General features: G+C 73.5%; 49 protein-coding genes and 1 riboswitch (1 of these 50 only partly in view). Of the genes, 31 read left to right on the top strand and 18 right to left on the bottom strand.

From position 1 onward, the window contains the following. Both ACGF4F_RS21725 and ACGF4F_RS21720 read left to right on the top strand, forming a co-directional pair. A protein-coding gene (locus tag ACGF4F_RS21725) for a DNA translocase FtsK 4TM domain-containing protein (protein ID WP_393079631.1) crosses the window boundary here: on the top strand, positions 1 to 515 show its end. 1,942 nt of this gene lie to the left of the window's left edge; only the last 515 of its 2,457 coding nucleotides appear in the window; the start codon falls outside the window, past its left edge; the stop codon is at positions 513 to 515. After that, positions 508 to 885, top strand: a complete 378-nt coding sequence (locus ACGF4F_RS21720; RefSeq protein WP_357433509.1) for a VOC family protein — start codon at positions 508 to 510, stop codon at positions 883 to 885. Before ACGF4F_RS21725 ends, ACGF4F_RS21720 begins: the two co-directional genes overlap by 8 nt. A 429-nt stretch (positions 886 to 1,314) precedes the next feature. On the opposite strand, the gene ACGF4F_RS21715 is transcribed toward ACGF4F_RS21720, so the two are convergent. Together ACGF4F_RS21715 and ACGF4F_RS21710 are read right to left on the bottom strand one after the other, a co-directional pair. Then, on the bottom strand, positions 1,315 to 1,560 hold the full coding sequence (locus ACGF4F_RS21715) for a hypothetical protein (RefSeq protein WP_073832723.1): 246 nt from the start codon (positions 1,558 to 1,560) through the stop codon (positions 1,315 to 1,317). A gap of 98 nt (positions 1,561 to 1,658) precedes the next feature. Then, on the bottom strand, positions 1,659 to 1,973 hold the full coding sequence (locus ACGF4F_RS21710) for a DMT family transporter (protein WP_393079627.1): 315 nt from the start codon (positions 1,971 to 1,973) through the stop codon (positions 1,659 to 1,661). 53 nt (positions 1,974 to 2,026) lie between these two features. Continuing rightward, positions 2,027 to 2,089: riboswitch (guanidine-III (ykkC-III) riboswitch) on the bottom strand. A gap of 95 nt (positions 2,090 to 2,184) precedes the next feature. Between ACGF4F_RS21710 and ACGF4F_RS21705 the strand changes: the two genes are divergently transcribed. The 7 genes from ACGF4F_RS21705 to ACGF4F_RS21675 all read left to right on the top strand — a co-directional run bounded on the left by ACGF4F_RS21705 (position 2,185) and on the right by ACGF4F_RS21675 (position 8,554). Continuing rightward, positions 2,185 to 3,108, top strand: coding sequence for an ornithine cyclodeaminase family protein (locus ACGF4F_RS21705; RefSeq protein WP_393079624.1), 924 nt, complete (start codon positions 2,185 to 2,187; stop codon positions 3,106 to 3,108). Positions 3,109 to 3,187: 79 nt separating this feature from the next. After that, positions 3,188 to 4,681: a 30S ribosomal protein S12 methylthiotransferase RimO gene (gene rimO, locus ACGF4F_RS21700; RefSeq protein WP_393079621.1), complete on the top strand. Its 1,494-nt coding sequence runs from the start codon at positions 3,188 to 3,190 to the stop codon at positions 4,679 to 4,681. A gap of 77 nt (positions 4,682 to 4,758) precedes the next feature. Next, entirely contained in the window at positions 4,759 to 5,340 is a 582-nt protein-coding gene (gene pgsA / locus ACGF4F_RS21695; RefSeq protein ID WP_357434288.1) for a CDP-diacylglycerol--glycerol-3-phosphate 3-phosphatidyltransferase, read from the top strand. Between the two features lie 142 nt (positions 5,341 to 5,482). Further along, positions 5,483 to 6,061, top strand: a complete 579-nt coding sequence (locus ACGF4F_RS21690) for a CinA family protein (RefSeq protein ID WP_357433499.1) — start codon at positions 5,483 to 5,485, stop codon at positions 6,059 to 6,061. Positions 6,062 to 6,269: 208 nt separating this feature from the next. Next, positions 6,270 to 6,719 (top strand): helix-turn-helix transcriptional regulator, encoded by a 450-nt coding sequence (locus ACGF4F_RS21685; RefSeq protein ID WP_357433497.1) that lies wholly within the window; start codon positions 6,270 to 6,272, stop codon positions 6,717 to 6,719. 172 nt (positions 6,720 to 6,891) lie between these two features. Further along, entirely contained in the window at positions 6,892 to 7,758 is an 867-nt protein-coding gene (locus tag ACGF4F_RS21680; protein WP_357433495.1) for a PspA/IM30 family protein, read from the top strand. Between the two features lie 16 nt (positions 7,759 to 7,774). Further along, complete coding sequence (locus tag ACGF4F_RS21675) at positions 7,775 to 8,554, top strand: hypothetical protein (protein ID WP_393079616.1); 780 nt, start codon at positions 7,775 to 7,777, stop codon at positions 8,552 to 8,554. A gap of 80 nt (positions 8,555 to 8,634) precedes the next feature. On the opposite strand, the gene ACGF4F_RS21670 is transcribed toward ACGF4F_RS21675, so the two are convergent. From ACGF4F_RS21670 to ACGF4F_RS21660, 3 genes are all read right to left on the bottom strand, one after another. Beyond that, positions 8,635 to 12,276 (bottom strand): multicopper oxidase domain-containing protein, encoded by a 3,642-nt coding sequence (locus ACGF4F_RS21670; RefSeq protein WP_393079613.1) that lies wholly within the window; start codon positions 12,274 to 12,276, stop codon positions 8,635 to 8,637. Between the two features lie 251 nt (positions 12,277 to 12,527). After that, complete coding sequence (locus ACGF4F_RS21665) at positions 12,528 to 13,334, bottom strand: DNA-formamidopyrimidine glycosylase family protein (RefSeq protein ID WP_393079610.1); 807 nt, start codon at positions 13,332 to 13,334, stop codon at positions 12,528 to 12,530. 51 nt (positions 13,335 to 13,385) lie between these two features. Further along, positions 13,386 to 14,288 carry an S-adenosyl-l-methionine hydroxide adenosyltransferase family protein gene (locus tag ACGF4F_RS21660; protein WP_393079607.1) on the bottom strand — a complete coding sequence of 301 codons (903 nt, stop codon included), beginning with the start codon at positions 14,286 to 14,288 and terminating at the stop codon, positions 13,386 to 13,388. A gap of 262 nt (positions 14,289 to 14,550) precedes the next feature. On the opposite strand from ACGF4F_RS21660, the gene ACGF4F_RS21655 reads away from it, so the two are divergent. After that, positions 14,551 to 15,648: a TIGR03118 family protein gene (locus tag ACGF4F_RS21655; protein WP_393079604.1), complete on the top strand. Its 1,098-nt coding sequence runs from the start codon at positions 14,551 to 14,553 to the stop codon at positions 15,646 to 15,648. 142 nt (positions 15,649 to 15,790) lie between these two features. Here ACGF4F_RS21655 and ACGF4F_RS21650 read toward each other — a convergent pair whose 3' ends face one another. Further along, on the bottom strand, positions 15,791 to 20,464 hold the full coding sequence (locus ACGF4F_RS21650; protein WP_393079601.1) for a DEAD/DEAH box helicase: 4,674 nt from the start codon (positions 20,462 to 20,464) through the stop codon (positions 15,791 to 15,793). Between the two features lie 178 nt (positions 20,465 to 20,642). Here ACGF4F_RS21650 and ACGF4F_RS21645 point away from each other — a divergent pair, with 178 nt between their 5' ends. From ACGF4F_RS21645 to ACGF4F_RS21600, 10 genes are all read left to right on the top strand, one after another. Next, positions 20,643 to 21,029 carry a hypothetical protein gene (locus ACGF4F_RS21645; protein WP_393079598.1) on the top strand — a complete coding sequence of 129 codons (387 nt, stop codon included), beginning with the start codon at positions 20,643 to 20,645 and terminating at the stop codon, positions 21,027 to 21,029. Positions 21,030 to 21,311: 282 nt separating this feature from the next. Further along, positions 21,312 to 24,149, top strand: coding sequence for a Na+/H+ antiporter subunit A (locus ACGF4F_RS21640; RefSeq protein ID WP_393079590.1), 2,838 nt, complete (start codon positions 21,312 to 21,314; stop codon positions 24,147 to 24,149). Then, entirely contained in the window at positions 24,146 to 24,628 is a 483-nt protein-coding gene (locus ACGF4F_RS21635; protein WP_393079587.1) for a Na(+)/H(+) antiporter subunit C, read from the top strand. Before ACGF4F_RS21640 ends, ACGF4F_RS21635 begins: the two co-directional genes overlap by 4 nt. Further along, the gene (locus tag ACGF4F_RS21630; RefSeq protein ID WP_393079584.1) at positions 24,625 to 26,133 is read left to right on the top strand and encodes a Na+/H+ antiporter subunit D; all 1,509 of its coding nucleotides are present in this window, start codon (positions 24,625 to 24,627) and stop codon (positions 26,131 to 26,133) included. The genes ACGF4F_RS21635 and ACGF4F_RS21630 overlap by 4 nt, the downstream gene beginning before the upstream one ends. Beyond that, positions 26,130 to 26,780: a Na+/H+ antiporter subunit E gene (locus tag ACGF4F_RS21625; protein ID WP_393079581.1), complete on the top strand. Its 651-nt coding sequence runs from the start codon at positions 26,130 to 26,132 to the stop codon at positions 26,778 to 26,780. Before ACGF4F_RS21630 ends, ACGF4F_RS21625 begins: the two co-directional genes overlap by 4 nt. Beyond that, a complete protein-coding gene (locus tag ACGF4F_RS21620) occupies positions 26,777 to 27,040 on the top strand; it encodes a monovalent cation/H+ antiporter complex subunit F (RefSeq protein ID WP_393079578.1) in 264 nt (87 codons plus the stop codon). Before ACGF4F_RS21625 ends, ACGF4F_RS21620 begins: the two co-directional genes overlap by 4 nt. Continuing rightward, complete coding sequence (mnhG, locus tag ACGF4F_RS21615) at positions 27,040 to 27,369, top strand: monovalent cation/H(+) antiporter subunit G (protein WP_073832630.1); 330 nt, start codon at positions 27,040 to 27,042, stop codon at positions 27,367 to 27,369. Before ACGF4F_RS21620 ends, mnhG begins: the two co-directional genes overlap by 1 nt. 191 nt (positions 27,370 to 27,560) lie before the next feature. Continuing rightward, positions 27,561 to 28,916, top strand: coding sequence for a hemolysin family protein (locus ACGF4F_RS21610; protein WP_393079575.1), 1,356 nt, complete (start codon positions 27,561 to 27,563; stop codon positions 28,914 to 28,916). Continuing rightward, complete coding sequence (locus tag ACGF4F_RS21605; RefSeq protein ID WP_357433469.1) at positions 28,913 to 29,977, top strand: hemolysin family protein; 1,065 nt, start codon at positions 28,913 to 28,915, stop codon at positions 29,975 to 29,977. Before ACGF4F_RS21610 ends, ACGF4F_RS21605 begins: the two co-directional genes overlap by 4 nt. Positions 29,978 to 30,230: 253 nt before the next feature. Then, on the top strand, positions 30,231 to 31,160 hold the full coding sequence (locus ACGF4F_RS21600) for a sporulation protein (RefSeq protein WP_393079572.1): 930 nt from the start codon (positions 30,231 to 30,233) through the stop codon (positions 31,158 to 31,160). 89 nt (positions 31,161 to 31,249) lie between these two features. Here the strand turns inward: ACGF4F_RS21600 and leuE are convergent, their stop codons facing one another. Next, positions 31,250 to 31,918 (bottom strand): leucine efflux protein LeuE, encoded by a 669-nt coding sequence (leuE, locus tag ACGF4F_RS21595; protein ID WP_073832634.1) that lies wholly within the window; start codon positions 31,916 to 31,918, stop codon positions 31,250 to 31,252. After that, positions 31,915 to 33,159, bottom strand: a complete 1,245-nt coding sequence (locus ACGF4F_RS21590) for a bifunctional pyridoxamine 5'-phosphate oxidase family protein/GNAT family N-acetyltransferase (protein ID WP_393079569.1) — start codon at positions 33,157 to 33,159, stop codon at positions 31,915 to 31,917. The genes leuE and ACGF4F_RS21590 overlap by 4 nt, the downstream gene beginning before the upstream one ends. Positions 33,160 to 33,198: 39 nt before the next feature. Between ACGF4F_RS21590 and ACGF4F_RS21585 the strand changes: the two genes are divergently transcribed. Together ACGF4F_RS21585 and ACGF4F_RS21580 are read left to right on the top strand one after the other, a co-directional pair. Next, positions 33,199 to 34,539: an aminotransferase class I/II-fold pyridoxal phosphate-dependent enzyme gene (locus tag ACGF4F_RS21585; protein WP_393079566.1), complete on the top strand. Its 1,341-nt coding sequence runs from the start codon at positions 33,199 to 33,201 to the stop codon at positions 34,537 to 34,539. 324 nt (positions 34,540 to 34,863) lie between these two features. After that, positions 34,864 to 35,565, top strand: coding sequence for a UdgX family uracil-DNA binding protein (locus ACGF4F_RS21580; RefSeq protein WP_387281290.1), 702 nt, complete (start codon positions 34,864 to 34,866; stop codon positions 35,563 to 35,565). A gap of 8 nt (positions 35,566 to 35,573) precedes the next feature. Here ACGF4F_RS21580 and ACGF4F_RS21575 read toward each other — a convergent pair whose 3' ends face one another. From ACGF4F_RS21575 to ACGF4F_RS21555, 5 genes are read right to left on the bottom strand one after another with little or no spacing between them, the layout of a single operon-like run. Beyond that, positions 35,574 to 36,227, bottom strand: coding sequence for a 4a-hydroxytetrahydrobiopterin dehydratase (locus ACGF4F_RS21575; protein WP_393079563.1), 654 nt, complete (start codon positions 36,225 to 36,227; stop codon positions 35,574 to 35,576). Between the two features lie 49 nt (positions 36,228 to 36,276). Continuing rightward, positions 36,277 to 37,089 carry an ABC transporter permease gene (locus tag ACGF4F_RS21570; RefSeq protein ID WP_357433456.1) on the bottom strand — a complete coding sequence of 271 codons (813 nt, stop codon included), beginning with the start codon at positions 37,087 to 37,089 and terminating at the stop codon, positions 36,277 to 36,279. After that, entirely contained in the window at positions 37,086 to 38,006 is a 921-nt protein-coding gene (locus ACGF4F_RS21565; protein ID WP_393079559.1) for an ABC transporter permease, read from the bottom strand. The genes ACGF4F_RS21570 and ACGF4F_RS21565 overlap by 4 nt, the downstream gene beginning before the upstream one ends. Position 38,007: 1 nt before the next feature. Beyond that, positions 38,008 to 39,207, bottom strand: coding sequence for an ABC transporter substrate-binding protein (locus ACGF4F_RS21560; RefSeq protein WP_393079556.1), 1,200 nt, complete (start codon positions 39,205 to 39,207; stop codon positions 38,008 to 38,010). Continuing rightward, the gene (locus tag ACGF4F_RS21555; RefSeq protein WP_393079553.1) at positions 39,194 to 40,330 is read right to left on the bottom strand and encodes an ABC transporter ATP-binding protein; all 1,137 of its coding nucleotides are present in this window, start codon (positions 40,328 to 40,330) and stop codon (positions 39,194 to 39,196) included. Before ACGF4F_RS21555 ends, ACGF4F_RS21560 begins: the two co-directional genes overlap by 14 nt. A 166-nt stretch (positions 40,331 to 40,496) precedes the next feature. On the opposite strand from ACGF4F_RS21555, the gene ACGF4F_RS21550 reads away from it, so the two are divergent. The 6 genes from ACGF4F_RS21550 (at position 40,497) to rny (ending at position 47,748) form a co-directional block, all read left to right on the top strand. Further along, a complete protein-coding gene (locus ACGF4F_RS21550) occupies positions 40,497 to 41,639 on the top strand; it encodes an acyl-CoA dehydrogenase family protein (protein ID WP_393079550.1) in 1,143 nt (380 codons plus the stop codon). A 70-nt stretch (positions 41,640 to 41,709) separates the two neighbouring features. Continuing rightward, positions 41,710 to 43,074: an MFS transporter gene (locus ACGF4F_RS21545; protein WP_393079547.1), complete on the top strand. Its 1,365-nt coding sequence runs from the start codon at positions 41,710 to 41,712 to the stop codon at positions 43,072 to 43,074. Positions 43,075 to 43,077: 3 nt separating this feature from the next. Continuing rightward, positions 43,078 to 43,278 (top strand): DUF3046 domain-containing protein, encoded by a 201-nt coding sequence (locus tag ACGF4F_RS21540; RefSeq protein WP_073832642.1) that lies wholly within the window; start codon positions 43,078 to 43,080, stop codon positions 43,276 to 43,278. Between the two features lie 185 nt (positions 43,279 to 43,463). Beyond that, positions 43,464 to 44,510 carry a recombinase RecA gene (recA, locus tag ACGF4F_RS21535; RefSeq protein ID WP_073832643.1) on the top strand — a complete coding sequence of 349 codons (1,047 nt, stop codon included), beginning with the start codon at positions 43,464 to 43,466 and terminating at the stop codon, positions 44,508 to 44,510. 8 nt (positions 44,511 to 44,518) lie between these two features. Further along, the gene (locus tag ACGF4F_RS21530) at positions 44,519 to 45,214 is read left to right on the top strand and encodes a regulatory protein RecX (protein ID WP_393079543.1); all 696 of its coding nucleotides are present in this window, start codon (positions 44,519 to 44,521) and stop codon (positions 45,212 to 45,214) included. Positions 45,215 to 45,981: 767 nt separating this feature from the next. Next, the gene (gene rny / locus ACGF4F_RS21525; RefSeq protein WP_393079540.1) at positions 45,982 to 47,748 is read left to right on the top strand and encodes a ribonuclease Y; all 1,767 of its coding nucleotides are present in this window, start codon (positions 45,982 to 45,984) and stop codon (positions 47,746 to 47,748) included. Positions 47,749 to 47,809: 61 nt separating this feature from the next. Here rny and ACGF4F_RS21520 read toward each other — a convergent pair whose 3' ends face one another. Genes ACGF4F_RS21520 through ACGF4F_RS21505 form a run of 4 tightly spaced genes read right to left on the bottom strand, consistent with a single transcriptional unit; the run spans position 47,810 to position 51,230 of the window. Next, entirely contained in the window at positions 47,810 to 48,793 is a 984-nt protein-coding gene (locus ACGF4F_RS21520) for an amino acid ABC transporter permease (RefSeq protein ID WP_393079537.1), read from the bottom strand. Further along, the gene (locus tag ACGF4F_RS21515; protein WP_357433437.1) at positions 48,790 to 49,497 is read right to left on the bottom strand and encodes an amino acid ABC transporter permease; all 708 of its coding nucleotides are present in this window, start codon (positions 49,495 to 49,497) and stop codon (positions 48,790 to 48,792) included. Before ACGF4F_RS21515 ends, ACGF4F_RS21520 begins: the two co-directional genes overlap by 4 nt. 41 nt (positions 49,498 to 49,538) lie before the next feature. Next, positions 49,539 to 50,417, bottom strand: coding sequence for a glutamate ABC transporter substrate-binding protein (locus tag ACGF4F_RS21510; RefSeq protein ID WP_357433435.1), 879 nt, complete (start codon positions 50,415 to 50,417; stop codon positions 49,539 to 49,541). A 57-nt stretch (positions 50,418 to 50,474) separates the two neighbouring features. Next, complete coding sequence (locus ACGF4F_RS21505) at positions 50,475 to 51,230, bottom strand: amino acid ABC transporter ATP-binding protein (protein ID WP_357433433.1); 756 nt, start codon at positions 51,228 to 51,230, stop codon at positions 50,475 to 50,477. Between the two features lie 195 nt (positions 51,231 to 51,425). On the opposite strand from ACGF4F_RS21505, the gene selD reads away from it, so the two are divergent. From selD to miaB, 3 genes are all read left to right on the top strand, one after another. After that, entirely contained in the window at positions 51,426 to 52,415 is a 990-nt protein-coding gene (gene selD / locus ACGF4F_RS21500) for a selenide, water dikinase SelD (protein WP_357433431.1), read from the top strand. 202 nt (positions 52,416 to 52,617) lie between these two features. Next, positions 52,618 to 53,097 carry a hypothetical protein gene (locus ACGF4F_RS21495; protein WP_357433429.1) on the top strand — a complete coding sequence of 160 codons (480 nt, stop codon included), beginning with the start codon at positions 52,618 to 52,620 and terminating at the stop codon, positions 53,095 to 53,097. 87 nt (positions 53,098 to 53,184) lie between these two features. After that, positions 53,185 to 54,684 (top strand): tRNA (N6-isopentenyl adenosine(37)-C2)-methylthiotransferase MiaB, encoded by a 1,500-nt coding sequence (miaB, locus tag ACGF4F_RS21490; RefSeq protein WP_393079532.1) that lies wholly within the window; start codon positions 53,185 to 53,187, stop codon positions 54,682 to 54,684. Between the two features lie 58 nt (positions 54,685 to 54,742). Here the strand turns inward: miaB and ACGF4F_RS21485 are convergent, their stop codons facing one another. Further along, a complete protein-coding gene (locus tag ACGF4F_RS21485; RefSeq protein WP_393079529.1) occupies positions 54,743 to 56,341 on the bottom strand; it encodes a cellulase family glycosylhydrolase in 1,599 nt (532 codons plus the stop codon). Positions 56,342 to 56,619: the final 278 nt, after the last annotated feature.

Here is a 56,619-nt window from a genome sequence, read left to right as displayed (position 1 = left end):
CGAACGTGCCGTCCCGGCTGGCCTTCGCCACCTCGTCGCTCGCCGACTCGCGGGTCATCCTCGACCAGCCGGGCGCGGAGAAGCTGCTCGGCCGGGGCGACGGCCTCTTCCTGCCGATGGGCGCGTCGAAGCCGGTCCGGATCCAGGGCGCCTGGGTGACCGAGCGCGAGATCCACGACGTGGTGAAGTTCTGCAAGAACCAGCGCGAGCCGGAGTTCCGCGCGGACGTGCTGACCGCCGCGCAGGACAGCAAGAAGAAGATCGACGAGGACATCGGCGACGACCTGGACCTGCTGGTGCAGGCGGTGGAGCTGGTGGTCACCTCGCAGTTCGGGTCCACCTCGATGCTCCAGCGCAAGCTGCGGGTCGGTTTCGCCAAGGCGGGCCGGCTGATGGACCTGATGGAGACCCGGGGCGTGGTCGGGCCGTCCGAGGGCTCCAAGGCCCGCGACGTGCTGGTCAAGCCGGACGAACTGGAGGAGGTCCTGGTCGGCCTGCGCGGTGGCGATGACTGAGCCGCCGGGTGCGCGGGAACTCTTCCCGATCCTCGTCACCGCCGATCTGCCGGCCGCCCTGCGCTTCTACCGGGACCTGCTCGGCGGCGTGGAGACATACCGCTATCCGGCGTCCGGCGAGGTGGAGTTCGTCGCGCTCCAGGTCGGCGCGAGTTCCCTCGGCCTCGGCGTGCCAGACGGGTCGGAGGAACTGACCAACAACCGGGTCCGGCTGTGGGCGTACGTACCGGACTGCGACGCCGCCCACGACCGACTGCGCGACGCCGGGGTGACGGTTCTCGCCGCGCCGGTGGACCAGCCGTGGGGGGAGCGCATGGCGGTCGTCCTCGATCCGGACGGCAACCAGGTCATGCTCGCCGACCGCCGCTGACCTGCCGTGCCGAGCTTGGCATGCGGCCTTCGCTGAGCGTCTGTGGTGGACCAACCGTCGTCACTCCCGGTGCCCGAGCCGGCCGGTCCGAACGTACCCTTCTGCTGCTTTGCCATGCAGCCATCGACGCAACGGTAACGGTTCGTAGCCGCCCCGGCGTGAGCGTGGCGTGGGCTGCTGGCGGAAAAACCAGCTCAAGCGGGTGCTGCGGATATGGCTGCAGAGCAAAGGCGGCGCTTCGGCAGTGCCGGGCTCCCGAACGACCGTCACCATGGGTGACGAAAGGTGATGTTGCACATGGTGAGGAACGGGCGGGTCGCCGCCTGACTGTCCGCCATGGCGCCGGCGCCGCTGCCTTGTCTGCGCGCGGCAGCCGGCACGCGCGAGAGCCCGCCGGTCAACTGGCGGGCCCTCAGCTTCTACGAAGGCTCAGGAGTTAAGGATCGCGTAGCCGATGATCATGCCGAGCACCGCGCCGACCACACTGGCAGCGGCGGCGTACCAGCCGAGCGGCTTGTCGCCCAGGACCGCGCCGACGATGCCGAGGATCAGCCCGACCAGGCCGAACAGCGGCGGCAGGAAGAAGATCGCGATGACCGCGAAGACGAACGCGAGAATGGTGCAGACGCGCGCCGCACTGCTGCGCGGGCGGGCGGTGGCGGGCATGTCAGCCATGGTGTCCTCCGTCAGATCGGTCCCTCGGGTGAGGTGACGGATGACTACCCCCTACCGGCCGGCCACCAAACCGGACGCCGGCACCGTTTCCGGGCCGCTCAGTGGAAGAGCTTGAGGCCCACCACGCCGGCGACCACCAGCAGCAGGCAGCCGATCCGGGGCAGGGTGGCCGGCTCGTGCAGCGCCAGCATGCCGACCAGTGCGGTGCCGGCCGCCCCGATCCCCACCCAGACCGCGTAGCCGGTGCCGACCGGGATGTCGCGCAGGGCGTACGCCAGGCCGGCCATGCTCGCCACCAGCGAGACGCCGAAGACGAACGACGGGAGGGGGCGGCTGAAGCCGGCACTGCGGTCGAGGGCGATCGCCCACACGGTCTCCAGGATTCCGGAGAGCACCAGCACGATCCAAGCCATGAGATCACCTCTGACGAGCGAGCCCGGCCACCGGGACCGGGACGGGGGCGGTCACGGGGCGTCTTGGCCTCACCGGGTACGCCACCACTCGTCCGGGGCGGCGCGGGGCCGCCGCAGCCGACCGTAGCACCGGCGCCGGCCACCGGCCGATGTGGTGACAAAGCCCACCGTCGGTGGATCTCAAGTTAACTTCAGGTTGCACTATGTTCGCATGGCCCTGCTCTTCTCCGACGAGGACGTCGCCGCCGCGGTGGACGCGCCGCTCACCGTCGCCGCCATGCGGGACGCCCTGCTGGCCGCCTACGAGGGCCGGCTGATCGCCCCGCCCCGGGCGTCCGCCCCGCTGGGCGGCGGCCGGATGGTGCTCACCGCAGGTCACCTCACCGGCGAGTGGTACGGCTTCCGCTCGTACGACACCTTCGGGCACGCGGAGAGCGGGCAGTTGGTCGTGCTGCACGACGCGCGAACCGGAGCGGTGCGGGCGATCGCCGTCGGCGACGAGCTGGGCTCCCGGCGCACGGGTGGGCTGGGCGCGGTGGCCGTGGCCGCCCTGGCCCGCCCCGACGCGGCCACGGTCGGGGTGATCGGCTCCGGCCGCCAGGCGTGGACCCAGGTCTGGGCCACCGCCGCGGTTCGTCCGCTGCGCGAGGTGACCGTGCACAGCCGCTCGGCGGCCCGGCGCGAGGCGTTCGCCGCCCGGGTCCGGGCCGAGCTGGGCGTGCCGGCCCACGCGGTCGCCTCCGCCGCCGAAGCGGTCCGCGACCGGGACGTGGTGGTGCTCGCCACCACCAGCACCACGCCGGTGCTCGACGCCCGCGACCTCGCCCCGGGCACCCACGTCAACACGGTCGGCTTCAAGCAGGTCAACCGACACGAGTTCGGCACCGACCTGCTGGACGCCGCCGACCTGCTGGTCACCGACTCGCCGGCGCAGGCCGCCGCGTACGTCCCGCCGATGCTCACCGCCGTCGAGCCGTACGCCGGCCGGCTGCGCGACCTGGGCGCGGTGCTGGCGGGGGCGGTCCCGGGCCGCACCGGCGCGGACCAGATCTCGGTCTTCTGCTCCACCGGCCTGGCCGGCACGGAGGTCTTCCTGCTCGACCGCCTGGCCCGGGTCGGCGCGGCGGCCCGCTGACGCCCGGGCGGCCGGGGGAGGGGCGCTGATCCCGACGGCCCGCCGTCGCGGGACCCCCGACCCGGCCCGGTACCCTCGGATGGTGTCTGCCACCTCCCCTGCCAACAGCCGTCGCGTCGCCCTGCTGACCCTGGGCTGCGCCCGTAACGAGGTCGACTCGGAGGAGTTGGCCGCGCGGCTGCACGCCGACGGCTGGCAGGTGACCACCGACGGCGAGGGCGCCGACGTGGTGGTCGTCAACACCTGCGGCTTCGTGGAGAAGGCCAAGCAGGACTCGATCCAGACGCTGCTCGCCGCCGCCGACACCGGCGCCAAGGTGGTGGCCGCCGGGTGCATGGCCGAGCGGTACGGCCGCGAGCTGGCCGACAGCCTGCCCGAGGCGCAGGCGGTGCTCAGCTTCGACGACTACCCCGAGATCTCCGCCCGGTTGAACGCGGTCGTGGCCGGCGAGGCGCTGGACGCGCACACCCCTCGCGACCGGCGGGAGCTGCTGCCGCTCACCCCGGTCAAGCGGCGCGACGCGGCGGTGTCGCTGCCCGGTCACGGCACCCCCACCCGGGCTCTCACGGCGACCGACGAGCACACTCCGGCCCACCTCCGGCAGGTGCTGCGGCACCGGCTCGACACCGGGCCGGTCGCCTCGCTCAAGCTGGCCAGCGGCTGCGACCGCCGCTGCGCGTTCTGCGCCATCCCGGCGTTCCGCGGCGCGTTTGTCTCGCGTACCCCGGACGAGCTGCTCGCCGAGGCGGAGTGGCTGGCCAAGACCGGCGTCCGCGAGCTGGTGCTGGTCAGCGAGAACTCCACCTCGTACGGCAAGGACCTGGGCGACCCCCGGGCGTTGGAGAAGCTGCTGCCGCAGCTCGCCGCGATCGACGGGATCGTCCGGGTGCGGGCCAGCTACCTCCAGCCCGCCGAGACCCGGCCCGGCCTGGTCGAGGTGATCGCCACCACGCCCGGCGTGGCACCGTACTTCGACCTGTCGTTCCAGCACTCCAGCGAGCCGGTGCTGCGCCGGATGCGCCGTTTCGGGTCCACCGACCGCTTCCTGGAACTGCTGGCCTCGGCCCGCGCGCTCGCCCCAGAGGCGGGCGCCCGGAGCAACTTCATCGTCGGTTTCCCGGGCGAGACCCGGCAGGACGTGGCCGAGCTGGTCCGGTTCCTGACCGACGCGCGACTCGACGCGATCGGCGTGTTCGACTACAGCGACGAGGACGGCACCGAGGCCGCCGGCCTGCCCGGCAAGGTCTCCGCCGCCACCGTCAAGCGGCGGTACGACAAGCTCAGCGCGCTCGCCGACGAGCTCTGCTCGCAGCGGGCCGAGGAGCGGCTCGGCTCGACGGTCGAGGTGCTGGTCGACTCGGTCGCCGACGGTGTGGTCGAGGGGCGGGCGGCGCACCAGGCGCCCGAGGTGGACGGCTCGACCACCCTGGTCGCGCCGGTGGGCGGCGGGGTGGACCTGGCCGCGCTGCGCCCCGGCGACCTGGTCCGGGCCACGGTCACCGCGACCGAGGGCGTCGACCTGGTCGCCGTACCGGATGAGATGATCTCGGCGGCGCCCGGCGCGGCGCGGTGACGACGGGCCCGGACGGAGCGGGGGAGCCACGTGGTGCGGTGCCGGGTACGCCACGGCGGCCGGAGCGGGGCACGGCGATGACCGGGGCGGACCCGACCGTGGGTCAGGTGCCCCTGCTCAACGCGGCGAACGTGCTGACCGCGGTGCGGCTGGTGCTGGTGCCGGTCTTCGCCGCCTCGGTGGTCGCCTCCGACTTCACGGACGCGGGCTGGCGGATGGCGGCCTGCCTGATCTTCGTGGTCGCCTCGGCGACGGACCTCGTGGACGGCTGGATCGCCCGTCGGTTCGCGCTGGTGACCTCGCTCGGCAAGGTCGCCGACCCGATCGCCGACAAGGCGCTCACCGGCGCCGCGCTGGTGCTGCTCTCCTGGTACGACCGGCTGCCCTGGTGGGTCACCGTGGTGATCCTGGTCCGGGAGTTGGGCATCACCGCGCTGCGCTTCTGGGTGATCCGGCGCGGGGTGATCGCGGCCAGTCGGGGCGGCAAGATCAAGACGGCGCTCCAGATCCTCGCCATCACCTGGTACCTCTGGCCGATGCCGGAGCCGCTGGCCGTCGTCGGCCCGTGGATCATGGGTGCCGCGGTCGTCGTCACCGTGCTGACCGGCTTCGACTACATCGCCCAGGCCCTCCGCCTCCGCCGCCGCCCGATCCCCTGACCGCACCCGCCCCGCCCCTCGCCCGGGTCGGCGATCATGAGTTCGTTGCCCCCGGGACCGGCGTGTCATGGCGATGACTCCGTGCTCGACGGATCGGTGGGGAGGATGAGTAGGCCGAGGTGGGTCGGGAAGGGACTGGGGCATGGATGATCGGGATGCGCGGGGGGAACGCCCCGTCGGCAGTCCGGCGGCCGGGGTGGTGCACAGCCTGTCGGAGCGGCACGAGACGTTGGCCACCGTCGAGTCCCTCACCGGCGGCCTGCTCTCCGCCTCGATCGTGGAGATCGCCGGGGTGAGCGGGACGTACCGGGGCGGGCTGGTGGTCTACGCCACCGAGCTGAAGGCGCAGCTGGCGGGCGTACCCGAGGATCTGCTGGCGGAGCGGGGACCGGTCGACCCGGACGTGGCCGTGGCGCTCGCCGAGGGCGGGCGGCGCCGCTGCGGCGCCGACTGGGGGCTGGCCACCACCGGGGTGGCCGGGCCAGAACCGCAGGACGGCAAGCCGGTCGGCCTGGTGTACGTCGCGGTCGCCGGGCCCGGCGGCGCCCAGGTACGCCAGCTCGACCTCGACGGGGGCCGCGCGCACATCCGGTCGGCCGCGGTGATCGAGGCGCTGCGACTGCTCGCCGACCGGCTGCACGCCGCCAACGAGCGGGAGGCCGAGGCCGCCGATGCCGGTCCGACGGAGGCCGCCGACCGGGCCGGGGTGGGGCGTCGGTGAGCCGGATGCCCACCGCCCGGCCGAGGGTCGCCCGACCGGCCCGCGCGGCGGGGTCGGCGATTGAAGGGGCGGGGCGGGATGTCGCCGGGGCGGCTAACGGGTACGGTTGCGGGAAGGCTCCGACGGACGACGTCGGCGCCGGGGCGGTCCACCGCGTCCGGCGCGGCACGACCGGCCGGAGATGGTGGTCCCGTCAGGGGGAGGTGCGATGGTCCTGCTACGCCGGGTGATCGGTGACGCACTGCGGGCGCGCCGGCAGGGGCAGCACCGCACCCTCCGCGAGGTCTCCTCCGCCGCCAACGTGAGCCTCGGTTACCTCTCCGAGATCGAACGCGGCCAGAAGGAAGCCTCCAGCGAGCTGCTGGCCGCGATCTGCGACGCGCTCGGCGCCCGCCTGTCCGAGCTGCTCCGCGAGGTCAGCGACACGGTCGCCCTGGCCGAGCAGCTGCCGGGCGTGCTGGTGCCGGTGGCCGACCAGCCGGTCGAGTCGACCCCGGTCGCCCCGCCCGCCGTCCGCAAGGCGACCAACCGGAGCGTCCGCCAGGTCGCCTCCGACGGGTCGGTCGCCGTCCAGGTCCGCCAGGACTCGCCGCTCAAGGCGACGCTGCGCAGCACCCGGGTCCGCCCCGCGGACCGGGACGTGGTCTGCGCCGCCTGATCCGCTCAGTCGCGCCATGGCCGCCGGTGGCGGACGCCGCGTACTGTTGATCAGGGTCGTACGGGTGCCGCGCTGGCGTCGGGCTGGGACGATGGAGGCTCACCGCGCGGCCCGCCGGTCGACCCGCCCGGCCGGGGCAGCGGCGCGACGCTACTGAGGGGACAACGCGGAGATGGCGAACCCGTTCGTCAAGGGTTGGAAATACCTGATGGCGCTCTTCGGCTCGAAGATCGACGAGCACGCCGACCCGAAGGTGCAGATTCAGCAGGCCATCGAGGAGGCCCAGCGGCAGCACCAGGCGCTGGTCCAGCAGGCGGCCGCGGTGATCGGCAACCAGCGCCAGCTTGAGATGAAGCTGTCCCGGCAGATGTCCGAGGTCGAGCAGTTCCAGGCCAACGCCCGGCAGGCCCTGGTCCTGGCCGACCAGGCCCGGGCCCGGGGCGACGAGGCCGAGGCAGGGCGGTACGAGCAGTCCGCGCAGCTGCTCGCCACCCAGCTGGTCTCCGCCGAGCAGGCCGCCGAGGACCTCAAGACGCTGCACGACCAGGCGCTCGGTGCGGCCGCGCAGGCCCGCAAGGCGGTCGAGAACAACTCGATGATCCTCCAGCAGAAGCTGGCCGAGCGGACCAAGCTGCTCAGCCAGCTCGAGCAGGCCAAGATGCAGGAGAGCGTGGCCCGCTCGCTGGAGTCCATGTCCGCGCTCACCGCGCCCGGCACCACCCCCTCCCTGGACGAGGTCCGGGACCGGATCGAGCGCCGGTACGCCACCGCGATGGGCCGGGCCGAGCTGGCCGGCAACTCCGTCGAGGGCCGGATGCTGGAGATCCAGAAGGCCACGCTCGACTCCGCCGGGACGGCGAGACTGGAGCAGATCCGGTCGAGCATGGCCGGCGAGCGGCTCACCGGCCGGCAGGAGTCCCCGGCGGTCGGGCAGCCGGCGGCCGCGCCCGCCGCCGACCCGGCCGCCGCCGCCCGGCTGGACCAGATCCGGGCCAGCATGAGCCGCGAGCACGGCGCCGGGGAGAGCACCACCGGCTGAGAGGCGGGGGAGACCGATGGCCGACGAGCGGAACCGACACTTCCGCCGGCTGCGCCGGTTGCGGCGCTCCGCCCGGCGGTGGAGCGTCCTGGCCGGCGGGCTCGGCGGCGCGGCGGCGGTGCTGACCCCGTACGCCGGGATCGGCCTGCCGGACGCCGTCTGGGCCGGTGCCGCGGGCAGCGCCATCGCCGTCGCCGCCTGGCGCTGGGCCGACCTCCGCGCGCTGGCCGCCGCGCCGGCACCGCCGGCCCTCGACCCGGCCGAGGCCGCCGCCCGCTCCCGCGCCCGGCTGGTCGCCGCCGTCGAGCGGCTGCCCGTCGGCCCGGGCGTCCTGTCCGAGGTACGCCGGGTCCGCTCCCGCCTGGCGCTGCGCGGCACCTCCGCAGCCACGGCTTGGGCCCGGCTGGACCGGGCGGCACTGACCCTGGCCGGGATGACCGGGCGGCTGACCGGGCTGGCCGAGCCGGCGGTCCAGGAGGCCGCCGAGGCCGACCGCTCCCTGCGCGACCTGGCCAACCGGGTGGCCAGCGTGGAACGGGCCCTCAAGCTCGCCCCGGCCGAGGCCCACGGGTCGCTCGCCGAGGCGTACGGCACCCTGGCCGCCCAGCTCGAGAGCGGGGTCGCCGCGTACGAGCGGCTGGTGGTGGCCGCCGCCGGCTACGTCGCCGAGGACGTCCGGCCCAGCACCGAGCACCCGGCCGCCGCCCGCCTCACCGAGGCGACCGACCTGCTGCACGGCGTGGCCTCGGCCCTGGCCGAACTCCGCACCGCCCACCCCCCACTCCGCACCCCCTGACCGACCTGTGTTGATCAAGAAGTTTGCGTCCGGACCGCGAGAATTCCTGACGTAAACCTCTTGATCAACGCAGCGGGTGGTCAGTCGGGGGTGGTGATGGGGATGGGGCCGGTCCAGGCGGACGTGCCGACGACGTTGAACGACCTGATCCGGTAGTGGTAGGTGACGCCGCGGGCCAGCCCGGTGTTGGTGAACCCGCGGCCGGTGACGCTGAAGGCGGACAGTTCGCGGGTGAATCCGGGGTCGATCGCGCGCTGCACCACGAAGCCGGACCCGGGCCCGGTGGGCGTGCTGGCGGACCAGCTCAGGATCACCGTGGCGGTGTCCGGGGCGGGTGCGGTCGCGGTGGCGCACACCCCGGTCGGCACTCCGGGCCGGGGCGGGGTGCTCACCGTCGCCACCGTGGACCAGGGTGAGGCGGCACCCAGGTAGGTGGTGCGTACCCGGTAGTAGTACGTGGTGTCCGGGGCGACCGCCGCGTCGAGGTGGGCGTCGCCGACCGCGATGGCGGTGGTGCCCGGCCCGCTGGTGAACGTCGGGTTGGTGGCCCGCTGCACGTCCACCCCGGTGGCGAAGGAGCGGTTGGCCCAGCGCAGCGCGACCCGCAGCGGTGCGGCCGGCGGCACCGCCGCGGTCAGCTTCGCCGGCGAGGTGAGCTGCACCGACGCCGGGACGCTGTTCGACCAGGCCGAGCAACTGACCGCGTTCTCCGCCCGGATCCGGTAGTGGTAGGTGACCCCGGGCGTCACTGTCGCGTCGGTGTACCGGGTGGCGGTGGCCGCCACGGTGATCTCGGTGAGCCCGGCGGTGAACGTGGTGTCGGTGGCCCGCTGCAGCAGGTGACTGGTGGCCGGCGGGCGGCTACCGTTGCCCGTCCAGGCGAGCGCGATGGCTGGCAGCACGGTGGCCGACCCGGGCGCCGGGGTGGCGGTCAGCCCGGTCGGCGCCTTGGGGGCGACCCGCACCACCAGGGGCCGGCTCATGCCCTGGTCGCGCAGCCCCGCCGACCGGGTCTGCCAGCGATACTCCCAGCCCAGGTTGACCAGCTGGTTGACCACGGTGGCGGGCCGCCCGTCGATCGGACTGACCGGGCTGCCGTCGAGCCGGACGCCGGCCGGCCGGGTGGGGTCGAGCAGCCGTACGCTGTCGCCGATCTTGAACGGCAGGCCGGGCAGGACCGGGCGCAACGCCACGATCACGTCCTCCCGGGGGTTGACCCGGACGGTCTCCTTCCAGCCCAGCTCGTTGGGGTCGGGCGGGCGCAGCGTGCCGTCCCAGCCGACCCGGTTGACCAGTTGCAGATCGCAGCCGTCGACGTGCACCGGCTGGGTACCCGGGGCGTCCCCGACGATCCGCCACAACTGGGTGCCGTCGACCGGGGCGCCCACCGGCACGGTGGGGTCGGTCGCGTACAGCACCTCGGTGGCCGGGTCGACCGGCCCGAGCGGCAGGGTGGCCGGGGCCAGCGGGCCGGCGTGCGGGTGACCCACGCCGAGCCGCCCCACCGCCCGGCCGTGCCGGGGTTCGAACACCTGCCCGACCGACTTCACCGCCAACGGCAGGGTCACCGGGGTGACCGCGCCCACCGGGGTGAAGGTCACCGAGGTGGTGCGCGCCGGCACGAGCGTTTCCCGAGGCGTCAGCGTGCCGAAGGCGGCGTCGTACGCCGGCTGCGGCACGATCGGCGGCTGCTGGCTCTCCGCGTACGCGCCGGGCAGGCGGGCGGCCAGCCGGGCCAGGTCGTACGGTGGCGCCGGGGTGCCCGCCACCCGGAACTGGAGCAGGGTCCGGGTGTTCGGCCCGTAGCCGGGCTGGGCGGCGGGGAGGCCGCCGATCGGGGTGCGGTCCGGGGCGTCGGTGTGGTGGTCGTAGCGGGGATCGAACCGGGGCAGCGGGGCCGGGCAGTCGTTGTAGAGGATCAGGGTGCTGCCCGGGGGGACGGCGGAGAAGTCCACCACCACGTCGGCCCGCTCGCCGGGGGCGAGCAGCAGGGTGTGCCCGTCCACGTTGAGCACGGTCGGGTCCTGGCGGTCGTAGCGGTAGCCGATCGGCCGGTTCACCAGCACCACCGGGGCGGGCAGCAGGCCGCACTCGTTGCCGACCTGGATCAGGTCCGGGCCGGCGGCGCGCGGGTCCGGCACCCCGCCGTCGCGCCCGTCGGTCGGCCAATACGCCGGCCGCCCGGCCGCGTGGACCGCCTCGACCATCGGCACCTCCCCGGCCTCCGGCTCGGCCAGGTCGCCGTCGTCGGTCCACATCGGCTCGTCCGAGCACGCCCGGTAGAGCTGGAGGTGGAGGCTGCGGTCCGCGCAGGCGTTGAGGATCCGGAACCGGTACGCCCGCGGCGCCACCACCAGGTACGGGTAGGCCACCCCGTTCACCAGCGGGGTGTCCCCGTACGCCTCGGGGACGGCCGACGGGTGCGGCACGCCCGGTGCCAGCGGCGGTTCCTCCGGTTCGGCGACCGGGTCGTGGTGCGGGTTCGGCACCGGGGCGACCCACGGGCTGCCGCCGCCGTCCGGGTCGTGTGTCCACGGCCCGTAGTCCCAGCGGCCCGTGGGGTTGCTGCCGGTGCGGCGATAGGGGTTCTGCCGTGGCTGGTAGACGTGCGGGTGCCAGAGGCTGCCCTTGGCGCCCCAACGGTCCCGGTCCCAGGTCGGGTCCTGGTCGGCGAGCTGCGCGTCGTCCGGTACGAACGTCTTGTCCTGGATCACCAGCGGCAGCTGCTCGGCGGGGAGCACCCCCTCGTCGACCAGCCGCTCCTCGGCCGGATCGGTGAGCAGGTAGGGGGCGAGCTGCCCGGAGTAGACGGTGAGCCGGGACAGGCCGAGCGTGTTGTCGTGCAGCCACATCAGCCGCCCGCTCTGCTCGTTCGGGAAGTAGAGCGTGGTGGCCCCGGCGCCCGGCGGCGGCATGTCCGGCACCGGGACGACCCCGACCCCGGTCGGGTACGGGGTGATCTCGCCGGCCGGGGTGACCCACTGCCACGGGTTGCCCGCGCTGATCCAGGCGGTCTGCGCGCCGGCCAGGTGCGGCACCGCCCGGTTCTGCGGGTACGGCGCCGGCCCGTCCCGCGGCCCGGTCCCGGCCCCGTCGACGGTCTCGTCGACCGGCAGGAAGAGCTCGCCGGCCCGCCCGGTCGGTAGCTGGTTGATGAACTTGATCCGCACCGGCCGGCCGCGGCGGGCCAGGATCAGCGGCCCGAGGTGCCAGGGCCGGTCCGGCGGGCTGACCGTGTTGTGCCCGGACGGGTCGGTGCCCAGGTTGAGCTGGCGATAGCCGCGCAGCCGGGTGGCGGGCAGGTCGCGGTGCAGGTGTTGCGCGTACTCCTGGAGCCCGATCTCGTAGTAGTCGCAGCCGGGCCAGCTGATGGTGTCCGGCACCGCCACCGGCAGCCGGGCGTCCAGCCCGGCGGCGGCCGGCGACGGCTCCAGATCGCTGCGCGGGTTGTCGAACGCGGGCACCGGCAGCGCGTCGACGAACTTGCGGATGCCCGTTCCGGGTACCGGCCGGCCGGCCTGGTCGAGGGTCGGCAGCGGGCTGCCGGCGAAGTTCGGCACCGGGCCGAAGCAGCGGGGCACGGCGGCCGGGTCGAGGCTGGCCGGCGCCGGCCCGGTCTCCTCCTCGGCGAGCCGGGCGGCGGGCACGGTCGGCGTATTGTCCTCGACGGCCCGGACGGCACGGTCCGCCCAGCCCGGCCGGAATCTGCGGAACAGGGCCATGGCTCTCCCCGGGATCGGGGCGCGCCCGCCGCCACCGCGGCGTGGCGGGGCGTACGCGCTGCTGACGATGGGTGAGCAGTCAACCGCAGCATGCGACGCCGAAGCCGGTGAGGGAAGTACCCAATCGTCCCAATCTCGGGCGATCTTGCCGGTTCGTGGAAGTTCCACGGGCCGGCCGCCGGTGTCACCTGGCGAAGCAGATCTCCACCCGCCGGTTCCGAGCCCGGCCCTCCGGGCCGGTGGCGCGGAGGTCAGGGGCGGTCCGGCTGGCAGGCCGGGCACCAGTAGGTGACCCGCTCGCCCTGCTCCGCCTTGCGGATGGCGGTGCCGCAGCGCCGGCAGGGCTGGGCCCGCCGGCCGTACACGTAGCTGGTCTGCCCCCGGTGCAGCGAGCCGGTGGTGCTCTGCGTCCAGCGACCCCGGTTGGCGGCGAGCAACCGCTGCGCGAGGGCGACCGTGCCGGCCAGGTCGGGCACCGCCCCGACCGGGGTCCACGGTGAGACCCCGCGCAGGAAGAGCACCTCACACTTGTAGAGGTTGCCCACCCCGGCCAGGTTGCGCTGGTCCAGCAGCGCCTCGCCGATGCTCTCGTCCGGGTGGGCGGCCAGCCGGCGGACCGCCTCGTCCGGGTCCCAGTCCGGGCCGAGCAGGTCCGGCCCCAGGTGGCCGACCAGCGACTCCTCCGCCGCGGTCGGGGTGAGCGCCAGCTCGTGCAGGTGGTAGCCGACGGCGACCGCGCCGGGGGAGCGGAGCACCGCCCGGATCAGGTGTGCCGGCCGGGCCGCCCACCGCTCGCCCGGGGCGTACGCCCGCCAGGCGCCGTCCATTCGCAGGTGCGAGTGCAAGGTCAAGTCCCGCCCGCCGTCGGTGCGCCCGTCGGGAGCGGTGAGCCGGAGCAGCAGGTGCTTGCCCCGGCTGGCCGACTCCCGGACGGTCCAGCCGGTCAGGTCGGTTGCGGCGAGCTGCGGCACCCGGAAGTCGGAGCCGGTGAGCCGGGTGCCGGCCAGGGCGCGCTGGAGGACGCGGGCGGTGTTCCAGACGCTGTCACCTTCGGGCACCTCCCCATCCTCCCTCGCCCGCCCGGGCCCCGCACCGGCCCGGACTGGGGCTCAGCCGTGGGTCACCGTCACCACGTCCCCGGGACGTACGCCGAGCCGGTCCACCGCCCGGCCCGTGTTGACCGCGACGGCGAGCAGGCCGGCGGAGTCCGGGTACACCACCAGCTCCCCGACCGGGGCGTCGGCGAAGGTGCGCCCGCGCACCGCGAGGGCTCCCGTGACGGCCTCGGCGACGGCCTCAGGTCGCGGCGCGGCGTCAGACGCGCCGAGCTGAGGCTGTCGTAGCGGCGCGGCGTCAGGCGCGCCGAGCTGGTGTGGTCGGTCGGCCCGGCCGGTCACCCGGACCCGGTCCGGCAGCCCGTCGAGGAGGTCGGCCGGGGCGGCGAGTTGGACGTTGCCGAAGTGGTCCACGGTGAGCACCTCGGCGGCGAACCCGTCGGCGGTGCGGTGGAGCACCGGTGCGGGCAGCCGGACCAGCGTCGCCGGGTCCAGCGCCGGGCCGGCCTCGGCGAGCGGTGCGCCGAGCGCGAGACGGGCGGCGACCGGTGCGAAGACGTCCCGGCCGTGGAAGGTGCGGGAGACCGTGGGAGCCGGCCACGCCGGGTTGGTCAGCTCGACCGCGGCGGCGATTCCGCCGAGTGCCGCGGCGGCGTCGAGCAGCAGGCCGTTGTCCGGCCCGACGAGCAGCCCGTTCGGGGTGGCCAGGCCGATCGCCCGGCGTGCGGTGCCGACACCCGGGTCGACCACCGCCACGTGCACCCCCTCGGGCAGGTACGGCACGGTCTGCGCGAGCACCACCGCGCCCCGGCGGACGTCCGCCGGTGGCACCAGGTGGGTCACGTCAATCACCCGGGCTGCCGGCGCGAGCCGGGCGAGGACCCCGTGGCACGCCGCCACGAACCCGTCGGCGAGACCGTAGTCGGTGGTCAGCGAGATGCAGGTGGGCCGGAACATGCGGGGAAGGCTATCCGGCGGGCCGGTGGGAGCGGAACGGCTGACGCCGCCCCTATCGGGTGGAATGTGACAATGTTTCGCCAAACTGGCGATCGGCTCCCGATCGGGGTGGAAGGGTCGCTATGGGCGTCCGAGACTCGGTACCGCCGAGGGCTCCACGAATTTCCCATGCGCCGAGCATTGACGCCCACGCCTGCGCCCGCGCCGTCACCCGCCCTTTCTCGCGGACGCTGGTCCCTGTCACTCGATCGAGAGGAGCAGCATGGCGACGAGGATGGCGCGGCTGGTGACCGCCGGGGCGGTGGCCGCGGCCACCGCCGTCGGCAGCCCGGCGTGGGCCCACGACGGCGGCCATGAGAGGCACCGGACGCCCGAGTTCGACGTGATCAACCAGGTCTCGGACCAGGCGTTGAAGCAGGATTCCCGAAGACCACCGCTGGTGGATCCGAACGCGGTCAACACCTGGGGCCTGGCCCTGGGGCCGGACACGCCGTTGTGGGTCGCCAACAACGGCACCGACACGGCCACCGTCTACAGCGGCGGGGTGGACGGCGCGCCCGTCAACAAGGTCAACATCACGGCCAGCGTGCCCGGTGGGCCGACCGGCGCGGTGTTCAACGACACGGACGGCTTCGCGGTGCCGGACGGGGGTGGCAACGCGCCCGCCAGGTTCATCTTCGTCACCGAGAGCGGCGACGTCATCGCGTGGAACCAGAAGGCGGGCGCCAATGGAGTCGTCGTCGCGCACGGGGAGGAGGGTGCGGTCTACAAGGGAGCGACCCTGCTGCATACCGACTCCGGCAACTTCCTGCTCGCCGCCGACTTCCACAACGCGCGGATCGACGTGTTCGACGAGGACTTCGACAAGGTCGACCTTTCGGACCGCCGGTTCCAGGACCGGGACCTGCCGGAGGGCTTCGCGCCGTTCAACGTGTTCGCGGTCGGGGAGGCGGTCTACGTCAGCTACGCCAAGCAGGACGCGGCGGCCCACGACGACGTGCCCGGTGAGGGGCTCGGCTTCGTGGACCTCTTCACCGACTTCGGTCGCCGCGTGTGCCGGGTCGCCAGCAGGGGGACGCTCAACGCGCCGTGGGGCATGGCCATCGCGCCGAAGAGCTTCGGCCGGTTCGCCGGTGACCTGCTGGTGGGCAACTTCGGCGACGGCAAGATCAACGTGTTCGACGGGAACGAGTTCGAGGGCCTGCTGCGGGACGACGACGGCGACGTCATCACGATCGACGGTCTCTGGGCGCTGCTGCCGGGGACCGAGCAGACCGGCGGCGAGGGAACCCTCTGGTTCAGCTCGGGGCCGGACGACGAGCAGCACGGCCTGGTGGGTCAGCTGATCCGGGCGAACTGACGGCCGGCTGTCCGCTGCCGCGCCCCCGGGACCACCCCGGGGGCGCGGCGCCGTTCGCGCGCCCGTGCGGCTCGCCGCCGGCCGCCGGCCGTCGGACGCTGGACGTCGGACGCCGGTCGTGCTTCGGCGGGAGGCGCGAGGGTCAGCCGCGCAGGCGCAGGCCGCGCGGAGTGGCTCGGAAGCCGGCGGCGGTCAGCGCGTCGCGCAGCGGCGAGGAGTGCACCGCCTCGCCGTCGGCGCGCTCTACCGAGATGGCGCCGAGGGCGCCGGAGTGCACCGCGTCGGCGAGCGCCTTGCCCGCCGCGGCGAGCAGGTCGACGTCATCGGTGAACGACAGCAGGGTCCGCCCGCCCCGCTCCACGTAGAGCACCGGCTCCCCGCCGACCAGCACGACCAGCGCGCCGGCCTTGCGTCCGGCCCGGTGCCCGGTGGCCGGCGTCGTGCCGTCGCCGGAGTCGACCACCCGTTCCGGCCACGGCAGCGCCGCGCCGTACGGGTTGGCCGGGTCGGTGGCGGCGAGCACCAGGGTCGGCCCGCCCGGGCCACGAGCGCCGTCGGCCGGGTCGGCCAGGGCGCGGATCCGGTCCACCGCCCCGGGCACCGCGAACTGGGCCGCGCCCAGCCCTTCCACGAAGTAGCCCCGGCGCGCGGCGCCGCGTTCCTCCAACGCGGACAGCACCGGGTAGACCGCGGCGAAGCCGCCGGTGACCTGCTCGGCCATGACCGCGCCCCGGGTGACCACGCCGTGCCGTTCCAGCAGCAGGTCGGCGAGGGCGGCGGCCCGGCGGGTCGGGTCGAGGTCGCGATCGGGCAGCCGGGACCAGCGGCCGGCGACGGTGGGCGGGCCGCCGCGGCTGGGCAGCGCCACCCGGCCCGGCCGGCGGTAGCGGGTGCGCGGCGCGGACGGCCGGGACCGGTGCGCGCCGCCCCCGCCGAGCACCGCCCGCAGCGGGGCGAGCGTGTCGTTGGTGAGGTGCCCGGCCCAGACCAGATCCCAGATCGCCGCCGCCAGCGCGGCGTCGTCGGTCGAGCCGATCCGGTCGGACAGGGAACGGAAGAAGAGCGCCTGCCCGTCGGCGAGCGCGCCCAGCACCGCCTCGTGCAGCGGGGTGCGGGTCAGCGCCTCGTCCGGCGGCGGGAGCAGCAGCGGCGCGGCGTCCGCGTACGCCAGGGTGATCCAGCCGTCGCCGCCGGAGATCGCCCCGGACCCGGCCCACACCACCTCCCCACTGGCACAGAGCTCGTCGAGCTGGGCGGGGGAGTAGTCGGCGACCCGGGCGGGCAGCACCAGCCGTTCCAGCGCCGACGCCGGCACCGCGGCGCCCTGCAGCTGCTCCACGGTGGCGGCGACCGCCTCCACGCCCCGCGCCGACGAACCGACCTGCTGCCAGCGGGGCAGGAACGCGGCGAGGGCGCGCGGCGGCACCGGCTCGATCTCCCGCCGCAGCGCCGCGAGGGACCGCCGGCGCAGCAGCCGCAGCACCTCGGCGTCGCACCACTGGCTGCCGACGCTGTCCGGGGCGAACTCGCCGGCGACCACCCGCCCGGTGGCGGCGAGCCGGCGCAGCGCCTGCTCGACCACGAACACCCCGAGCCCGAACCGGGCGGCGCAGGTGGCCGCCGCGAACGGGCCGTGGGTCTTCGCGTACCGGGCGACCAGGTCACCGAGCGGGTCGGCCACCGGCGCGAGGTATGCCTCGGCCACCCCGACCGGCAGTGCGACGCCGAGCGCGTCCCGCAGCCGGGCCGCGTCCTCCACGCCCACCCAGCGTTCCTCGCCGGCGATCCGGACCCGCAGCACCCGCCGGGCCGCCGCCAGCTCGTCCAGCCAACCGGCGGGTACGCCCCGCTCGGCCAGCTCGGCGTCGCTCAGGTCGCCGACCACCCGGAGCAGCTCCACCACGTCCTCGGCGTCGCGGGGGCGGCGTTGCTCGGTGCGCCAGCGCAGCTGCCGCTCGGTCTCGGCGAGCACCGCCGGGTCGAGCAGCTCCCGCAGGTCGACCCGGCCGAGCAGCTCGCCGAGGAGCCCGGAGTCGAGGGCGAGGGCGGCGGCCCGGCGCTCGGCGAGCGGCGCGTCGCCCTCGTAGAGGAACGCGCCGACGTACCCGAAGAGCAGCGAGCGGGCGAACGGGGACGGGCGCTCGGACGCCACCTCGACCAGGCGTACCTTGCGGGCCGCCAGGTCGCGCATCAGCTCGGCGAGCGCCGGCTGGTCGAAGACGTCCTGCAGGCACTCCCGGGCGGCCTCCAGGGTGACCGGGAAGTCGGCGTACTCCCGGGCGACGTCGAGCAGCTGGGCGGCCCGCTGGCGCTGCTGCCAGAGCGGCTGCCGGCGGCGCGGGTCGCGGCGGGGCAGCAGCAGCGACCGGGCCGCGCACTCGCGGAAGCGCGCGGCGAAGAGCGCCGAGGTGCCGACGGACTCCTCGACGAGCTGGGCGATCTCGTCGGGCTCGAAGACCACCACGTCGGCGCCGGGTGGCTCGTCGGCGGTGTCCGGCAGCCGCACCACGATGCCGTCGTCGGCGGGCATCACCTGGGCGTCCACCCCGTACCGCTCGGCGAGCCGGCGGCCGATGGCGAGCGCCCAGGGGCCGTTGACCCGGGCGCCGAGCACCGAGTGCACGGCCAGCCGCCAGTCGCCCAGCTCGTCGCGGAACCGCTCGACCACCACCGTCCGGTCGTCGGGCAGCGCCCGGGTGGCCCCCTTCTGCTCCCGCAGGTACGCCATCAGGTTGCCGGCGGCCCAATCGTCCAGCCCGCCCGCGCGTAGCGCGGCGACGGCGTCGGAGTCGCTCTGCCGCAGCAGCGCCCGGATCCGGGCGCCGATCGCCCGGCCCAGCTCGACCGGGCGGCCGAGCTGGTCGCCCTTCCAGAACGGCATCCGGGCGGCCTGCCCGGGGGCGGGGGAGACCAGCACCCGGTCGGGGGTGATCTCCTCGATCCGCCAGGACGACGAGCCGAGCAGGAAGACGTCGCCGACCCGGGACTCGTAGACCATCTCCTCGTCCAGCTCGCCGACCCGGGCGGCCCGTTCGGCGCCGGCCAGGAAGACCCCGAACAGTCCCCGGTCGGGGATGGTGCCGCCGCTGGTCACCGCGAGCCGCTGGGCGCCGGGCCGGCCGGTGAGCACGTCGGTGGCCCGGTCCCAGACCAGCCGGGGCCGCAGCTCGGCGAAGGCGGTCGACGGGTAGCGCCCGGAGAGCATGTCGAGCACGGCGTGCAGCGCCGAGTCGGGCAGCTCGGCGAAGGGGGCCGCCCGGCGGACCAGCACGGCCAGGTCGCCGAGCAGCCAGGGCTCCAGGGCCACCATCGCCACGATCTGCTGGGCCAGCACGTCCAGTGGGTTGCGCGGGTAGTGCAGTTCCTCGATCGCGCCCTCGGCCATCCGCTCGGCGACCACGGTGCAGGAGAGCAGGTCGCCGCGGTGCTTCGGGAAGACCACGCCCCGGGAGACCGCGCCCACCTGGTGCCCGGCCCGGCCGACCCGTTGCAGGCCGGCGGCGACGCTCGGCGGGGCCTCGATCTGCACCACCAGATCGACCGCGCCCATGTCGATGCCGAGCTCCAGGCTGGAGGTGGCGACCACGGCGGGGAGCTGCCCGGACTTGAGCGCCTCCTCGATCTGCTTGCGCTCCTCGCGGGAGACGCTGCCGTGGTGGGCCCGGGCGATCACCGGTGGTGCGCCCGCCGCCGCCCCCGACTGCGCCATCACCTCGGCCGGCTGCCGGGGCGCGCGCAGCGGCCCGCGGCGCGGACCGCCGTCGGCGGCCGCCGGGCCGTCGTCCCACCCCGGCCGATCGGGTACGCCCACCGGCCGGCCGCCCTGCGCCACGTGGCCGCCGCCCGGGGCGCTTGCCGCCTCCAGTTCCTCGGCGGCCAGCTCGTTGAGCCGGGCGCAGAGCCGTTCGGCGCTGCGCCGGGAGTTGGTGAAGACGATGGTCGACCGGTGCGACCGGACCAACGAGAAGACGCGTTCCTCGACGGCCGGCCAGATCGACGGCCGGCGCGGGCCGGGGCCGCCGAGATCGTCCTCCGGCGGCTCCTGCTCGTCGAGGCGGGTCAGGTCCTCCACCGGCACCTGCACGCTGACCTCGATGGTCTTGCTGCTGGCCGGCTGCACCACGTCGACCGGGCGGGCCCCGCCGAGGAAGTGGGCGCAGCCGTCGACCGGCCGGACGGTGGCGGACAGGCCGATCCGCTGTGCCGGCGCCTCCAGCAGCGCGTCGAGGCGTTCCAGGGAGAGCGCCAGGTGGGCGCCGCGCTTGGTGCCGGCGACCGCGTGCACCTCGTCGACGATGACCGTCCGTACGCCGCGCAGCGAGTCCCGGGCGGCGGAGGTGAGCAGCAGGAACAGCGACTCCGGCGTGGTGATCAGGATGTCCGGCGGGGTACGCGCGAAGGACCGGCGCTCGTCGGCCGGCGTGTCGCCGGTGCGCATGCCGACGGTGATCTCCGGCGGGGTGAGACCGAGCCGGGTGGCGGCCTGCCGGATGCCGGCCAGCGGGGCGCGCAGGTTGCGTTCCACGTCGACCGCGAGCGCCTTGAGCGGGCTGACGTAGAGCACCCGGCAGCGCTGCCGGGGCTCGGCCGGCAGCGGTTCCTTGGCCAGCCGGTCCAGTGACCAGAGGAACGCGGCCAGGGTCTTGCCGGAGCCGGTCGGGGCGACGACCAGGGCGTTGCGCCCGGCCGCGACCGACCGCCAGGCGCCGGCCTGGGCGGCGGTGGGTCGCGCGAAGGCGGCGGTGAACCACTCCCGGGTCGCCGCGCCGAAATCCGCCAGCACCGCCGCGTCCCCGCCGGTCACCTCATCCGCCACGCTCCCATCCTGCCTCGCCGATGTGACATTCGGCCCGCAGCGAGCGCTGTTCTGTCCGGCTCAGCCGCTTACGCGGCGGATGCGGCGTTGCATGCGTTAAGTCTTACTTAACTGCTTGCTCGCGCCGCGCAACATAAAGTAACTTCACTCGCAACGCAGCGTGGGGTGGAGGGCTTGGATGACCGTCGAGGAGCGAGACTCCGGGCCCGGGACCGATGTGCTGATCCGCAAGGTCGACGGCCACCTCGCCGCGCTCCGCACCGGGCTGCACGGCCCCGAGTTGGAGCTCGCCGAGGAGCTCGCCCGGTGCCTGCGCGAGCTGGTCGTCGCCACCGCCCACTCCAGCGCCGCCGACCGGGCCCTGGTCCGCGCCGCCGTGCACTATTTCGTCCTTCGCCGGGAGAGCCGCGGCAAGCTGCTGCCGGTGCGCTCCCTGGCCGCCGCGCAGCGGGTGGTCAACAAGGCGGTCCGCCAGCTCGGCCGCCCGGACCTGCTGGTGGAGACCCGCCGGGACCGCCCCGCCCGGTCGCCGGCGGTTCCCGCCGGCGACCCCGCCCTCCGCTGACCACCCCGTCCACCCCGCCCACCCCCCGGCCCACCCAACGGCGGAGCTCAGCCGGCGGCGAGCAGCGCCCGCACGGGGGCGACCGCCGATCAAGAAGTTTGCGTCGCCCCGCCCCCGGATCCGGACGCAAACCTCTTGATCAACCAGACGGGGGGCGGGGCGGGTGGGCTGGTTGGGGGTGGGTGGGTTTTCGGAAAACCGCCCGAGTGGGGGCCGGTGTGACGTCTGATCGGTCGTGGCCGCAGCGTGCCGGCGTGCGCTGTTACTCGACCGGGAGTCCGCGTGCTCGTCCTGCTGATCCTGCACCTGGCGGCGGCCCTGCTCGCGCCGCTGCTGGTCCGGTGGTGGGGCCCTCGCGCGTGCTACGCCCTCGCCCTTGCCCCGGCCGCCGCCTTCGGCTGGGCCGTCGCGCACACCGGGGCGGTACGCCACGGCGGCGCGGTGGTCGAGACGTACCCGTGGATCGCGCAGCTCCAGCTCGACGTGGCGCTGCGGGTCACCACCCTGTCCTGGCTCATGCTGCTGCTGGTCGGCGGCGTCGGCGCACTGGTGCTGGTCTACTCCGCCCGCTACTTCCACGCCGGCTCGGCGGGCCTGGCCCGGTTCGCGGCCGCCATGGTCGCCTTCGCCGGAGCGATGGTCGGCCTGGTGGTCTCCGACGACCTGTTGCTGCTCTACGTCTTCTGGGAACTCACCACGGTCTTCTCCTACCTGCTGATCGGGCACAGCACCGAGCGGCGGTCCAGCCGCCTGGCGGCCGCCCAGGCGCTGATCGTCACCACGCTGGGCGGGCTGGCCATGCTGGTCGGCTTCCTGCTGCTCGGCCGGCACGCCGGCGGCTACCGCTGGTCACTGATCACGTCCGTGCCGCTGCCCGGCGGGGGGTACCTGGTCACGGCCGTGCTGCTCGTCCTCGCCGGGGCGCTCGCCAAGGCCGCCGTGTTCCCGTTCAGCTCCTGGCTGCCGGTGGCGATGGCGGCACCCACGCCGGTCAGCGCCTACCTGCACGCGGCGGCGATGGTGAAGGCCGGGGTGTTCCTGATCGGGTTGCTCGGCCCGGCGCTCGCCCCGGCCGGTCCGTGGCGGCCGGTCACCGTGGTCGCCGGGCTGATCACCCTGGTCGCCGGGGGCTGGGCGGCGTTGCGGCAGGACGACCTCAAGCTGCTGCTGGCGTACGGGACGGTCAGCCAGCTCGGCCTGCTCACCGTGGTGCTGGGCGCGGGTACCCCCGAGGCGGCGCTGGCCGGCGCCGCGATGCTGCTGGCGCACGCGCTGTTCAAGGCGGGGCTGTTCCTCGTCGTGGGCATCCTCGACCACAGCGCCGGCGGCCGGGACCTGCGCGAACTGTCGGGGGTGGGGCGGAGCGCGCCGCTGCTCGCCGGGATCGCCGGGCTGGCCGCCGCCTCGATGGCCGGCGTGCCGCCGCTGCTCGGCTTCGTCGCCAAGGAGGCCGTCCTCGCCGCGTTCACCGACCGGCCGCTGGTGCTCGGCGTGCTGGTCGCGGGCATCGCGCTGACCGTCGCCTACAGCATCCGCTTCCTGTGGGGGGCCTTCGCCACCCGGCCCGGCGTGCCCGACACCGAACTGGAGCGGCCCCCGGCCGCGATGCTCGTACCGCCGGCCCTGCTCGCCGTGGCCGGGCTCGCCGCCGGTCCGGCGGCCGGCTGGATCGGTGGCCTGCTCCATCCGTACGCGGCGCTCTTCGGCCCGGTGGGGGAGCACCTGGCGCTCTGGCACGGACCGACCGTCGCGCTGGGCCTCTCCGCCGCCGCCATCGGCGGCGGCGTGGTGCTGCACCTGGTCCGCGGCCGGCTGGCGCCCGCGCTGCGGCGGCTGCGCTTCCCGGTCGGCGGCAACCAGGGGTACGAGTGGATCACCCACCGGTTCGACCGGATCGCCATCGAGGTCACCAGCGTCACCCAGCGCGGCTCCCTGCCGCAGTACCTCGGCACCGTGCTGCTCGCCCTGGTGCTGGTGCCCGGCACGGCGATGCTGGTCACCCGGCCCTGGCGGAACGACATCGCCGGCTGGGCCAGCCCGGCCCAGCTCGTGGTCTGCGCGGTGATCGCGGTGGCGGCGGTGCTCGCGCTCGGCGCGCGGCGCCGGCTCACCGCGATGCTGCTGGTCGGCGTCACCGGCTACGGCACGGCGATGATGTTCGTCCTCTACGGCGCGCCCGACCTGGCGCTCACCCAGTTCCTGGTGGAGACCGCCACCATCGCGGTCTTCGTGCTGGTCCTGCGGCGCCTGCCGCCCCACTTCTCGGCCCGCCCGCTGCGCCGCAGCCGCTGGGTACGCCGCGGCATCGGGCTGGCCGCCGGGCTGGTGATGGCCGGCCTCGCCCTCGCCGCGGCCGGCGCCCGGCGAGCGCCGTCGATCTCGCTGGCCTACCCGCACCTGGCGGTCACCGAGGGCCACGGCCGCAACGTGGTCGACGTGACCCTGGTGGACATCCGGGCCTGGGACACCATGGGCGAGATCTCGGTGCTGGTGGTGACCGCGACCGGGGTGGCCAGCCTGATCTTCGAGCGGTCCCGCACCGGACCCCGACCGCGCCGCCCCCGCCCGTCCGCACCCCGTCGGGAGGACCGGCGCGCCGTCTGGCTGCGCGGCGGGACCACCCTGCACGAGCGCCGCCGCTCGATCGTCTTCGAGGTGGTCACCCGGCTGATCTTCCACACCGTGGTGCTGTTCTCCCTGTTCCTGCTCTTCTCCGGGCACAACGCCCCTGGCGGCGGCTTCGCCGGCGGGCTGGTCGCCAGCCTCGCGCTGGCCCTCCGTTACCTGGCCGGCGGCCGGTACGAGCTGGCCGAGGCCGCCCCGGTGGGGGCCGGCACCGTGCTCGGCGCCGGGCTGGCCGTCGCGGTCGGCGGCGGCGTGCTCTCGCTGCTGGTCACCGGCGCCGTGCTGCACAGCGTCAAGGTGGACCTCTGGGTCCCCGTGGTCGGCCACCTCCACCTGGTCACGTCGCTCTTCTTCGACATCGGCGTCTACCTGATCGTGGTCGGCCTGGTGCTGGACATCCTGCGCAGCCTCGGCGCCGAGGTGGACCGGCACATCGAGGCGGCCGGCGAGTCCGCCCCGGGGCTAGTGGTCCAGCGGGAGGGAGACCGGCCATGACGAATGCCGGGGTGGGGCCCACGCTGGTCCTGGTGATCGCCGTCGGGGCGCTCGTGGCGGCCGGCGTCACGCTGCTGCTGGAGCGGAGCCTGACCCGGATCCTGCTCGGCGTCATCCTGGTCGGCAACGGGGTGAACCTGCTGATCCTGCTCGGTGGCCGGTCCGGCGGCCCGCCCCTGTCCGGCACCGGGCCGACCGGGCAGATGAGCGACGCCCTGGCGCAGGCCATGGTGCTCACCGCCGTGGTGATCACGTTCGGGCTGACCGCGTTCCTGCTCGCGGTCGCCTACCGGAGCTGGTACCTCAGCGGCGACGACGAGGTGCAGGACGACCTGGAGGACCGGCAGATCGTCCGACTCGCCGAACGCAACGAGGTGTCCACCGCGGATCTCGGCGGCGAAGGGCCGAACAACGACCCGGAGCAGGTGGACCCGGGGCCGGCGCTGCGCCGGCTGCGCCGCCGGGAGGAACAACCATGACCCCGGCCCTGGTCCCGCTGCCGGTGGTGGTGCCGCTGCTCGGTGCCGCGCTCACCCTGATCCTGGCCAACCGGCCCCGCTGGCAGCGGACGGTCAGTGTGCTCGGCCTCGTCACCACCCTGGCGGTCGCGGTGGTGCTGCTCGTCGAGGCGTACCGGCACGGGCCGGTGGTGGTCCGGGTGGGCGGCTGGCCCCCGCCGGTCGGCATCGTGCTGGTCGCCGACCAGTTGGCCGCGCTGATGCTGGTGGTCTCCTCGGCGGTGACCCTCTGCGTGCTGCTCTACTCGATCGGCCAGGGGCGCGGGGAGACCACGGAGGCGGCGCCGGTGAACATCTACCACCCGACCTACCTGGTGCTCACCGCCGGCGTGACCAACGCGTTCCTCGCCGGGGACCTGTTCAACCTCTTCGTCGGCTTCGAGATCCTGCTGGCTGCCAGCTTCGTGCTGATCACCCTCGGTGGCACCGAGATCCGGATCCGGACCGGCGCGACGTACGTGGTGGTCAGCGTCCTCTCCTCGATGATCTTCCTGGCCGCGGTGGGACTGGTGTACGCGGCCACCGGCACCCTCAACATGGCCCAGCTCGCCGGCCGGCTGGACGACCTGCCGGCCGGCGTACGCCTGGTGTTGCAGCTCATGCTGCTGCTCGCGTTCGCCATCAAGGCGGCGGTCTTCCCGGTCTCGGCCTGGCTGCCGGACAGCTACCCGACGGCGCCGGCCCCGGTCACCGCGGTCTTCGCCGGCCTGCTCACCAAGGTGGGCGTCTACGCGATCATCCGCACCGAGACCCTGCTCTTCCCCGGCGGTCAGGTCTCCGGCCTGCTCATGGTCGTCGCGGGGCTGACCATGGTGGTCGGCGTCCTCGGCGCGGTCGCCCAGTCCGACCTGAAGCGGATCTTCTCCTTCACCCTGGTCAGCCACATCGGCTACATGATCTACGGGGTGGCGCTGAGCACCGTCGCCGGGCTCTCCGGAGCGATCTTCTACGTGGTGCACCACATCACCATCCAGACCACCCTCTTCCTGGTCGCCGGCCTGGTCGAGGAGCGGGCCGGCAGCACCGACCTGCGCCGGCTGGGCGGGCTGGCCCGGATCGCCCCGCTGCTCGCCGTGCTCTTCTTCGTCCCGGCGATGAACCTGGCCGGCATCCCGCCGTTCTCCGGCTTCCTCGGCAAGCTCGGCCTGCTCCAGGCCGGGGTGGCGGCCGGCGGGGTGCTGCCCGGGGTGCTGGTCGCCGCGGGAACGGTGACCAGCCTGCTCACCCTCTACGCCGCCTCCCGGGTGTGGAACATCGCGTTCTGGCGGACGCCCCGGCTGGCCACCGCCACCCCGGCCGTCCGGCTGCCCGCGCTGATGGTCGGCGCGACCGCCGCCCTGGTGGCGCTCGGCGTGGCGCTGACCCTGGCCGCCGGGCCGCTGTTCCGGGTCACCGCGGACGCCGCCGGCGACCTGCGGCAACGCACCCCGTACGTCCGGGCCGTGCTGCCGGCGGGCGTCCGGTGACCGGCGCCCCGCCTCCGGGCCCGCCGGCCGACGACGGGCGCGCGGCGGACGGACCGCCGCCGGCCGACAACGGCCCGGCGGCGCCCGCCATCGGGCGCGGCGTTCGGCGCCGCGACCAGGCCGTCACACTCGGCTGGCTGGTGGCGATCTGGCTGCTGCTCTGGGGGGACCTGTCCTGGGGAAACCTGCTTGGCGGGATCCTCGTCGGCGGGGCCGTGCTGCTGTTCTTCCCGCTCCCGCCGGTCACCTTCGGCGGCCGCCTCCGCCCCGGCGCGCTGCTGGTCCTCGCGGTCACCTTCGTCGGCGAGCTGGTCAGCGCCAGTGTCCACGTCGCCGCCATCGCGGTCCGCCCCGGTTACCGGCCGCGCGGCGCGATCATCGCGGTGCCGCTGCGGATCCGCACCGACCTCAACCTGGCGCTCACCGCCGAGCTGATCTCCCTGGTCCCGGGCACCCTGATCCTCGAGGTGGACCGTGACCACGGCGCCCTCTACGTGCACGTCCTCGACGTCCGTAGCCCGGAGGACCTGACCGACAGCCGGGAGCGGGTCCTCGCCGTCGAGCGGCGCATCGTCCGCGCCGTCGGCTCCCCGCAGGAAGTACGCCAGCTCACCGCCGAACCCGACGACCGGAGGACCAACCCGTGACCACGCTTCTCGCCGTCGCGCTGACCGTGCTGATCTCGGTCACCGCGCTGCTCTCCCTGGCCCGCATCTACCGCGGACCGTCGCTGATCGACCGGGTCGTCGCCGCCGACCTGCTGCTCTCCACCATGCTGGCCGCGGTGGCCGTGGAGGCGGCGGTCAACCGGCACGCCACCACGCTGCCCATCCTCGTGGTGCTCTCGCTGCTCGGCTTCGTCGGTTCGGTCTCCCTGGTCCGCTTCGCCGTCCGCGAGGTCGCCTGATGGCCGCCGTCGCCGACTGGTTCGGCGCGGCCTTCCTGTTGGCCGGGGCGCTGCTCGGGCTCGCCGCCGGGATCGGCGTGCTGCGCTTCCCGGACGTGCTGGACCGGATGCACGCCGCCACCAAACCGCAGGTCCTCGGCGTGCTGCTGCTGCTCGTCGGGGTGGCGCTGCGCCTGCGTACGCCGGCGGACCTGGGGATGATCGGGCTGGTCGCGGTCTTCCAACTGACCACCGCGCCGGTCGCCGCGCAGATGATCGGGCGGGCGGCGTACCGGTCGGGCCGGGTCGACGCCGCCCTGCTCGACGCCGACGAACTGGCCGGCCGGTGAACCGGACGCGCGGAGCTGGCGGACCGGCGAACCGGACGTCGAGGAGCTTCCCGGCACCCTCAGCGGACGCACAGCCAGCGCCGATAAAATGGCCGCATGATCGACTCCTCTGCCCAGGAGGGCAGCAGTAGCCAGCCGGGTCATGCCCGGCAATCCCCAGTCCCGACGGCCCCGGGAGCCCTGAGCGTCCCGTGTTGATCCTCGTGGGACTCGTTCTCATCATCGTGCTCACCGCCGCCACCGGTTACTTCGTGGCCCAGGAGTTCGGCTACGTCGCCGTGGACCGGGGCAAGCTCAAGCAGCTCGCCGACGGGGGCGACCAGGCCGCCGCCCGGGCCCTGGAGGTGACCGGACGGCTGTCGTTCATGCTGTCCGGCGCCCAGCTCGGCATCACCGTCACCGCCCTGCTGGTCGGTTACGCCGCCGAGCCGTACCTGGGCGCCGGGCTGGCCGACCTGCTCGGCGTCGCCGGGGTCTCCACCGGGGTCGCGCTGCCGCTGTCGGTCGCGCTGGCCCTGATCATCGCCACCGTGGTGCAGATGGTCCTCGGTGAGCTGGCCCCGAAGAACCTCGCCCTCGCCCGTGCCGAACCCCTGGCCCGGGCACTGGCCCGGTCCACCCTGATCTACCTGAAGATCGCCGGACCGGTGATCACCCTCTTCGACCGGGCCGCCGTGCGGCTGCTCCGCCGGGTCGGCATCGAGCCGATCGAGGAGCTGCCCAGCGGCGCCACCCCGGAGGACCTGGAACAGATCATCGCCGAGTCCCGGGAGGAGGGGCACCTCGACGCCGCGATGTCCGACCTGCTCGACCGGGGTCTCGACTTCCGGGAACTGACCGCCGGGGAGGCCATGGTTCCTCGGGTCGACGTGCACACCGTACGGGCCGACGAGCCGGTCAGCCGGGTCGTCGAGCTGCTGGACACCGGGCATTCCCGGTTCCCGGTCCGAGGCGCCGAGGGCGTCGACGACCTGGTCGGCGTGGTCGGCATCGCCGACGTGCTGGGGGTGCCGCCGGCCGAGCGGGCCACCACCCGGGTCGAGGCGGTGGCCGTACCCCCGCTGCTGGTGCCGGAGACGCTGCCGCTGCCGACGGTGCTGGACCGGCTCCGGGTCGGGCACCGGCAGCTCGCCTGCGTGGTCGACGAGTACGGCGGTTTCGCCGGCGTGATCACGCTGGAGGACATCGCCGAGGAGCTGGTCGGGCCGATCCGCGACGAGGACGATCCGCCGGAGCGGGCCGCGGCGCGGCAGGACGACGGCTCGTGGGTGGTGCCGGCCCGCTGGCGGATCGACGAGGTCGCGGACAGCACCGGCATCGCGCTGCCCGAGGCACCCGAGTACGACACCCTCTCCGGGCTGGTCATGCGGGAGCTGGGCCGGGTGCCCGAGGTCGGCGACCGGCTGGAGATCAGCCTCGCCGTCGACGGTGACCTGCCCGACGTCGAACCGCGCGCCCTGGTCGAGGTGCTGGCCGTGGATCGGCACGTCGCCGACTCCGTCCGGCTCCGGACGACCGTCGCCGAGCGCGGGGAGGAGGTGGCATGACGCCCGGGTTTGCGCTGTTCTTCTCCGTGGTGCTGCTGGCGCTCAACGGCTTCTTCGTGGCCGCCGAGTTCGCCCTGGTGGCGGCCAAGCGGTACCGCCTGGAGCAGATGGCGGCCGGCGGCGGCCGGGCGGCCCGGGCGGCGCTGGACGGGGTCCGCGAGTTGAGCCTGATGCTGGCCGGCGCCCAGCTCGGCATCACGCTCTGCACCCTGGGCCTCGGTGCCCTCGCCGAGCCCGCGATCGAGCACCTGATCAGCCCGCTGCTGCACGCGGTGGGTCTGCCGCTGGCGGCCAGCCATGTGGTGGCGCTGGTGTTCGCGCTCGCCCTGGTGACCTTCCTGCACCTGGTGGTCGGCGAGATGGCCCCGAAGTCGTGGGCGATCACCGACGCGGAGCGTTCGGCCACGCTGCTGGCGCTGCCGTTCCGGGCCTTCGCCCGGGTGTCCCGCCCGGTGCTGTCCGCCCTGAACGCGCTGGCCAACGCGATCCTGCGGCTGGTCGGCGTACGCCAGCAGGACCAGCTCGCCCAGGTGCACGGCCCGGACGAGCTGCGCATCCTGCTGGAGCAGTCCCGCGAGCACGGGCTGCTCGGCGCCGAGCAGCACCAGATGCTGACCAGCATGCTGGAGCTGCAGGGCACCACGGTGGCGCAGGTGATGGAGCCGTTCGACCGGATCGTCACGGTACGCCGGGAGGACACCGCCGAGCGGATCGAGCACGTCTCGCGGGACAGCGGCCGGTCCCGGTTGGCCGTGCTCGACGCCGGTGGCGAGGTGTGCGGCCTCGTGCACGTCCGCGAGGCGGTCCGGGCGGTCACCACGGGCCGGCCGGCGACCGCGGGTGAGCTGATGACCCCGGCGTTCACGCTGCCCGCCGGGGCGTCGGTCACCGAGGCGGTGGCGGCCATGCGGGGCCGGCAGGCCCAGCTGGCGTTGGTCCGCAACGGTGGCGGCCCGACCCGGCCGATCGGCTTCGTGGCGCTGGAGGACCTGCTGGAGGAGGTCATCGGCGAGTTCGACGACGAGACCGACCCGGTGCCCCGGGGCCGCCGCCTGCGCTGACGGTCCCGCCCCACCCCGTCCGGCCGTCGGGTCCCTCGGGCCCGGCGGCCGGCCCGTCCGCACGCCGCCCCGGCACCCGCATCGCCGATGTGGCCGTGTCCGGAGCGGCCGGACCCCGCCACATCGCCGAGCCGGCAAGGGAAGCCGAGCGGGCATGGGAAGCCGGGCGGGCATGGGAAGCCGAGCGGGCGAGGCAGGCAGGGCCGGTGCGCGGGGCAGGAGTGCCCGCCCGGCGAGCGGGAATGCCGGTGGCATGCGGCTGACCGGGCTGTCGTCGGAGTCCGTCTGGACCGGGCTCTCGGTGAGCACCACCGTGACCAACGCCAGCACCCGACCGGGCCTGCGGCTGCCCGGCCGGGTGACGCTCACCGCCGGGGGCGAGGACGTGCCGGTACGGCACCTCCGGCTCGGACTGGTCGCCCAGCTCGAGCCGGAGGATCCGGACGCGCCGCGCCGGTTGGTGCAGTACCACGAGGTGCCGGTCGCCGGCCGGTTCGTGGTGCCGGCCGGGCGCCGGCGGGCGGTCGACTTCGCCTTCCCGCTGCCCTGGGAGACCCCGGTGAACATGTTCGGCGGGGTACCGCTGATGAGCCTGCGCCACGGGCTGCGTACCGAGGTGTCGGTCGACCCGGACCTGGATCAGGGCGCGATGGTGCCGATCTTCATCCACCCGCTCCCCGCCCAGCAGGGCGTCCTCGCCGCGCTGGACACCCTCGGCTTCGTGATGCGGCAGGCGGGGCTCCAGCACGGCCGGCTGCCCGGCGTGGAGCAGACGCTGCCGTTCTACGAGCAGCTCGGCTACTGGGTGGCGCCGCTGTACGCCGGCCCGATCACTGAGCTGGAGGTGATCTTCGTGACCAACTCGGCAGGGTTGGAGGTGCTGCTCTGGATGGACCGGCGGCTCTCCCTGGCCGGAGTCACCCACCAGAGCATCAGCCGGTTTCGGGTCTGGCACGCCGGGGCCGGGCAGCGGGACTGGGTGGCCACCGTGGACGGCTGGCTGCGGCACGCGATCGACCGGCATGCGGCAGCCGCCGCGCACGCCGACTGGTCCGCCATGATCCGGGAGTCGGCGCACGTCAGCCGCCACCCGGACGAGCCCGTCCAGCCGGGCTTCGGCCTGCAGGGCACCGCCGGCGGGGGTGGCGGCATCGGGGGCGGCGGCGGTGGCGACGGCACCTGACCCGCCCCCGTGTCGGGCCGGTGCCGCCGCGCGTCCACACGTCAACCGGGGACCCTGCTATACCCCAGGCGTTGACCGGGGCCCGTTCCTTACATCGACGCGGTGGCGAGCTTGATGCTGAAGCCGAGGAAGAGGGCGGCCACGGCGGTGGTGCCGCCGGCGGCCAGGCGCTGGCGACGGCGGAACTGGGCGGCCAGGAAGGTGCCCGCGAAGATCAGCGCGGTCAGGTAGAGCGCGCTGGTCACCTGGGCGATCAACCCGAGCAGCACGAACGACAGCGCCGGCCAGGCGTACCCGGGGTCGACGAACTGGATGAAGAACGAGATGAAGAAGAGGATCGCCTTCGGGTTGAGCAGGCTGATCACCAGCGCCTTCCGGAACGGGCTGCGCATCGCGGCCGGCTCCGCCGCGTCGATCAGGCGCGGCGTCGCCGGGTTGTTGCGGTCGCGCCAGCGCCGCCAGGCGCCGCGCAGCATGGTCAGCCCCACGTAACCCAGGTACGCGGCGCCGGCGTACTTGACCACCAGGAAGAGCGGCGGGTACGCCTTGAGCAGCGACGCCACCCCGGCGGCGGAGAGGAACATCAGCACCGAGTCGCCGACGAACACCCCGCCGGCGGCCCGGTAGCCGGCGCGTACCCCGCGCTTGGCGGCGGTCGAGAGCACGAAGAGCGAGTTCGGCCCGGGGAGCAGCACGATGGCCACGGTCCCCAGCACGTACGTCCAGATGTCGGTGATGCCCAGCACGCCGGACATCATGACGCCACCGGGGCCGCCGGGCGAAGCCTTTCCCGCAGCGTGACCTGTGCGTTGGGCCACTCGGTGGCGAGCATGGAGTAGAGCGCGGAGTCCCGCCAGGTGCCGTCGGCGCGGCGGCGGTTGGACCGCAGCGTCCCCTCCCGGGTGGCGCCGAGCCGCTCGATGGCCCGCTGCGAGCGCTCGTTGAGGGTGCTGGTCTGCCAGGTGACCCGGATCGCGTCCAGCTCCTCGAAGGCCCGGGTGAGCAGCAGCAGCTTCGCCTCGGTGTTGATCCCGGTGCGCCACCACGCCCGGCCGAGCTGGGTGAAGCCGATCTCCAGGGTCCGTAGGCCCGGGTCGGGCTGGTAGTACGAGGTGGTGCCGACGACCGCGCCGGTGGCGGCGCACCGCTGCACCCAGGGCGTCCGGACTCCCCGCAGGTTCGCGTCCAGCGCGGCGCGGATCTGGCCGGCAGTCTCGGCCGCGTTCCGCGGCCGGGGGCTGCCGACGTACCGCCAGACCTCCGGGTCGTCGAGGGCGGCGTACAACTCCTCGGCGTGGGACTCATCGAGCGGTTCCAGCACCACGTGCTCGCCGCGCAGCACGACGGGCTCCAGCCAGGCCGACCGGGCCGGCCGCAGGTACGCCGGAACCGGCGCGGCCACCCCGGCGGCGGGCTCGGGCACGCCGGCGGTGAGCCGCAGCGGCAGCACCCCCGCCCAGTACGGCAGGTCGAGGTCGGCCGGGTCGTCGTTGGCTCCGGCGGCCCGGGCGCGGACCGACACCTCACGCAGCGGCAGGGCCAGCACGGCCGTCTCGGCCAGTTCGCGCCGGCTCGGCGGGCGGCTGTCGGTGCTGCGTCCGGCCGCCACCTTCTCCACCAGCGCGGTGAGCACCTCGGCCTTCTCCCGCTCGTCGGTCACCGGGCGGGCGGTGCCGTGGACGACCACCGACCGGTAGTTGGCGCTGTGGTTGAACTGGGACCGGGCGTAGACCAGCCCGTCGAGCAGGGTCACCGCGACGCAGACCGGCAGCCCGTCGCCCCGGGCGGCGAGCAGCGGCCGGCTCCCGGTGGAGCCGTGCAGGTAGAGGGTGTCGCCGATGCGGACGTGCAGGGTGGGCAGCACGCGCGGCTCGCCGTCCACGGTGAACCCCAGGGCGCAGTGGTACGCCTCGTCCAGCACGGCGTGCGCGGCGGTCTCGTGGTAGCTCATCCGGTCCCGCATGCGGGTGGCGGTGGTCCGTTCGGTCCGGGGGTACATGCGGCAGTCCCACCTTTGTTCTAGTACAATCCTCGAACTGTGGCAGCACATTATCAGATCGTCGGCTCGTCGTCGGCGGCCATTTCGGCGAGCGTGGAAAGCGGCATCCGCAGCGGCGGCCTCGCCCCGGGCGTCACCCTGCCGGCCGTCCGCGCCCTGGCCACCGAGCTGGCGGTCAGCCCGGCCACCGTGGCCAAGGCGTACCAGGAGCTGCGCCAGCGGGGCCTGGTGGTCACCGCCGGCCGGCACGGCACCCGGGTCCGACCCCGCCCACCCGTCGCCACCCGCCGCGCCGCGCTGATGCCGGCCCCGTTGCCCGGCGCCCGCAATCTCTCCGCCGGCCAGCCCGACAGCCGGCTGCTGCCGCCGCTCGGCCCGCACCTGGCCGCGCTCGCCACCGAGCTCGGCCCGCCCGGCGGGTACGCGGTCACCGCCGTCCTGCCCGAGCTGGCCGCCGCGGCCCGGGAGCGGCTCGCCGCCGACGGCGTACCGGCCGAGGAGATCACCGTGACCGGGGGCGCGCTGGATGGCATCGAGCGCCTGCTCGCCGCCCACCTGCGTCCCGGCGACGCGGTCGCGGTCGAGGACCCCGGCTGGGCCAACCTGCTCGACCTGCTCGCCGCGCTCGGGCTACGCACCATCGGGGTGCCCGTCGACGACGACGGCCCCACCGAGCCGGGCGTCCGGGCCGCCCTCACCGCCGGGGCCCGCGCGCTGATCGTGACCAGCCGCGCCCAGAACCCGACCGGCGCCGCCGTCTCCGCCGACCGCGCCGCGGCCCTGCGTACGCTGCTCGCCGGCCGCGCCGACCTGCTGCTGATCGAGGACGACCACGCCGCCGAGCTGGCCCGCGTACCCCTGCACCCGCTCGCCGGGGCGACCCCGACGTGGGCCTTTGTCCGGTCGGTGAGCAAGCCCTACGGTCCGGACCTGCGACTCGCGGTGCTCGCCGGCGACGAGGCCACCGTGGCCCGGGTGGCCGGCCGCGCCCGGGTGGGCGCCGGCTGGGTCTCCACCGTGCTGCAACGCCTCGTCCTGGCGCTCTGGCGCGACCCTGGCACGGCGGACCTGGTGCGGCGGGCGGGGGAGAGCTACGAGCGGCGGCGGGACGGGCTGGTCGACGCGCTGGCCGCCCGGGGACTGGTCGCCCACGGGCGCACCGGGATCAACGTCTGGGTGCCCGTGCCCGACGAGACCGTGGTGGTCACCGCGCTGCGCGACGCCGGCTGGTCGGTCGCCCCCGGCGCGCTGAACCGGATCGCCGCCGCCCCCGGCGTCCGGATCACGGTCAGCCCGCTCGACGAGGCCGACCTCGCGCCCCTGGCCGACGCGGTGGCGCGATCGGTGCGTCCCGTCGGGCCGGCCCCGTTCACCGCCTGATCCCCGCCGCCCCGGCGGGGTGCCCGGGACGGGGCCGCCGGCGCGGCGGCCACGCCCGGACAAACCCGGCGGCATGGCGCGGCCGCGCACGGGTAAAGCGGAGTAGGCAGGCAGGTGACGACGACGCAGTGGGCCCGGCCGGGAGGTGGGTGACGGTGGCGAACAGGTCCCGGAGGGGCATCTGGATCGGGGTGGCGGTGGCGGTGATCATCCTGGTGATCATCGCGATCGCGCTGGCCTCGCGCGGTGGCGGCGGCGGGGGCGGTGGTTACTGATGTGGCCGGCACCCGGCGTCGATGACGAAACCGGTATATAAAGTCGGGCATGGCCGAGACCGAGAGCGCGCCCGGAGCGCAGGAGTTCATCCCGCCGCAGGCGGACACGATCGACCAGCTGCGCGCCGCCGCGGCCGGCTGCCAGGGCTGCGAGCTCTACCGGAACGCGTCCCAGACGGTCTTCGGCCGGGGTGACGAGAGTGCCCGGGTGGTCTTCGTCGGCGAGCAGCCCGGCGACATGGAGGACCAGAAGGGCCTGCCCTTCGTGGGCCCCGCCGGGCGGGTGCTGCGCCGCGCCGTGGACGACGCCGGCATCGACCCCGGCCACATCTACCTGACCAACGCGGTGAAGCACTTCCGGTTCGAGTTGCGCGGGAAGCGGCGGATCCACCAGACGCCCGACCGGGTGCACATCACCGCCTGCCGGCCCTGGCTGGTCGCCGAGTTCGCCCGGCTCCGCCCGGAGGTCGTCGTGGTGCTCGGCGCCACCGCCGCCAAGGCGCTGCTCGGCCCGGCGTTCCGGGTGACGAAGCAGCGCGGGGAACTGCTGCCCTGGCCGGACGCCGCGCAGCGCCCGCAGGACTTCAAGCGGGTGCCGGTGGACCAGGCCGGCAAGGTGGCCGACGCCCCGGAGGCCCAGTTGCTGGCCACCATCCACCCGTCCGCCGTGCTGCGCGCGGACAACCAGGACGTGGCGTACGAGGGTCTGGTCGCGGACCTGACGGTGGCCGCCCGCGCCCTGGCCGCCTGAGGGGTCCCTCAGTCGCGGTCCTGCCAGGTGCACAGGCAGACGCGGTTGCCGTCCGGGTCGGCGAGCACCCAGAACCGCGGCGCGTTCTCGTCGCTGACCAGCGTCCCGCCGGCCGCCAGCGCCGCCTCGATGCGCGGTGGCACCTCCGCCGGGTCCACCCACACGTCCGGGTGCCAGCGCTGCCGGGGTTCCTCGCTGCCGGACTCCTGAAACCACACCGTGGGCAGCGTGCCGGCCGGGTCGCGCAGCTCGTCGCCGAGGCCCGGCTCGGAGCGGTGCGCCACGGCCAGCACCGCCTGCCAGAACGGCAGGACGCCGGCGACGGCCGGGGTGTCCAGGGCGAGTTCGAGCCGCGAGACGCCGGTGTGGCCCAGCGTTACCCCGGCGTCGGCAGCGATCGCGGAGATGGCCCGGGCCAGCCGGACGTCCCGGGCGGTCACCCCGCCCACGTCGTGGGACCAGAGCCGCACGTCGACGTGCGTGTAGCGGAGGTCGAGGTCGGGGTGGTGGTCCATCCGCTCGGCCGCCGCGCCGATGGCGTCGACCACCGCCAGCCCGGCCGCGAAGTTCCCCGTGGTGATCCGCGTCTGCAGAGCGCCGAGCAGGTACGTCCACCCGGCCAGTCCCTCGTCGGCGATCTGCTGCCCGGTCAGCGTGCTCATCCGTCCATCCTGGCGTACCGGCCGGGCCCGGACAAAGAGCGCGCGGCGGTCAGAGGCGGCCGCCGCTGGCCGTGTCCGAGATCCGCTGGGCGAGGTAGATGGGCACCACCGAGGCGACGATGAGCACGGCGGCCACCACGTTGATGACCGGCGCCTGGTTCGGCCGGAACAGGTTGCTGAAGATCCAGATCGGCAGTGTCTGCACGCCCGGGCCGGCGGTGAACGTGGTGACGATGATCTCGTCGAAGGAGAGCCCGAACGCCAGCAGCGCACCGGCCAGCAGCGCCGAGCGCAGCACCGGGAAGGTGACGTACCGGAAGGTCTGCCAGCCGTCGGCCCCCAGGTCGGCCGACGCCTCCTGGAGGTTGCCGCCCGACCGGCGCAGCCGGGCCAGCACGTTGTTGTAGACCACCACGACACAGAACGTGGCGTGCCCGACGATCACCGAGAAGAGGCCCTTGCCGATGCCCAGCGGCGCCAGCACCGAGCGGAACGCGGTGTCCAGGGCGATGCCGGTGACGATGCCGGGCAGCGCGATCGGCAGCACGACCAGCAACGACACCGTCCCGCGGCCGAAGAACCGGTAGCGCTGCACGGCGAACGCGACCAGCGAGCCGAGCAGCAGCGCGATTGCGGTGGCGCCCAGCCCCGCCTTGACCGATGTCCACAGCGCCTCCCGCGCGCCCGCGTTGTCCCAGGCGCGCACCCACCACTCCGTCGTCCACCGGGCCGGTGGCCAGGCGAAGGTGCGGTCGGCGTTGAACGAGTTGCCCAGCACGATGGCCAGCGGCAGGTAGATGAAGGCCAGGCCGAGCGCCATCGCGCCGCGCAGCAGCCAACGCGCCGACCGGGAGAGCGTCACAACTCCTCCAGAGCTCCGGAGCGCCGCACGGCGACCAGGTAGACGACCATGATCAGGACCGGGATGGTGGCCAGCGCGGCCGCGAACGGCAGGTTGTTGGCCGCCCCGATGTTGGCGTAGACCAGGTTGCCGATGAGCTGGGTCTTGCCGCCGACGATCTGGACGGTGATGTAGTCGCCCAGCGAGAGCGAGAAGGTGAAGATCGAACCGGCGATCACCGACGGGACGATGACCGGCAGCACCACCTTCCGGAACGTCCGACCCGCCCGCGCCCCGAGGTCCGCCGACGCCTCCAGCAGCGAATCGGGCAGGCGCTCCAGGCCCGCGTAGACGGGCAGGATCATGTACGGCAACCACAGGTAGGCCAGCACCAGCACGGTGGCGGTCAGCCCGTAACCCGGGCCGCTGCCGGGTCCCCCGAGCAGCCAGTCCACCGGCCCGCCGTTGGCCAGCAGCACCCGCCAGGCGTACGCCTTGACCAGATAGCTGGCCCAGAGCGGGGTGAGGATGGCGACCACCAGCCAGCGCCGGTACCGGGGGCGGGCGACCTTCGCCATGTAGAAGGCCATCGGCAGTGCGATGAGCGTGTCGATCACGGTTACCGCCGCGGCCACCCCGACACTGCGTAGCGCGACTGTCCGGTACACCTCGTCGGTGGCGATGGTGCGAAAGTTGACCAGGGTCGGCTGTCGGACCACCTCCCCGGTGAAGCCGTTGACGGTCCACAGGGCCGAGACGAACAGCACGGCCAGCGCGCCCAGGTATGCGACCACCAGCCAGAACAGCGGCGCGGCCAGCAGGGCGGCGAGCCGGACCCCGGCGTGGCGGTGCAGCCAGGCGGAGAGCCGGCGGACCGGTCCGCGGGCGGTGTCCGCTCCAGCGGCGTCCGCGGACCGGTCGAGCGTCGAGGTGGCCACCTCAGCCCTTGACGGTGGTCCAGGCCTGGGTCCAGGCCGCGTAGTCCTTGCAGGTCACGTCCTTGCGCCCGTCGAGGCACTGCGCAACTGGCGTGCTCCAGAACCAGACCTTCTCGAAGTACGCCTCGTCCTCGGCGTGGAACGTCGCGCAGTGGTTCTTGTCGGCCGTCTGGGCGCAGGCGAGCCGGTTGGCCGGCGCCTCACCGAACCACTCCGCCACCGCGGCGTTGGCCTTCGGGGAGATGATGTGGTCCATCCACCGGTACGCGCAGTTCGGGTGCTTCGACTTCGCCGAGATCATCCAGGTGTCGGACCAGCCGGTCGCCCCCTCCTCGGGCAGGATCGCCTCGACCGGCGCCTTGTCGGCCTGCGCCAGGTTGGCGATCACCTGCCAGGTGGTGCCCAGCACCGAGTTGCCGGTCTTGAAGGCCTGCACCTCCTTGGTGTAGTCCGACCAGTACTCGCCGATCGTCTCGTTCTGCTTCTTCAGCAGGTCCACGGCCGCGGTGAACTGCTTGTCGTCCAGCGCGTACGGGTTCTTGATGCCCAGGTCCGGCTGGTGCTTCATCAGGTAGAGCGCCGCGTCGGCGAGGTAGATCGGCGAGTCGTACGCGGTGATCTTGCCCCGGTACGGCGAGTTGGCGTCGAACACCGCGCCCCACGACGTCGGGGCCGGCTTGACCACGTCCGTGCGGTACATCAGCAGGTTGGCGCCGCGCCCGTGCGGGATGCCGTAGGCCACCCCGTCCACGGAGTTCCACTGCTTCAGCTTGAGCCCGTCGAAGACGTCCTTGTAGTTGGTGACCAGGTCGGTGTTGACCGGCGCGACGTCCCCGCCGTAGATCAGCCGGAGCGAGGCGTCACCCGAGGCGGAGACCACGTCGTACTCGCCGGTCTTCATCAGGGTCACCATCTCGTCGGAGGTGCCGGCGACCTTGACGTTGACCTGGCAGCCGGTCTGCTTCTCGAAGTCGGTGACCCAGTCCACCTTCGGATCGGTGGAGCCGTCCTCCACATAGCCGGCCCAGGCGACGATGTTGACCTGGCCCTCGCCCGCGCCGAGGCTGCTCAGCTTGGGCACGGAGGGGGGCTTGATGCCGCCGGGACCGGATCCGCCGGCGTCTGTTCCGCCGTCGCCGCAGCCGGTCAGGGCGAGCAGGCCGACCGCGGCGAGCGCGGTCAGAGTTCTACCGGTACGCATGTGCGCTCTCCTTGTCGCGGGGGGTCGGCACCACGGGGTCGGGTACGGCCACGGCGTGCTCGGCGCGCCAGGCCAGGCGCACCGGGGTGCCGCGCAGTGCCGCCACGTCGGCCGAGGAGGTGGTCAGGTTCTGCTGCGTCACGACCAGCCGGGCGCCGGCGTCGAGGTCGACGACGAACCGGGTGGTCGCCCCGGCGTAGACGACCTCGGCGATCCGTCCGGTGGCCGAGGCCTCCGCCGCACTCGCGGGCGGCAACTCCAAGTCGGGCGCGTTTGTCGCCGCGCCGTGACCGGGAGCCGTCGGCGGGCCCACGAGCCGGATCTTCTCCGGGCGGACCGAGAAGGTGCCCTCCCGGCCGAGGATGGCCCGTGCCGCGTCGCCGCTGAGCAGGTTGGACGTGCCGACGAAGCCGGCGACGAACGGGCTGGCGGGCCGCTCGTAGACCTCGGCGGGGCTGCCCACCTGGGCGATCCGGCCGTTCTCGAAGACCGCCACCCGGTCGCTCATGGTGAGCGCCTCCTCCTGGTCGTGGGTGACGAAGACGAAGGTGATGCCGACCTCCCGCTGCAGCGCCTTCAACTCGACCTGCATCTGCTCGCGCAGCTTCAGGTCCAGCGCGCCGAGCGGTTCGTCGAGCAGGAGCACCTTCGGGCGGATGACCAGGGCACGGGCCAGGGCGACCCGTTGCCGCTGCCCGCCGGAGAGCGCGGCCGGCCGCCGATCGTCCAGCCCGTCCAGCCGTACGCTGCGCAGCGCCTCCTCCGCCCGCGCGCGCCGCTCAGCGCGGCCCACCTTCCGTACCCGCAGGCCGTACTCGACGTTCTGCCGCACGGTGAGGTGCGGGAACAGCGCGTAGTCCTGGAAGACGGTGTTGACGTCCCGCTCGAACGGGGCGAGCCGGGTGACGTCGCGCCCACCGAGCAGGACCGTCCCGGCGGTCGGCGGCTCGAACCCGGCGATCATGCGGAGCACCGTGGTCTTGCCCGAGCCGGACGGCCCGAGCATGGCGAAGAACTCGCCGTCGGCGATCTCCAGATCGACGCCGGCCACCGCCTCCACCGCGCCGAACGATTTGCGCAGGCCGCGAAGAGCGACCGCGGGGGTGGCGGGCCCGGCTGACATGGGCGCTCCTCAGTCCTACGGTTAGCGTTGCGCGAGCGGACCAAGGTCCACGGAAATCGTTTCGTGAGAATAAGGCTGCGACGGATAGCGTCGTCAAGACCTTGCGGGCGCTTCGCGGGGTTGCCGGCCCTTCCCGCCCGCCCGCGTGGCGGGCAGACTCATCGCCATGGAGCAGCATCTCTACGAGCCCGTGCACGAGGAGTTCCGCGACCTGTGCCGCGAGTTCCTCGCCCGGGAGGCCGTGCCCTACCACGAGCGCTGGGAGGCCGACGGGATCGTGGACCGGGAGGTGTGGCGCAAGGCCGGCGCCGCCGGGCTGCTCGGCATGGACGTCGACGAGGCGTACGGTGGCGGCGGGCAGCACGACTTCCGGTTCAACGCGGTCCTCGACGAGGAGATCATCGCGGCCGGCTGTTCCGGCCTCGGGTTCGGCCTGCACAACGACGTGGTGGCCCCGTACCTCACCGAGCTGACCACCGCGGACCAGCGCAAGCGCTGGCTGCCGGGCTTCTGCTCCGGCGACCTGGTCACCGCGATTGCGATGAGCGAGCCGGGGGCGGGTTCCGACCTGGCGGGCGTCCGCACCGGCGCGGTCCGCGACGGCGACACGTACGTCCTCAACGGTCAGAAGACGTTCATCACCAACGGCGAGCTGGCCGACCTCGTGGTGGTGGTCGCCAAGACGGCGCCCGACCAGGGCGCGCACGGGGTGAGCCTGCTCGCGGTGGAGACCGGCACGCCCGGATTCAGCCGGGGCCGGCGGCTGGCCAAGGTGGGGCTGAAGGCCAACGACACCGCCGAACTGTTCTTCGACGACTGCCGGGTGCCGGCGGAGAACCTGATCGGCACCGAGAACCACGGCTTCTACCACCTGATGGCCAACCTGCCCCGGGAGCGGCTGAGCATCGCCGTGGCGGCGGTGGCGGCGGCGGAGAAACTGCTCGCGCTCACCCTCGACTACGCCCGCTCACGGGAGGCGTTCGGCCGGCCGATCGGGAAGTTCCAGCACAACCGGTTCCTCCTGGCCGAGCTGGACACCGAGGTCACCATCGCGCGGACCTTCGTCAACCACTGCGTCGCCGAGTTCAACGCCGGCCGGCTCTCGGTGACCGACGCGGCGAAGGCCAAGTGGTGGACTACCGAGCTGCAGAACCGGGTGGCCGACCGCTGCCTGCAACTGCACGGCGGCTACGGCTTCATGCTGGAGTACCCGGTGGCCAGGGCCTGGCTGGACGGCCGGGTGCAGACCATCTACGGCGGCACCACCGAGATCATGAAGGAGATCATCGGCCGAGGTCTCGGCCTCTAGCAGAAACCGGGTGCCGGCGGCCTGGTCGGGTGCGGGAGGATAGGTCACCCCTTACCGAGGAGCGCTCCGCATGGCCACCGATCTGACCGCCCTGGCACCGGCCCGGCCCGACGTCGCCGCGATCCAGCGTCGTACGCTGCGGCTGCTCTTCGTCACCCAGATCATCGGCGGGATCGGCGTCGCCATCGTCTTCGCCGTGGGTACGCTGCTCGCCGCCCGGATCGCCGGCACCGCCGTGGCCGGCCTGGCGCAGAGCGCCGCCGTGGTCGGCGGGGCGCTGCTCGCCGTCCCGGTCACCCGGATCATGACCGGTCACGGCCGTCGGCCGGGCCTGGTGATGGCGTACCTGGTCGGGGCGGCCGGGGGCGTACTGGTGGTGCTCGCCGCGGTCACCCGTCAGGTGCCGTTGCTTTTTCTCGGCATGCTGCTCTTCGGTGGCGGCACCGCGGCGAACCTCCAAGCCCGCTACACGGCGGTGGACCTGGCCGAACCGGCCCGGCGGGGGCGCCAGCTCTCGGTGATCGTCTGGGCCACCACCATCGGCGCGGTGGCCGCCCCGAACTTCGCCGCGCTCGCCGACCACACCACCAGCGGCTGGGGGTTGCCGCCGCTGGCCGGCCCGTTCGCCTTCAGCGCCGCCGCGTTCGTGGTGGCCGCGGTCGTCCTGCTGATCCTGCTGCGGCCCGACCCGCTGCTCACCGCGCGCCGGCTGGCGGCCGCCGACGTCCCGGTGGCCGAGGTGGTCGCGGCGCCGCCCCCCGACGGCTCCGGGTCGCAGCGCGGCGCCAGACGCGCCGAGCCGGAGTTGTCGCCAGCCCGGCGCGCTGAGGGCATGCGCGCCGCGTGGCGGGTGGTACGCGAGCGGCCCGCCGCCCGGCTCGGCATCGCGGCCGTGGCGATGGGGCACCTGGTGATGGTCGCGGTGATGTCGATGACCCCGGTTCGGCTCGGCGAGTTCCACGACGACGCCGACGTGCTGCGGGTGGTCGGCATCGTGCTGAGCCTGCACATCGCCGGCATGTACGCGCTCTCCCCGGTGGTCGGCTGGCTCACCGACCGGCTCGGCCGGCGCGCGGTGATCCTCGGCGGGATCGGGGTGCTGCTCGCCGCCTGCGCGGTCGCCGGCACGGCCGGACACCACACGCCGGAACTCTCGCTCGGTCTGGCGCTGCTCGGACTGGGCTGGTCGGGCACCATGGTTGCCGGCTCCACGTTGCTGTCCGAGTCGGTGCCCACGGACGTGCGGCCGAGCGTTCAGGGGTTGTCGGACCTGACCATGGGGCTGGCCGGGGCGGGCGCTGCGGCGCTGAGTGGGTTTGTCGTGCGGGTGGCCGGTTATCCGACCCTCACCCTGCTCGCGGCGATCGCGGTGGTGCCCCTGGTGGCGCTAGCGTTGCGTCCGGTGCCAGCGGGGGCGCCCGACAAGGAGGAGTGACACGTGCGGCTGACCGACTTCTGGGCGCGGCTGGAGGAGGCGTTCGGGCCGGGCTACGCGGCCAGCATCGCCAGCGACCAGGTGTTGTCCCAGCTCGGCGGGCGGACCATCGAGCAGGCCCTCGCCGCGGGTGAGGAGACGCACGTGGTGTGGCGGGCGGTGGTCGCCGCCTATCCCGACCGGGTCCCCGCGCGGCTACGCTGAGCAGCCTTTTTCCCGAGTCCGCGTGTCGCTTGCCGAGTCGTACACCTGTTCGGCTATTGTCCACAGCGGGGTGCTCGTCCACAGCTCGCGGCCCGTCGGCTGGTTTTCTGTCGGACCCAGCGCCTAGCGTGTCCCGCGTGACGCGAAGCTCAGGTAAGACGCCGGCGAAGGCAGGGGTGGCAACGATGGCGGCAGGGCCGGACCGGGAGAAGGCACTCGACCTTGCTCTCGCTCAGATCGACAAGCAGTTCGGCAAGGGTTCGGTGATGCGGCTGGGGGAGCGGCCGGTCGTGCAGACCGCCGTGATCCCGACCAGCTCCATCGCGCTCGACGTCGCGCTCGGCGTGGGCGGTCTGCCCCGTGGCCGGGTCATCGAGATCTACGGCCCGGAGTCCAGCGGTAAGACCACGGTCGCCCTGCACGCGGTGGCCAACGCCCAGCGGGCGGGCGGCATCGCCGCCTTCATCGACGCCGAGCACGCGCTCGACCCGGAGTACGCGAAGGCCCTCGGCGTCGACACCGACGCCCTGCTGGTCTCCCAGCCGGACACCGGCGAGCAGGCGCTGGAGATCGCGGACATGCTGGTCCGCTCCGGCGCGCTCGACATCATCGTGATCGACTCGGTCGCCGCTCTGGTGCCGCGCGCCGAGATCGAGGGCGAGATGGGTGACAGCCACGTGGGTCTCCAGGCCCGGCTGATGAGCCAGGCGCTGCGCAAGATCACCGGTGTGCTCAACAACACCGGCACCACGGCGATCTTCATCAACCAGCTGCGCGAGAAGATCGGCGTGATGTTCGGCAGCCCGGAGACCACCACGGGTGGTCGGGCGCTGAAGTTCTACGCCTCGGTCCGACTCGACGTGCGCCGCATCGAGAGCCTCAAGGACGGCACCGACGTGGTCGGCAACCGCACCCGGGTCAAGGTCGTGAAGAACAAGGTCGCCGCACCGTTCAAGCAGGCCGAGTTCGACATCATGTACGGCAAGGGCATCTCCCGCGAGGGGTCGCTGATCGACGTCGGCGTGGAGCAGGCGATCATCCGCAAGTCCGGCGCCTGGTACACCTACGACGGCGACCAGCTCGGCCAGGGCAAGGAGAAGGCCCGCGAGTTCCTCCGCGAGAACCCGGATGTGGCCGCCGAGATCGAGAAGAAGATCCTGGAGAAGCTCGGCGTCGGGGTCGGCGTGGGCGACGCCGCCGGTGGCCCGGAGCTGCCGCCGGTCGACTTCTGACCTGACCCGTGGCAGGACGACGCGCCCGTACGGGGCGGGGCTGGGACGCCAGCCCGCCCCGCACGGGTGACGCCACCACACCCCGCCCTCGCCGGGGCCGCCAGGGACGCGCCGAGGAGACCGATCCGGAGGCCGCGCCGGCCTCGCCCCGCGACGAGGCCGAGGCAGCCCGGGAGATCTGCCTGCGGCAGCTCGCGGTCCGGCCGCGTACCCGGGCCGAGCTGGCCGGCGCCCTCGCCAAGCGGGGCATCTCCGAGGAGGTCGCCGCCCAGGTCCTCGACCGGTACGACGAGGTCGGCATCATCGACGACGCCGCCTTCGCCCGCGCCTGGGTCACCAGCCGGCACACCGGCCGTGGGCTGGCTCGGCGGGCGCTCGCCAACGAGCTGCGCCAGCGCGGCGTCGACGGCGAGGTGGCCAGCGAGGCGCTCGGCGAGCTGGACGAGGAGACCGAGGCGGAGACCGCCCGCGCCCTGGTCGAGCGGAAGCTGCGAACCGCCCGGGGCGAGCCGGACGCGGTGTTCCGCCGCCTCGTGGGCATGCTGGCCCGCAAGGGGTACCCGCCGGGCGTGGCGATCCGGGCGGTGAAGGAGGCCCTCGCCGCGCAGAGCGCCGAGGCCGCCGAGTTTGCCGAACACATCGACGCCGACGCGCTCGCCGACGCCGAGCACGAACTCGACCGGAACGCCCGCACCCTCGACTGACCGATCAGCGGAGGCGGTGCGGGCCGGCGCCCGCGGGCCGCGGGTCGCCAAGGTCCGCACAACTTCTCTGGAAGTGTCCTTCCGCCGCCGCAAGACCACTCTTTCGGAGAAGTTGTGGCCTGCCCTCGCGACGACGCCGAGTGGCGTGCGGTGCGAGCGGAGGGCGGGTGGGACCTGCCTCGTGAGGGGCCTGAGCAGGTCGGGAGGTGATCGGGGAGCTCGCGCGGGGTGGGGTTTGTCCGGCGGTGTCCGGCATCTGATCAGCGCTGGGTGATGCCGTAACTTCTCTCCGTCCGGGTGGTTTGATCATGAGTTCTTGACCGAACGGCCTCCGGAGACCTAGCCTCGCCATACAGGCTCACATTGCCCGACCAGCGCAGGCTAAGCGCACAACATAGAACGCGTAACAGAACCGCATCACTTTGGGCCAGCTTCACCGGCCTTGACGGCAGCACCGGACGGCCGGTCCGGTGCCACCGACAACTGCAACCGGCCGCCGGCGATGCTCTCCACGGGCACCGTCGACGGAAAGCTACCCACGGCCAGCCGCTCCGGTCGGGCGTCCAGAGCCGCAGGCGTGTGCCGTCGGCGCGCGTGCTGCGGCGCCGACGTTCAGGGGAGGCGGCCATGGTGGGGCGGGACAGGTTCACCGGTGATCCTCCGTGGGCCCTCGGCGGGCCGTCCGCCGGCATCCAGGCCCGCGCCGACCGCAGCAACCTGACCGTCGGCGCAGCCGCGACCGGACGGGCCGGACGGGGCGGAGCGGCATGAGCGCGTTCGAGGCCGTCATCCTCGTGCTGGTGCTGCTGCTCGCCGCCGTGGTGGTCGGTGCCGTCCTGCTCGGCGCGCGTACCCTGCGTCGGCTCAGTGTCACGCCCACCCCGGAGGATCCGGCCTTCATCGCCGAGAAGGATCGCCAGGAGCAGTCGCTGGCGGCCCTGCGCAGCGCCGCCGACGAGGCGAACAGCACCGCCGATGTGGCGAAGTCGGCCGCTGCGGCGGCCCGGGCCGAGGCGGCCGCCGCGAAGGCCGAGGCGAAGGCGGCCCGGGCCGAGGCCCGGCGGGTCCTGGACGACGCCCGCGCCGAGGCCGACACGGTGCTGGAGCGGGCGCACAAGCAGGCCGAGGCGGACGCCGAGCAGCTCCGCAGCGCCGCCCGGCGCAGCGGCGAGCGGGAGGTGGCGGTGCTCGCCGCGACCACCCGCGAACAGGCGGCCGAGGTCGAGCGCCGGGCCACCCGGATGGACGAGCGGGAGCGGCTGCACACCGAGGAGGTGGAGCGGCTCGCCGAGCGGGAACGGCAGCTCACGGCCGCCAGCGCCGCCCTGGCCGCCCGGGAGGCCGCCCTGGCCGAGCGGGAGCAGGCCCTCACCGAGGTGGAGGAGCAGCGCCACCGCGAACTGGAGCGGGTCGCCGGGCTGACCGCCGAGGCGGCCCGGATCGAGCTGGTCGAGTCGATTGAGAGCCAGGCCAAGCGAGAGGCCGCCCTGTTGGTCCGGGACATCGAGTCGGACGCCCGCAGCACCGCCGAGCAGCGGGCCCGGCACATCGTCGTGGACGCCATCCAGCGGGTCGCCAGCGAGCAGACCGCGGAGAGCGTGGTGAGTGTCCTGCACCTGCCGGGCGACGAGATGAAGGGGCGGATCATCGGCCGGGAGGGGCGCAACATCCGCGCCTTCGAGTCGGTCACCGGGGTCAACCTGATCATCGACGACACCCCCGAGGCGGTGCTGCTCTCCTGCTTCGACCCGGTACGCCGGGAGGTCGGCCGGCTCACCCTCGAGAAGCTGGTGCTGGACGGCCGGATCCACCCGCACCGGATCGAGGAGGTCTACGACCAGGCCCGGCACGAGGTGGAGGAGCTCTGCCACCGGGCCGCCGAGGACGCCCTGGTCGAGGTCGGCATCACCGAGATCCACCCGGAGCTGGTCACCCTGCTGGGCCGGCTGCGCTACCGGACGTCGTACGGGCAGAACGTGCTCAAGCACCTGGTGGAGACCGCGCACATCGCCGGGACCATGGCCGCCGAGCTGCGGCTGGACGTGCCGACGATCAAGCGCTGCGCGTTCCTGCACGACATCGGCAAGGCGCTTACCCACGAGGTGGAGGGGAGCCACGCCATCATCGGCGCGGACCTGGCCCGCAAGTACGGCGAGAGCGAGGACGTGGTGCACGCGATCGAGGCGCACCACAACGAGGTGCCGCCGCAGACCATCGAGGCGGTGCTCACCCAGGCCTCCGACGCCTGCTCCGGTGGCCGGCCGGGGGCGCGGCGGGAGAGCCTGGAGGCGTACGTCAAGCGGCTGGAGCGGATCGAGGAGATCGCGGCCGGCAAGCTCGGCGTGGAGAAGGTCTTCGCCATGCAGGCGGGCCGGGAGATCCGGGTGATGGTCAAGCCGGAGGACGTCGACGACATCGGTGCGGCGGTGCTGGCCCGGGACGTGGCCAAGCAGATCGAGGAGGAGCTGACCTATCCGGGCCAGATCCGGGTGACGGTGGTCCGCGAGTCCCGGGTCACCGAGATCGCCCGCTGACCGCAGAGACGCAGAAGGGCCGGCCCGGAAACCGGGCCGGCCCTTCGCCGTACGGGTCGGATCAGACGCCGCCTCCGCCGCCTCCGCCGGCACCCTCGGCCTGTGACGTGAGCGCCACGGGCGGCGGGTTCTGGGCCGGCGTGCCGGCGGTCTTGCGGCCGCGGGAGAGGCGGTGCTGGACGTACTGGGCCAGCTTCGACAGCGAGTAGTTGACCGCGATGAAGAGCACGGCGATCACGACGTAGACCTGGATCGGGTTGCCCAGCACGCCGATGATCTGCTTGCCGATGTTGAGCGTCTCCTCGTAGCTGATGATGAAGCCGAGCGAGGTGTCCTTGAGCACCACCACCAGCTGGCTGATCAGCGCCGGGAGCATGATCCGGAACGCCTGCGGCAGCAGGATCATCCGGGTGGTCTGCAACGGGGAGAGGCCGATCGCGGCGGCGGCCTCCGCCTGGCCGCCCGGCAGCCCCTCCATGCCGGAGCGGATGATCTCGGCGATCACCACCGAGTTGTAGACGGTCAGACCGATGACCAGGTACCAGAGGTTGTCCCACGAGATGCCGAACTCGGGGAAGCCGCGCGCCACGAAGAAGATCGTGATGACGACGGGCAGCCCCCGGAACACCTCGACGCAGACCCGGGTCACCGCCGACAGCAGCACGCTCAGCCCGCGCAGCAGGTACGACACCGGCGTGGCCAGCCCGGTGAAGCGCCGTCGGGTCAGGCTCTTGAGCTGGATCCGCAGCACGGCGATCAGGGTCCCCACGACCAGCGAGGACACGATGGCCAGGGCGGCGGCGATCAGCGTGTTCTTCAGGCCGAGCCCGATCCGGTCCCAGACCTGGGAGAAGTTCTCGTTGCCGGGGTCGACCAGCGGGCCCCACAGCTCCATCGAGAACTGGCCCTTGTCGGACAGCGGCCGGTAGATCAGGAAGTACGCCACGACGAGCACCACGACGGTGGCGACCAGGCTGCTGACCAGGGTGATCCGTCGCTGCCGGGGGCCGGGGACGTCGTACAGGACGCTGTTCTGCTGACTCATCGGGCCACCGCCTGTCGCTTCTCGATCCGGTCGAGCAGGGCACCGAGCGGCACCGTCATGATCAGGTAGCCGATGGAGATGCCGATGGCGACCGGGATGAAGGCGTAGCCCTCGGCCGAGGTGAGCTGGTCGGCGGTCTGGGACAGATCACCGACGACGCCGAAGAAGCCCACCAGCGCGGAGTTCTTGATCATCGCGATGATCACCGAACCGAGCGGCACCACCGACGCCTTCCAGGACTGCGGCAGCACCACGTAGCGCAGGTTCTGGCCGAAGGTGAGACCGAGCGAGCGGGCAGCCTCGGCCTGACCGGGCGGCACCGCGTTCACCCCGGACCGCAGCGCCTCGCAGACGAACGCCGCGGTGTAGAGCACCAGGGCGATCAGCGCGAAGCGGAAGTATGGCAGGTCGGTGTCGAGCCGGCTGAAGACCGCGTCCAGGCCGGGGATCCGCAGGAAGTCAGCGTTGGAGCCCAGCGCCGGCAGGCCGAAGGCGGCGAAGAACATCACCACGGTCAGCGGCATGTTCCGGAAGATGTTCACGTAGGCGGTGCCGACGGCGCGGAGCGGCGGCACCGGGGAGATCCGGAGCACCGCCACGACGGCGCCCAGGATCAGGGCGCCGATCGCGGCGAGTACGCAGATCTGGAGGGTGAGCCAGAAACCACCCGCAAACACGTCGAACTTGTCGATGAGCACACTCACGGGTCGGTGTTCCTCCCCACCCTCCAGATCGAACGATCAGATCAGTAGCGGTTGATGGTCGGGGCCGCGCCCAGCTGCGCGCCGAACTTGCCGGCGGTGTCGTCCCAGGCCTTCTTCCAGCGGCCGTCCTGCATGGCCTTCTCCAGGACGTCGTTGATGAAGTTCCGGAAGTCGGTGTCCTCCTTCTTCACGCCGATGCCGTACGGCTCCTTGGTGAAGTTCTCGCCGGCGAGCTTGAAGGACGCCTCGTCCTTGGCGACGTAGCCGAGCAGGATCACGTTGTCCGTGGTCACCGCGTCCACCTGGCCGCCCTTGAGGGCGTCGCGGCACTTGTCGTAGGTGTCGAAGAGCACCAGCTGGGTGGCCACGTCCTTGACGTGCTTCTTGATCTCCTCAGCCGGGGTGGAGCCGGTGACCGAGCAGACCTTCTTGGTGCCGTCCTTGAACGAGTCCGGCCCGGTGATCGTGGTGTCGTCCTTCTTCACCAGGATGTTCTGGCCGGCCTCGTAGTACGGCCCGGCGAAGGCGATGCGCTCCTTGCGCTTGTCGTTGATCGTGTACGTCGCGGCGACCAGGTCGACGCTGCCGTCGACGATCTTGTCCTCACGGACCTTCGACGGCGTCTCGACGTACTCGATCTTGTCCTCGGGGATGCCGAGTTCCTTGACGATGATCTTCGCGACCTCGACGTCGAAGCCCTCCGGCTTGCCCGACAGGCCCTTCAGGCCGAAGCCCGGCTGGTCGAACTTGGTGCCGACCTTGATCTTCTGGGCCTTGTTCAGCCGCTCCATAGTGCTGCCGGCGGCGAACGACTTGCCGCCCGAGCCGGTGCCCTCGTCGCCCTTGCCATCACCGCAGGCGGTCATCCCGAGCGCCAGGGCGGCCGCGGCGGCGACCGCCGCCATACGCTTCATGCGCATACTCATCTCCTTTTTCGACAGAAGCCGCCGGGGGACGGCGCGCTCCACTACGAATGCCTAGTGCGTGAGAATCTTGGAGAGGAAGTCCTTCGCCCGCTCGCTGCGCGGGTTCGCGAAGAACTCCGTCGGCGGTGCGTCCTCGACCAGCTGACCGTCGGCCATGAAGATCACCCGGTTGGCCGCGTGCCGGGCGAAGCCCATCTCGTGGGTGACCACCACCATGGTCATGCCGTCGCGGGCCAGCGAGGTCATCACGTCCAGCACCTCGCCGACCATCTCCGGGTCGAGCGCGCTGGTCGGCTCGTCGAAGAGCATCGCCTTGGGCTGCATGGCCAGCGCACGGGCGATGGCCGCCCGCTGCTGCTGGCCGCCGGAGAGCTGGGCGGGGTACTTGTCGGCCTGGTTGGCGATGCCGACCCGGTCGAGCAGGGCCAGGCCGCGCTCGCGGGCGGCGGCCGGCTTCTCCCTGCGGACCTTGACCGGGCCGAGCGTGACGTTCTCCAGGATGGTCTTGTGCGCGAAGAGGTTGAACGACTGGAAGACCATGCCGACCTCGCTGCGCAGTTTCGCCAGCGCCTTGCCCTCGGCCGGCAGCGGCTGCCCGTCGAAGGTGATGGTGCCCGAGCTGATCGGCTCCAGCCGGTTGATCGTCCGGCAGAGCGTCGACTTGCCGGAGCCGGAGGGGCCGATCACCACGACCACCTCACCCCTGCCGACGGAGAGCGAGACGTCGTCGAGCACGTGCAGCGGGCCGAACCACTTGTTGACCCCGTCCAGCACGATGAGCGGTTCGCCCGTCGTCACGTCGTCCACCGTCCCTGTCCGTGGAGATAAGCGGGGTCGGTCGACCCCCGGTTGGGCAACTCTAGGCGGGGCCACATGGCGGAACGCAACTCGAACGGTCACAGTGAGGTAACACCGGTCGCCCACGTACCGGGGAGTCCGATTTCTGCCACGTACCGGCCCGCTCCGGTGGCGGACCGGGCATCGCGCGGAGATCATGTGGGGATGACCCATCCGCTCCGGCTGACCGATTACGCCCGCGGCGGCGGCTGCGCCTGCAAGATTCCGCCCGGCGAGCTGGAGGCGATGGTCGCCGGGCTCGGCCCGGCCGCCGGCGCCGCCGACCTGCTGGTCGGCCTCGACCACGGCGACGACGCCGCGGTGGTCCGGCTGGACGAGCGGACCGGCCTGGTGAGCACGGCGGACTTCTTCACCCCGGTGGTGGACGACGCGTACGACTGGGGCCGGATCGCCGCGACGAACGCACTCTCCGACGTGTACGCCATGGGCGGCACCCCACTGGTCGCGCTCAACCTGCTCTGCTGGCCCCGGGAGGTGCTGCCGGTGGAGTTGGCCCGGGAGGTGCTGCGCGGCGGCCAGGACGTCGCCCGGGAGGCCGGCTGCCACCTGGCCGGCGGGCACAGCGTGGACGATGACGGCCCGAAGTACGGCCTGGCGGTCAGCGGCGTGGTGCGGCCGGAGGAACTCATCACCCTGGACGCCGGCCGGGCCGGCCTGCCGCTGTCGCTGACCAAGCCGCTCGGCGTCGGGGTGCTGAACAGCCGGCACAAGCGGACCGGGGAGCGGTTCCCGGAGGCGGTCGCCTCGATGACCAGGCTCAACCGGGACGCGGCCCGGGCGGCGATCGCCGCCGGCATCCGCTGCGGCACCGACGTCACCGGGTTCGGGCTGCTCGGGCACGCCTCGAAGCTGGCCCGGGCCAGCCGGCTCACCATCGCCATCGACGCCGCGGCCGTGCCCTACCTGCCCGGTGCCCGGGAGGCGCTGCGGGACGGGTACGTCAGCGGCGGCACCCGCCGGAACCTGGACTGGGTGACCCCGTGGACCGACTTCGGCGGCCTCGACGAGGGGGAGCGGCTGCTGCTGGCCGACGCGCAGACCTCCGGCGGGCTGCTGGTGGCGGGCGAGATCCCCGGCGGCACGGTGATCGGCGAGCTGCTGCCCGCCAGCGAGCACCTGATCCGGGTCCGCTGACCGCCATGTCGCTCTCCCGGACGGGGCACCATACCCGATAAACTGTCATCTTCCCGCTACTCGAAGCGATGACGCTCGAGGAAATTTTGCCCGGAATGGTCACAGACCGGTAACTTGCCCCCGGCTGAGGTCAAATGCACCCCACCATCGTCAGTAAGGCCCGATCCGGAGGCCGGTGGGACGAGCACAGCGAGGAGGCGGCATGACCGAGCTGTGGAACTGGAGAATTGACGGCGCGGCGCCCGTGGAGGTCTACCCGGCGCTGGCCGAGGCGCTCGGCCGGGTGGTGATGCCCCTCGCCGTCGCCGACCCGGCCCGACTGCCCGCGTACGCGGTGGTCTGCGACGTCTGGGAGGCGCCGGGGGTGTACGGCACCATGGTCGACTGTTACGGGGTGCCCGAGCGCCTGCCCGAGCTGCCCAGCATCGCGGCGCTGGCCCGGCTGCTGGACCGCAACTGCCTGATGCGCGACGACACCCTCGACGCCGGACGGCACCTGCTGGTCGCCCCGGACGGCACGATCCGCCCGGTGCACTTCGACGTGGTCGAGACCGACGAGGGCGAGGTGCTCAGCGACCAGCGGCTCTGCACCGTCGCCCACCCCGGCTGCCGGGGCTGGTCGCAGTGCCACCGCTCGCGCTGGGCCCCCGACTCGGTCGCCCCCGCGCTCGCCGCCGCCTGACCGGACCCGGCACGGCCGGGCCGGCCGGGGTCAGGCCCGGGCGGCGGGTGGGGTGCCGGGCTTCGGCCCGGATACGCTGTCCGGGTCATGACTACCGCAGCCGCGGGCAGCCCGCGTACCTACCAGGTGCGCACGTACGGCTGCCAGATGAACGTGCACGACTCCGAGCGCATCTCCGGCCTGCTCGAACAGGCCGGTTACGTGCGCGCCGCCGAGGCCGACGAGCAGCCCGACGTGGTGGTGTTCAACACCTGCGCCGTCCGGGAGAACGCGGACAACCGGCTCTACGGCAACCTCGGTCATCTGCGTCCCGTGAAGGACAAGCACCCCGGGATGCAGATCGCGGTCGGCGGCTGCCTGGCTCAGAAGGACCGCGGCGAGATCGTCCGCAAGGCCCCCTGGGTGGATGTGGTCTTCGGCACGCACAACATCGGCTCGCTGCCGGTGCTGCTGGAGCGGGCCCGGCACAACGCCGCCGCCGAGGTGGAGATCCTCGAGTCGCTTGAGGTCTTCCCCTCCACGCTGCCCACCCGGCGCGAGTCGACGTACGCCGGCTGGGTGTCGATCTCCGTGGGCTGCAACAACACCTGCACGTTCTGCATCGTGCCGTCGCTGCGCGGCAAGGAGAAGGACCGCCGCCCCGGCGACATCCTCTCCGAGGTGCGTGCCCTGGTCGACGAGGGCGTGCTGGAGGTGACCCTGCTCGGGCAGAACGTCAACTCCTACGGGGTGGAGTTCGGCGACCGGTACGCGTTCGGCAAGCTGCTGCGCGCCTGTGGCGACATCGAGGGCCTGGAACGGGTCCGATTCACCAGCCCGCACCCGAAGGACTTCACCGACGACGTGATCGCCGCGATGGCCGAGACGCCGAACGTCTGCCACTCGCTGCACATGCCGTTGCAGTCGGGCTCCGACGACGTGCTGCGGGCCATGCGCCGCTCGTACCGGTCGGAGCGATACCTGGGCATCATCGAGAAGGTCCGGGCGGCCATGCCGGACGCGGCGATCACCACGGACATCATCGTCGGCTTTCCCGGCGAGACCGACGCCGACTTCGAGCGGACCCTCGACGTGGTCCGCGAGGCCCGGTTCGCCTCGGCGTTCACCTTCCAGTACTCCAAGCGCCCCGGCACCCCGGCCGCGACCATGGACGGCCAGCTCCCCAAGCAGGTCGTGCAGGAGCGGTACGAGCGGCTGATCGCCACGGTGGAGGAGATCACCTGGGCGGAGAACAAGAATCTCGTGGGGGAGACCGTCGAGGTGCTGGTCGCCGTCGGCGAGGGACGCAAGGACGAGCGCACCGGCCGGATGTCCGGCCGGGCCCGGGACGGCCGCCTCGTGCACTTCGATGCCGGCAGTCTGGCCGGGCAGATCCGCCCCGGCGACATCGTGCACACCACCGTCACGTACGCCGCGCCGCACCACCTCAACGCCGACGGCGAGCCGCTGTCGCACCGGCGTACCCGGGCCGGCGACGCCGCCGAGGCGGGGCGCGCCCCGCGTACCCCGGGCGTGCTGCTGGGGCTGCCCACGATCGGCGCGCCGGCCGCGGTGCCCACGCCCGCGACCGGCTGCGCCGCCCACTGACCGATCGGGGCCCCGCCGGACGGCGGAGCCCCGACCGGTCCCGGCGGGATGTCGGGCCTCAGCAGGCCGTGCCGTTGAGCTTCACGGCGGCGGGGGTGGCGGCCGTGCCGTTGGCGGTGAAGCCGATGGTCACCGAGGCGCCCGGCGCGAGCGACCTCGCCCAGTCCGGGGCGGCGGCGGTGACGGTCGTGCCGGACTGGGTGACGGTCGCGTTCCAGCCGCTGGCCAGGGTGACCCCGGCCGGCCAGGTCCAGGTCACCGACCACGGGTTCACCGCGCCGGTGCCGTTGTTCTGCACGGTCAACTCGCCCTGGAAGCCGCCCTGCCACGCGTTCACCTGCTGATAGCCGGCAGTGCAGGCGCCGGTCGCCGGCGGCGGCGAGGACGATCCGGTGGGTGTCGGGCTCGGGCCGCCCCCGCCACCCACGGGCGGGATCAGGTACGGCTGGAGGATGTCCTGCTTGGCCTGGTTGATCGTGGTCCAGTCGTCGTTCGCGATGCCGCCGGTGTCACCCGAGTTCGGGTTCCACGACCAGTAGGTGAAGGACATCCCGTTCACCCCGGTCCCGGTGTAGGCCATCAGGTTCTGCAGCCACACCCGGTCCTTCGGGTCCTGGAGCGTGGTGCCGAACTCGCCCATCATGATCGGCGCGATGTTCTGCTTGTGGAGGTAGCCCCAGTACCGGTCCCAGATCGCCGGCATGTTCGCCGGGTACGTCGGGTCGTCGAACCAGGCCTGGCGGTAGACGGAGGTCGCGTACTCGTGCGGGGAGTAGACCAGCCGGTTGGCCACGTTCAGCCGGACCGGGAACTGCCCGGCCTTGGACAGGTTTCCGCCCCACCAGCCACAGTCCTCGTCGTTGCTCGGGTCGCCGTCCCAGACGTTCGACAGGCCGCCGCTGGGGCAGCTCACCCCCTCCACGAAGATCAGCCAGTTCGGCTGTACCGCGAGGATCTCGTTGCCGGCCCGCTCGGCGGCCAGCCGCCAGTCGCGGGCGGCGACGCCGCAGCCCCAGCAGGCGCCGGTGGCGGCCGGGTTGGTGCCCTCGGCGTGCGGCTCGTTGTGCAGGTCGGCGCCGATCACCGTGGGGTTGTTCGCGTACCGCCGGGCGAGGGTCTTCCAGTCGGCGATCCAGGTCGCCTCGGAGACGGTGGAGGTGTACCAGAGCGGCGACTGGCCGGCCGAGGTGGGCCGGTGGCGGTCCAGGATGACCCGCATCCCCTTGCCGCCGGCATAGTCGATGACCTTGTCGAGGATCTGCAGCGGGGAGAGCCCGACCAGGTCCGGGTTGACGTAGTCGTTGATCCCGGTGGCCGTCGCGCCCGGCTTCAAGGCGTCGTTCGAGTACGGGACGCGCAGCGTGTTGTAGCCCAGCCGGGCCATGGTGTCGAGTTGGCTGCGCCACGGGTTGCTCGACCACAGACCGTGGAAGGTCTTGTTGTCGGTCTCCATGCCGAACCAGTTGATGCCGGTCAGCCGGACCGTGGCGCCCGTGCTGTCGACGATCTTGTTGCCGCTGGTGTGCAGGTAACCGGTGCCGGTCCCGGCGACGGCGGCGGCGGCCGGGGCGGTGCTGACGGCGGCGGCGACGAGGACGCCGGCCGCGGCGGTGGCGAGCGCCACGAGGGCGCCGCCGAGGGCGGTGGGTCGGTGCATGCGAGCTCCACTTCGGATGCCCGCGCCGCGCAGGCGCCGCGGGCGGAAGGACCAGGGGAGACGGCCCGCTCGTCATCGAGTACGCGGACAGCCGCGACGGGCCGTGTCACGTGGACGGCCACTCGTGGGGGATCACCGGCGACCCGCGACGGCGGGACTCGCCGTCGGTGCCCTCGCGCCGGAGCTCGACCTGGCTCTGCCGCCATTCTGATCAGCCCACCTCGATGCGTCAACCACCCGCCCGAACCCTGTGGAGAAGGCGCTTTCCCGCCTCGTCC

This window comes from Micromonospora sp. NPDC047740 (assembly GCF_043204735.1).
Lineage (GTDB): Bacteria > Actinomycetota > Actinomycetes > Mycobacteriales > Micromonosporaceae > Micromonospora.
This window is presented reverse-complemented; position numbering and strand designations above follow the sequence as displayed.

Bases quoted from the DNA above. Each gene is read 5' to 3' on its own strand.
- ACGF4F_RS21720 (WP_357433509.1), top strand. From the start codon at position 508: ATGACTGAGCCGCCGGGTGCGCGGGAACTCTTCCCGATCCTCGTCACC.
- ACGF4F_RS21715 (WP_073832723.1), bottom strand. From the start codon at position 1,560: ATGGCTGACATGCCCGCCACCGCCCGCCCGCGCAGCAGTGCGGCGCGC.
- ACGF4F_RS21710 (WP_393079627.1), bottom strand. From the start codon at position 1,973: ATGGCTTGGATCGTGCTGGTGCTCTCCGGAATCCTGGAGACCGTGTGG.
- ACGF4F_RS21705 (WP_393079624.1), top strand. From the start codon at position 2,185: ATGGCCCTGCTCTTCTCCGACGAGGACGTCGCCGCCGCGGTGGACGCG.
- rimO (WP_393079621.1), top strand. From the start codon at position 3,188: ATGGTGTCTGCCACCTCCCCTGCCAACAGCCGTCGCGTCGCCCTGCTG.
- pgsA (WP_357434288.1), top strand. From the start codon at position 4,759: ATGACCGGGGCGGACCCGACCGTGGGTCAGGTGCCCCTGCTCAACGCG.
- ACGF4F_RS21690 (WP_357433499.1), top strand. From the start codon at position 5,483: ATGGATGATCGGGATGCGCGGGGGGAACGCCCCGTCGGCAGTCCGGCG.
- ACGF4F_RS21685 (WP_357433497.1), top strand. From the start codon at position 6,270: ATGGTCCTGCTACGCCGGGTGATCGGTGACGCACTGCGGGCGCGCCGG.
- ACGF4F_RS21680 (WP_357433495.1), top strand. From the start codon at position 6,892: ATGGCGAACCCGTTCGTCAAGGGTTGGAAATACCTGATGGCGCTCTTC.
- ACGF4F_RS21675 (WP_393079616.1), top strand. From the start codon at position 7,775: ATGGCCGACGAGCGGAACCGACACTTCCGCCGGCTGCGCCGGTTGCGG.
- ACGF4F_RS21670 (WP_393079613.1), bottom strand. From the start codon at position 12,276: ATGGCCCTGTTCCGCAGATTCCGGCCGGGCTGGGCGGACCGTGCCGTC.
- ACGF4F_RS21660 (WP_393079607.1), bottom strand. From the start codon at position 14,288: ATGTTCCGGCCCACCTGCATCTCGCTGACCACCGACTACGGTCTCGCC.
- ACGF4F_RS21655 (WP_393079604.1), top strand. From the start codon at position 14,551: ATGGCGACGAGGATGGCGCGGCTGGTGACCGCCGGGGCGGTGGCCGCG.
- ACGF4F_RS21645 (WP_393079598.1), top strand. From the start codon at position 20,643: ATGACCGTCGAGGAGCGAGACTCCGGGCCCGGGACCGATGTGCTGATC.
- ACGF4F_RS21635 (WP_393079587.1), top strand. From the start codon at position 24,146: ATGACGAATGCCGGGGTGGGGCCCACGCTGGTCCTGGTGATCGCCGTC.
- ACGF4F_RS21630 (WP_393079584.1), top strand. From the start codon at position 24,625: ATGACCCCGGCCCTGGTCCCGCTGCCGGTGGTGGTGCCGCTGCTCGGT.
- mnhG (WP_073832630.1), top strand. From the start codon at position 27,040: ATGGCCGCCGTCGCCGACTGGTTCGGCGCGGCCTTCCTGTTGGCCGGG.
- ACGF4F_RS21605 (WP_357433469.1), top strand. From the start codon at position 28,913: ATGACGCCCGGGTTTGCGCTGTTCTTCTCCGTGGTGCTGCTGGCGCTC.
- ACGF4F_RS21600 (WP_393079572.1), top strand. From the start codon at position 30,231: ATGCGGCTGACCGGGCTGTCGTCGGAGTCCGTCTGGACCGGGCTCTCG.
- leuE (WP_073832634.1), bottom strand. From the start codon at position 31,918: ATGATGTCCGGCGTGCTGGGCATCACCGACATCTGGACGTACGTGCTG.
- ACGF4F_RS21590 (WP_393079569.1), bottom strand. From the start codon at position 33,159: ATGTACCCCCGGACCGAACGGACCACCGCCACCCGCATGCGGGACCGG.
- ACGF4F_RS21580 (WP_387281290.1), top strand. From the start codon at position 34,864: ATGGCCGAGACCGAGAGCGCGCCCGGAGCGCAGGAGTTCATCCCGCCG.
- ACGF4F_RS21575 (WP_393079563.1), bottom strand. From the start codon at position 36,227: ATGAGCACGCTGACCGGGCAGCAGATCGCCGACGAGGGACTGGCCGGG.
- ACGF4F_RS21560 (WP_393079556.1), bottom strand. From the start codon at position 39,207: ATGCGTACCGGTAGAACTCTGACCGCGCTCGCCGCGGTCGGCCTGCTC.
- ACGF4F_RS21555 (WP_393079553.1), bottom strand. From the start codon at position 40,330: ATGTCAGCCGGGCCCGCCACCCCCGCGGTCGCTCTTCGCGGCCTGCGC.
- ACGF4F_RS21550 (WP_393079550.1), top strand. From the start codon at position 40,497: ATGGAGCAGCATCTCTACGAGCCCGTGCACGAGGAGTTCCGCGACCTG.
- ACGF4F_RS21545 (WP_393079547.1), top strand. From the start codon at position 41,710: ATGGCCACCGATCTGACCGCCCTGGCACCGGCCCGGCCCGACGTCGCC.
- recA (WP_073832643.1), top strand. From the start codon at position 43,464: ATGGCGGCAGGGCCGGACCGGGAGAAGGCACTCGACCTTGCTCTCGCT.
- rny (WP_393079540.1), top strand. From the start codon at position 45,982: ATGAGCGCGTTCGAGGCCGTCATCCTCGTGCTGGTGCTGCTGCTCGCC.
- ACGF4F_RS21520 (WP_393079537.1), bottom strand. From the start codon at position 48,793: ATGAGTCAGCAGAACAGCGTCCTGTACGACGTCCCCGGCCCCCGGCAG.
- ACGF4F_RS21510 (WP_357433435.1), bottom strand. From the start codon at position 50,417: ATGCGCATGAAGCGTATGGCGGCGGTCGCCGCCGCGGCCGCCCTGGCG.
- selD (WP_357433431.1), top strand. From the start codon at position 51,426: ATGACCCATCCGCTCCGGCTGACCGATTACGCCCGCGGCGGCGGCTGC.
- ACGF4F_RS21495 (WP_357433429.1), top strand. From the start codon at position 52,618: ATGACCGAGCTGTGGAACTGGAGAATTGACGGCGCGGCGCCCGTGGAG.
- miaB (WP_393079532.1), top strand. From the start codon at position 53,185: ATGACTACCGCAGCCGCGGGCAGCCCGCGTACCTACCAGGTGCGCACG.
- ACGF4F_RS21485 (WP_393079529.1), bottom strand. From the start codon at position 56,341: ATGCACCGACCCACCGCCCTCGGCGGCGCCCTCGTGGCGCTCGCCACC.